This is a genomic window from Amycolatopsis sp. NPDC051102 (assembly GCF_040682815.1).
GTDB lineage: Bacteria > Actinomycetota > Actinomycetes > Mycobacteriales > Pseudonocardiaceae > Amycolatopsis.
Genome location: NZ_JBFBBT010000016.1, coordinates 141,053 through 196,956 on the forward strand (window position 1 = coordinate 141,053; position 55,904 = coordinate 196,956).

General features: G+C 73.1%; 53 protein-coding genes and 1 pseudogene. 34 read left to right on the forward strand and 20 right to left on the reverse strand.

The window, feature by feature from the left end; translation table 11 throughout:
• The first annotated feature begins 99 nt into the window (after positions 1–99).
• The 6 genes from AB0M93_RS34165 (at position 100) to AB0M93_RS34190 (ending at position 8,241) form a co-directional block, all read left to right on the forward strand.
• The gene (locus AB0M93_RS34165; protein WP_364281395.1) at positions 100–1,371 is read left to right on the forward strand and encodes an extracellular solute-binding protein; all 1,272 of its coding nucleotides are present in this window, start codon (positions 100–102) and stop codon (positions 1,369–1,371) included.
• A gap of 71 nt (positions 1,372–1,442) precedes the next feature.
• Entirely contained in the window at positions 1,443–2,366 is a 924-nt protein-coding gene (locus AB0M93_RS34170) for a sugar ABC transporter permease (RefSeq protein WP_364281398.1), read from the forward strand.
• Positions 2,363–3,181, forward strand: coding sequence for a carbohydrate ABC transporter permease (locus AB0M93_RS34175; protein WP_364281401.1), 819 nt, complete (start codon positions 2,363–2,365; stop codon positions 3,179–3,181). The genes AB0M93_RS34170 and AB0M93_RS34175 overlap by 4 nt, the downstream gene beginning before the upstream one ends.
• Positions 3,181–4,671 carry a beta-N-acetylhexosaminidase gene (locus tag AB0M93_RS34180; RefSeq protein WP_364281404.1) on the forward strand — a complete coding sequence of 497 codons (1,491 nt, stop codon included), beginning with the start codon at positions 3,181–3,183 and terminating at the stop codon, positions 4,669–4,671. The genes AB0M93_RS34175 and AB0M93_RS34180 overlap by 1 nt, the downstream gene beginning before the upstream one ends.
• 131 nt (positions 4,672–4,802) lie before the next feature.
• Positions 4,803–5,555: a GntR family transcriptional regulator gene (locus AB0M93_RS34185; RefSeq protein WP_364281407.1), complete on the forward strand. Its 753-nt coding sequence runs from the start codon at positions 4,803–4,805 to the stop codon at positions 5,553–5,555.
• Positions 5,556–5,847: 292 nt separating this feature from the next.
• Positions 5,848–8,241: a hypothetical protein gene (locus AB0M93_RS34190; protein WP_364281410.1), complete on the forward strand. Its 2,394-nt coding sequence runs from the start codon at positions 5,848–5,850 to the stop codon at positions 8,239–8,241.
• A gap of 46 nt (positions 8,242–8,287) precedes the next feature.
• Here the strand turns inward: AB0M93_RS34190 and AB0M93_RS34195 are convergent, their stop codons facing one another.
• From AB0M93_RS34195 to AB0M93_RS34210, 4 genes are read right to left on the reverse strand one after another with little or no spacing between them, the layout of a single operon-like run.
• Complete coding sequence (locus AB0M93_RS34195; protein ID WP_364281412.1) at positions 8,288–9,052, reverse strand: MHYT domain-containing protein; 765 nt, start codon at positions 9,050–9,052, stop codon at positions 8,288–8,290.
• 12 nt (positions 9,053–9,064) lie between these two features.
• Positions 9,065–9,457 carry a DUF742 domain-containing protein gene (locus AB0M93_RS34200; protein ID WP_364281415.1) on the reverse strand — a complete coding sequence of 131 codons (393 nt, stop codon included), beginning with the start codon at positions 9,455–9,457 and terminating at the stop codon, positions 9,065–9,067.
• Positions 9,454–9,948, reverse strand: coding sequence for a roadblock/LC7 domain-containing protein (locus tag AB0M93_RS34205; protein WP_364281417.1), 495 nt, complete (start codon positions 9,946–9,948; stop codon positions 9,454–9,456). The genes AB0M93_RS34200 and AB0M93_RS34205 overlap by 4 nt, the downstream gene beginning before the upstream one ends.
• Complete coding sequence (locus tag AB0M93_RS34210; RefSeq protein WP_364281419.1) at positions 9,945–12,539, reverse strand: ATP-binding protein; 2,595 nt, start codon at positions 12,537–12,539, stop codon at positions 9,945–9,947. The genes AB0M93_RS34205 and AB0M93_RS34210 overlap by 4 nt, the downstream gene beginning before the upstream one ends.
• Positions 12,540–12,939: 400 nt before the next feature.
• Between AB0M93_RS34210 and AB0M93_RS34215 the strand changes: the two genes are divergently transcribed.
• The gene (locus tag AB0M93_RS34215) at positions 12,940–14,187 is read left to right on the forward strand and encodes a low temperature requirement protein A (protein WP_364281422.1); all 1,248 of its coding nucleotides are present in this window, start codon (positions 12,940–12,942) and stop codon (positions 14,185–14,187) included.
• A 37-nt stretch (positions 14,188–14,224) separates the two neighbouring features.
• Here AB0M93_RS34215 and AB0M93_RS34220 read toward each other — a convergent pair whose 3' ends face one another.
• Genes AB0M93_RS34220 through AB0M93_RS34230 form a run of 3 tightly spaced genes read right to left on the reverse strand, consistent with a single transcriptional unit; the run spans position 14,225 to position 17,641 of the window.
• Positions 14,225–14,704 (reverse strand): hypothetical protein, encoded by a 480-nt coding sequence (locus tag AB0M93_RS34220; protein ID WP_364281425.1) that lies wholly within the window; start codon positions 14,702–14,704, stop codon positions 14,225–14,227.
• Complete coding sequence (locus tag AB0M93_RS34225; protein ID WP_364281428.1) at positions 14,701–17,088, reverse strand: nitrate reductase; 2,388 nt, start codon at positions 17,086–17,088, stop codon at positions 14,701–14,703. Before AB0M93_RS34225 ends, AB0M93_RS34220 begins: the two co-directional genes overlap by 4 nt.
• 55 nt (positions 17,089–17,143) lie before the next feature.
• Positions 17,144–17,641, reverse strand: coding sequence for a MarR family transcriptional regulator (locus AB0M93_RS34230; protein WP_364281431.1), 498 nt, complete (start codon positions 17,639–17,641; stop codon positions 17,144–17,146).
• A gap of 79 nt (positions 17,642–17,720) precedes the next feature.
• Between AB0M93_RS34230 and AB0M93_RS34235 the strand changes: the two genes are divergently transcribed.
• The 7 genes from AB0M93_RS34235 to AB0M93_RS34265 all read left to right on the forward strand — a co-directional run bounded on the left by AB0M93_RS34235 (position 17,721) and on the right by AB0M93_RS34265 (position 26,653).
• The gene (locus tag AB0M93_RS34235; protein ID WP_364281434.1) at positions 17,721–18,077 is read left to right on the forward strand and encodes a DUF6292 family protein; all 357 of its coding nucleotides are present in this window, start codon (positions 17,721–17,723) and stop codon (positions 18,075–18,077) included.
• The gene (locus AB0M93_RS34240; RefSeq protein WP_364281436.1) at positions 18,058–19,851 is read left to right on the forward strand and encodes a thiamine pyrophosphate-requiring protein; all 1,794 of its coding nucleotides are present in this window, start codon (positions 18,058–18,060) and stop codon (positions 19,849–19,851) included. Before AB0M93_RS34235 ends, AB0M93_RS34240 begins: the two co-directional genes overlap by 20 nt.
• Positions 19,848–20,936: an enolase C-terminal domain-like protein gene (locus AB0M93_RS34245; protein ID WP_364281438.1), complete on the forward strand. Its 1,089-nt coding sequence runs from the start codon at positions 19,848–19,850 to the stop codon at positions 20,934–20,936. The genes AB0M93_RS34240 and AB0M93_RS34245 overlap by 4 nt, the downstream gene beginning before the upstream one ends.
• Positions 20,937–20,949: 13 nt before the next feature.
• Positions 20,950–24,015: an FAD-binding and (Fe-S)-binding domain-containing protein gene (locus tag AB0M93_RS34250; RefSeq protein ID WP_364281441.1), complete on the forward strand. Its 3,066-nt coding sequence runs from the start codon at positions 20,950–20,952 to the stop codon at positions 24,013–24,015.
• Complete coding sequence (locus AB0M93_RS34255) at positions 24,012–24,440, forward strand: hypothetical protein (RefSeq protein WP_364281444.1); 429 nt, start codon at positions 24,012–24,014, stop codon at positions 24,438–24,440. Before AB0M93_RS34250 ends, AB0M93_RS34255 begins: the two co-directional genes overlap by 4 nt.
• A 94-nt stretch (positions 24,441–24,534) precedes the next feature.
• Positions 24,535–25,548, forward strand: a complete 1,014-nt coding sequence (locus AB0M93_RS34260; protein ID WP_364281447.1) for an SDR family oxidoreductase — start codon at positions 24,535–24,537, stop codon at positions 25,546–25,548.
• Between the two features lie 181 nt (positions 25,549–25,729).
• On the forward strand, positions 25,730–26,653 hold the full coding sequence (locus AB0M93_RS34265) for a sensor histidine kinase (protein WP_364281450.1): 924 nt from the start codon (positions 25,730–25,732) through the stop codon (positions 26,651–26,653).
• A gap of 6 nt (positions 26,654–26,659) precedes the next feature.
• Here the strand turns inward: AB0M93_RS34265 and AB0M93_RS34270 are convergent, their stop codons facing one another.
• On the reverse strand, positions 26,660–27,196 hold the full coding sequence (locus AB0M93_RS34270; protein WP_364281453.1) for a phosphatase PAP2 family protein: 537 nt from the start codon (positions 27,194–27,196) through the stop codon (positions 26,660–26,662).
• A gap of 105 nt (positions 27,197–27,301) precedes the next feature.
• On the opposite strand from AB0M93_RS34270, the gene AB0M93_RS34275 reads away from it, so the two are divergent.
• From AB0M93_RS34275 to AB0M93_RS34290, 4 genes are read left to right on the forward strand one after another with little or no spacing between them, the layout of a single operon-like run.
• Positions 27,302–27,727, forward strand: a complete 426-nt coding sequence (locus AB0M93_RS34275; RefSeq protein WP_364281455.1) for a hypothetical protein — start codon at positions 27,302–27,304, stop codon at positions 27,725–27,727.
• A complete protein-coding gene (locus tag AB0M93_RS34280) occupies positions 27,724–28,956 on the forward strand; it encodes a divalent metal cation transporter (protein ID WP_364281457.1) in 1,233 nt (410 codons plus the stop codon). The genes AB0M93_RS34275 and AB0M93_RS34280 overlap by 4 nt, the downstream gene beginning before the upstream one ends.
• Entirely contained in the window at positions 28,953–29,342 is a 390-nt protein-coding gene (locus AB0M93_RS34285; protein ID WP_364281460.1) for a hypothetical protein, read from the forward strand. Before AB0M93_RS34280 ends, AB0M93_RS34285 begins: the two co-directional genes overlap by 4 nt.
• The gene (locus tag AB0M93_RS34290; RefSeq protein ID WP_364281463.1) at positions 29,329–29,655 is read left to right on the forward strand and encodes a hypothetical protein; all 327 of its coding nucleotides are present in this window, start codon (positions 29,329–29,331) and stop codon (positions 29,653–29,655) included. The genes AB0M93_RS34285 and AB0M93_RS34290 overlap by 14 nt, the downstream gene beginning before the upstream one ends.
• A gap of 106 nt (positions 29,656–29,761) precedes the next feature.
• Here AB0M93_RS34290 and AB0M93_RS34295 read toward each other — a convergent pair whose 3' ends face one another.
• A complete protein-coding gene (locus AB0M93_RS34295; RefSeq protein WP_364281466.1) occupies positions 29,762–30,187 on the reverse strand; it encodes an STAS domain-containing protein in 426 nt (141 codons plus the stop codon).
• A 272-nt stretch (positions 30,188–30,459) separates the two neighbouring features.
• Complete coding sequence (locus tag AB0M93_RS34300; RefSeq protein WP_364281469.1) at positions 30,460–32,061, reverse strand: sialidase family protein; 1,602 nt, start codon at positions 32,059–32,061, stop codon at positions 30,460–30,462.
• 466 nt (positions 32,062–32,527) lie between these two features.
• Between AB0M93_RS34300 and AB0M93_RS34305 the strand changes: the two genes are divergently transcribed.
• The 8 genes from AB0M93_RS34305 (at position 32,528) to AB0M93_RS34340 (ending at position 40,267) form a co-directional block, all read left to right on the forward strand.
• Positions 32,528–33,043 (forward strand): zinc-binding dehydrogenase, encoded by a 516-nt coding sequence (locus AB0M93_RS34305; protein WP_364281472.1) that lies wholly within the window; start codon positions 32,528–32,530, stop codon positions 33,041–33,043.
• 11 nt (positions 33,044–33,054) lie between these two features.
• Positions 33,055–34,590, forward strand: a complete 1,536-nt coding sequence (locus AB0M93_RS34310; protein ID WP_364281475.1) for a long-chain fatty acid--CoA ligase — start codon at positions 33,055–33,057, stop codon at positions 34,588–34,590.
• Positions 34,587–35,363 carry a crotonase/enoyl-CoA hydratase family protein gene (locus AB0M93_RS34315; protein WP_364281477.1) on the forward strand — a complete coding sequence of 259 codons (777 nt, stop codon included), beginning with the start codon at positions 34,587–34,589 and terminating at the stop codon, positions 35,361–35,363. Before AB0M93_RS34310 ends, AB0M93_RS34315 begins: the two co-directional genes overlap by 4 nt.
• Positions 35,360–37,339, forward strand: coding sequence for an acetoacetate--CoA ligase (locus AB0M93_RS34320; protein ID WP_364281480.1), 1,980 nt, complete (start codon positions 35,360–35,362; stop codon positions 37,337–37,339). Before AB0M93_RS34315 ends, AB0M93_RS34320 begins: the two co-directional genes overlap by 4 nt.
• Positions 37,336–38,268 (forward strand): 3-hydroxyacyl-CoA dehydrogenase NAD-binding domain-containing protein, encoded by a 933-nt coding sequence (locus AB0M93_RS34325; RefSeq protein ID WP_364281483.1) that lies wholly within the window; start codon positions 37,336–37,338, stop codon positions 38,266–38,268. Before AB0M93_RS34320 ends, AB0M93_RS34325 begins: the two co-directional genes overlap by 4 nt.
• A 13-nt stretch (positions 38,269–38,281) precedes the next feature.
• Positions 38,282–39,148, forward strand: a complete 867-nt coding sequence (gene couO / locus AB0M93_RS34330; RefSeq protein ID WP_364281486.1) for a 4-hydroxyphenyl-beta-ketoacyl-CoA hydrolase — start codon at positions 38,282–38,284, stop codon at positions 39,146–39,148.
• A 75-nt stretch (positions 39,149–39,223) separates the two neighbouring features.
• A complete protein-coding gene (locus tag AB0M93_RS34335) occupies positions 39,224–39,460 on the forward strand; it encodes a DUF2188 domain-containing protein (protein ID WP_364281567.1) in 237 nt (78 codons plus the stop codon).
• A gap of 69 nt (positions 39,461–39,529) precedes the next feature.
• Positions 39,530–40,267, forward strand: coding sequence for a hypothetical protein (locus tag AB0M93_RS34340; protein ID WP_364281489.1), 738 nt, complete (start codon positions 39,530–39,532; stop codon positions 40,265–40,267).
• Positions 40,268–40,310: 43 nt separating this feature from the next.
• Here the strand turns inward: AB0M93_RS34340 and AB0M93_RS34345 are convergent, their stop codons facing one another.
• A complete protein-coding gene (locus AB0M93_RS34345; RefSeq protein ID WP_364281492.1) occupies positions 40,311–41,048 on the reverse strand; it encodes an ATP-binding protein in 738 nt (245 codons plus the stop codon).
• A 122-nt stretch (positions 41,049–41,170) separates the two neighbouring features.
• Here AB0M93_RS34345 and AB0M93_RS34350 point away from each other — a divergent pair.
• Together AB0M93_RS34350 and AB0M93_RS34355 are read left to right on the forward strand one after the other, a co-directional pair.
• Positions 41,171–41,983 (forward strand): annotated as a pseudogene (locus AB0M93_RS34350) (manganese catalase family protein); the annotation flags it as partial.
• Between the two features lie 60 nt (positions 41,984–42,043).
• Positions 42,044–42,217, forward strand: a complete 174-nt coding sequence (locus AB0M93_RS34355) for a DUF2188 domain-containing protein (protein WP_364281570.1) — start codon at positions 42,044–42,046, stop codon at positions 42,215–42,217.
• A gap of 25 nt (positions 42,218–42,242) precedes the next feature.
• Here the strand turns inward: AB0M93_RS34355 and AB0M93_RS34360 are convergent, their stop codons facing one another.
• Complete coding sequence (locus AB0M93_RS34360) at positions 42,243–42,881, reverse strand: hypothetical protein (protein ID WP_364281494.1); 639 nt, start codon at positions 42,879–42,881, stop codon at positions 42,243–42,245.
• Between AB0M93_RS34360 and AB0M93_RS34365 the strand changes: the two genes are divergently transcribed.
• Positions 42,882–43,631, forward strand: coding sequence for an HAD family hydrolase (locus tag AB0M93_RS34365; protein WP_364281497.1), 750 nt, complete (start codon positions 42,882–42,884; stop codon positions 43,629–43,631). It abuts the gene before it with no gap.
• Here the strand turns inward: AB0M93_RS34365 and AB0M93_RS34370 are convergent.
• Together AB0M93_RS34370 and AB0M93_RS34375 are read right to left on the reverse strand one after the other, a co-directional pair.
• The gene (locus AB0M93_RS34370; protein WP_364281500.1) at positions 43,624–44,241 is read right to left on the reverse strand and encodes a class I SAM-dependent methyltransferase; all 618 of its coding nucleotides are present in this window, start codon (positions 44,239–44,241) and stop codon (positions 43,624–43,626) included. The genes AB0M93_RS34365 and AB0M93_RS34370 overlap by 8 nt on opposite strands.
• A 27-nt stretch (positions 44,242–44,268) precedes the next feature.
• Positions 44,269–44,742 carry a carboxymuconolactone decarboxylase family protein gene (locus tag AB0M93_RS34375; RefSeq protein WP_364281503.1) on the reverse strand — a complete coding sequence of 158 codons (474 nt, stop codon included), beginning with the start codon at positions 44,740–44,742 and terminating at the stop codon, positions 44,269–44,271.
• Between the two features lie 160 nt (positions 44,743–44,902).
• On the opposite strand from AB0M93_RS34375, the gene AB0M93_RS34380 reads away from it, so the two are divergent.
• A complete protein-coding gene (locus tag AB0M93_RS34380) occupies positions 44,903–45,781 on the forward strand; it encodes an RNA polymerase sigma-70 factor (RefSeq protein WP_364281506.1) in 879 nt (292 codons plus the stop codon).
• A gap of 1 nt (position 45,782) precedes the next feature.
• On the opposite strand, the gene AB0M93_RS34385 is transcribed toward AB0M93_RS34380, so the two are convergent.
• The gene (locus AB0M93_RS34385) at positions 45,783–46,487 is read right to left on the reverse strand and encodes an alpha/beta hydrolase (RefSeq protein WP_364281508.1); all 705 of its coding nucleotides are present in this window, start codon (positions 46,485–46,487) and stop codon (positions 45,783–45,785) included.
• Between the two features lie 124 nt (positions 46,488–46,611).
• Here AB0M93_RS34385 and AB0M93_RS34390 point away from each other — a divergent pair, with 124 nt between their 5' ends.
• Together AB0M93_RS34390 and ligD are read left to right on the forward strand one after the other, a co-directional pair.
• Positions 46,612–47,169: a helix-turn-helix domain-containing protein gene (locus AB0M93_RS34390; protein WP_364281511.1), complete on the forward strand. Its 558-nt coding sequence runs from the start codon at positions 46,612–46,614 to the stop codon at positions 47,167–47,169.
• A gap of 102 nt (positions 47,170–47,271) precedes the next feature.
• A complete protein-coding gene (gene ligD, locus AB0M93_RS34395) occupies positions 47,272–49,251 on the forward strand; it encodes a DNA ligase D (protein WP_364281514.1) in 1,980 nt (659 codons plus the stop codon).
• 3 nt (positions 49,252–49,254) lie between these two features.
• Here the strand turns inward: ligD and AB0M93_RS34400 are convergent, their stop codons facing one another.
• On the reverse strand, positions 49,255–50,061 hold the full coding sequence (locus tag AB0M93_RS34400) for a hypothetical protein (protein WP_364281517.1): 807 nt from the start codon (positions 50,059–50,061) through the stop codon (positions 49,255–49,257).
• Positions 50,062–50,142: 81 nt separating this feature from the next.
• Positions 50,143–51,084 carry a glycoside hydrolase family 43 protein gene (locus AB0M93_RS34405; protein WP_364281520.1) on the reverse strand — a complete coding sequence of 314 codons (942 nt, stop codon included), beginning with the start codon at positions 51,082–51,084 and terminating at the stop codon, positions 50,143–50,145.
• 129 nt (positions 51,085–51,213) lie between these two features.
• Between AB0M93_RS34405 and AB0M93_RS34410 the strand changes: the two genes are divergently transcribed.
• Positions 51,214–52,311 carry an AI-2E family transporter gene (locus AB0M93_RS34410; protein WP_364281523.1) on the forward strand — a complete coding sequence of 366 codons (1,098 nt, stop codon included), beginning with the start codon at positions 51,214–51,216 and terminating at the stop codon, positions 52,309–52,311.
• 50 nt (positions 52,312–52,361) lie between these two features.
• Here the strand turns inward: AB0M93_RS34410 and AB0M93_RS34415 are convergent, their stop codons facing one another.
• The 3 genes from AB0M93_RS34415 to AB0M93_RS34425 all read right to left on the reverse strand — a co-directional run bounded on the left by AB0M93_RS34415 (position 52,362) and on the right by AB0M93_RS34425 (position 54,048).
• Positions 52,362–52,715, reverse strand: a complete 354-nt coding sequence (locus tag AB0M93_RS34415) for a hypothetical protein (RefSeq protein WP_364281526.1) — start codon at positions 52,713–52,715, stop codon at positions 52,362–52,364.
• 318 nt (positions 52,716–53,033) lie between these two features.
• On the reverse strand, positions 53,034–53,408 hold the full coding sequence (locus AB0M93_RS34420) for a hypothetical protein (RefSeq protein WP_364281529.1): 375 nt from the start codon (positions 53,406–53,408) through the stop codon (positions 53,034–53,036).
• A 298-nt stretch (positions 53,409–53,706) separates the two neighbouring features.
• The gene (locus AB0M93_RS34425; protein ID WP_364281532.1) at positions 53,707–54,048 is read right to left on the reverse strand and encodes a hypothetical protein; all 342 of its coding nucleotides are present in this window, start codon (positions 54,046–54,048) and stop codon (positions 53,707–53,709) included.
• 275 nt (positions 54,049–54,323) lie between these two features.
• Between AB0M93_RS34425 and AB0M93_RS34430 the strand changes: the two genes are divergently transcribed.
• A complete protein-coding gene (locus AB0M93_RS34430) occupies positions 54,324–54,659 on the forward strand; it encodes a WGxxGxxG family protein (RefSeq protein ID WP_364281535.1) in 336 nt (111 codons plus the stop codon).
• Positions 54,660–55,904: the final 1,245 nt, after the last annotated feature.

Sequence of the window (55,904 nt, forward strand, 5' to 3'; positions counted from 1 at the left end):
CCCCGGGGGGCTGTCGTGCTCGGTCTTCGCCCTTCCTCAACCCAAAACCCACCCCCCCCACCCCGCGCCGCACCCACCTCACGCCCTCCGGGAATCCCCATGCGCAGAAGCATCCTCGCCGCCTTGGCCGTCGTCGCCGTGACCGCCACAGGCTGTGGTACCGATAACCCCGCTCCCGCCGCCGGTGGTGGCACGCTGACCGTCTGGCTGATGAACGGCGACCTCAGCGACAAGGCCGCCGCCGCGATCACCACCGCCTTCGAGAAGGCCACCGGCGCCAAGGTCACCGTGCAGATCCAGGAATGGGACAACATCAACACGAAGATCAGCACCGCACTGGCGCAGGACGACACGCCGGACGTCATCGAAATCGGCAACACCGACGTCCCGCTGTTCGCCGCCAACGGCGCGCTGACCGACCTGAACCCGCACCGCGGCGAACTCGCCGCGGGGCAGACCTGGCTGCCCGGCCTCGCCGGACCGGCCACTGTGGACGGGCACCTGTACGCCGCGCCGCTGTTCGCCGGGAACCGGGCAGTGATCTACGACAAGCAGGTCTGGGCCGACGCCGGGGTCACCGCGCCGCCGAAGACCCTCGCCGAGCTCACCGCCGACCTGGACAGGATCAAGGCGAAACACCCCGCGCCCGACTACTCGGCCTTCCACTTCCCCGGCCGGTACTGGTTCGGCGCGCTGCAGTTCGTCTGGGACGCCGGCGGGCAGCTGGCCACGCAGAAGGACGGGAAGTGGACCGGCGCCCTGGAAACCCCGGAAGCGCTGAAGGGCCTGCAGACGTGGAAGGACTTCCAGAACGCCTACTCCTCCCCCGCGTCCCGCAACGTCGACACCAAGGCCCCGGACCAGGCCGCCATCTTCTCCTCCGGCGGCGCCGCGGCCATCCTCGACACGAGCGTCAACACCGTGCTCAAGAACAAGCCCGAGCTGAAGGACCGGCTCGGCACCTTCCCGTTCCCGAGCGCCACACCGGGGAAGACGCAGCCGGTGTTCCTCGGCGGCTCGGACCTCGCCGTCGCCGCCAAGAGCCGCAACCAGGACCTGGCGCTGGCCTACCTCAAGGCGGCGACCGACCCGGCCGTGCAGCGTGACGCGATCTCCGGCATCGACGGCTGGACACCGGTCTCCACCGAGCTGATCGACCGGGTCACCCCGGCCTTGCCGCCGCTCAACGCGGCCTTCGCGACCGCGGCGAAGACCAGCGTCGCCACCCCGGCCGCGCCCGGCTGGGCGACCATCGAGAGCGACAAGTCGATCAACACCTTCTTCGCCGACATCGCCACCGGGCGCCGGCCGATCGCGGACGCGGCCCGGGAGTTCGACGCCCACCTGACCGAGGCGCTGGGCGCCCGCTGACCGGCGGGGTGGCCCGGCCGACCGCCGTCCCCGCCGGGCCACCCCGCCCCTGCTTCCGCGAAGGAGACCCCGTGCTGCTCGAGAAGGCACGCACCCGGGAAAGAACCCGGCGCCGCTCCCTGCTCCCCTACGGCCTGCTCCTGCCCGCGGCCGCGCTGCTCGCGCTCGTGCTCGGCTACCCGCTCGGCCGGCTGGTCGTCATTTCGCTGCAGGAGTACGGCCTGCGGTCGCTGTTCACCGGCAAGACGGGCTTCGCCGGCCCGGACAACTACGCCGCCGTGCTCGGCGATCCCCAGCTGCTTCCGGTGCTCGCCCGCAGCGTCGGGTTCTGCGCCGCGCTGGTGACCGGCACGCTGGTGATCGGGTTCGCCGTCGCCCTCCTGCTGCAACGCCTCGGCCGCGGGATGCGCACGGCGGTGACGCTGTGCCTGATCGCGGCGTGGGCGCTGCCGAACGTGGCCTCCACCCTGGTCTGGCAGTGGCTCTTCCAGCCCGGCTACGGCGTGGTGAACTGGCTGCTGACCCGGCTCGGCTTCGGGGACCTCACCCAGCACGACTGGACGACGAGCCCGGCGTCGGCGTTCACCCTCGTCTGGCTGCTCGTCGTGTGGCAGTCGGTCCCGTTCGTCGCGCTGACCCTGCACGCGGGCCTGACGCAGATCCCGCGGTCCTACTACGAAGCCGCGGCGCTCGACGGCGCCGGGCCGTGGCGGGTGCACCGCACGATCACCTTCCCGTTCCTGCAGCCGATCCTCGGGCTGGTCACCATCCTCTCGGTCATCTGGGACTTCACCGTGTTCAACCAGATCTGGATCCTCACCCAGGGCGGCCCCGGCGGCGGCACCACGACGCTCGGCATCTGGACGTTCACCCGCGCCTTCAGCCGCAACGACTTCGGCCAGGGCGCGGCGATCGCCGTCGTCTCGGTCGCCCTGCTGGTCGGGTTGACCGCGGTGTACGTGCGCCGGCTCGTCCGCTCCGGGGAGGAGCTGTGATCCGGCGGATCGGCCGCAACGCGGCAGCGGCCCTCTTCTGTCTCGTGTGGATCTTCCCGGTCTACTGGATGGTGCTCACGGCGTTCAAGCCCGCGGGCCGGATCCTGCAGCCCACACCGGAGTTCCTGCCCTTGCACGTCACCTTGGACAACTTCGCCGACGCGCTCGCGAAGCCCGGGTTCGTCCGGGACCTGCTCAACAGCGTGGTGGTCGTGGTCGCGGTCGTCGTCCTGTCCATCGTGGTCGCCTTCCTGGCCGCGACGGCGTTGACGCGCTTCCGGTTCTTCGGGCGCCGCGGCTTCCTGATCGGCGTGCTGGTGCTGCAGATGGTGCCGGTGCCCGCGCTGGTGATCCCGCTGTTCCTCGGCCTGAAGAGCGCGCACCTGCTGGACACGCTCTTCGGGCTGGTCCTGACGTACGTGGCGCTGGTGCTGCCGTTCACGATCTGGACGTTGCGCGGGTTCCTGCACGGCATCCCGGTCGAACTGGAGGAGGCCGCGATGGTCGACGGCGCGACGCGCGGGCGCGTGATGCGCTCGGTCCTGCTGCCGCTGGTGCTGCCCGGGCTGATCGCGACCAGCGTGTTCGCCTTCATCACCGCGTGGAACGACTTCCTGTTCGCCTACGTGATCATGAAGGACAGCTCGGGCTACACGCTGCCGGTGTGGCTGGTCTCGTTCAGCACCAGCACGGGCACCGACTACGGCGGCCTCATCGCCGCGTCGACGCTGTTCGCGCTGCCCGTCGTCGTCTTCTTCGCGCTGGTGCAGCGCCACCTGGTCGAGGGCATGACCGCGGGCGCGGTGAAGGGCTGATGCTCATCCCCTTCCCCGCGCGGCTGACCCGCCGCGCCGGCTCCTGCGTGCCCACCGGGATCCTGGCCGGTCCCGGCACCCGGGGCCCGGCCCGGCTGCTCGCCGCGTACACCGGGCTCCCGCTGGTCCACAACGGACCCGTCATCCGGCTCGCGCTGCAACCGGGGCTCGGGCCGGAGGAGTACACCCTGGAAGTCACGCCGGCCCGCGCGCTGCTCACCGCGTCCACGGAAGCGGGCCTGCTCGCCGGTGTGCAGACGATCCGCCAGCTGTCGCCGCGGCTGCCGTGCCTGACGATCCGCGACGCGCCCCGCCTGCCTTGGCGCGGCGTGCTGCTCGACGTCGCCCGGCACTTCATGCCGCTGGAGTTCCTCCGCGAGTTCGTCGACCTGCTGGCCCTGCACAAGTACAACGTCCTGCACCTGCACCTGACCGACGACCAGGGCTGGCGGATCGAGGTCGACGGGTGGCCGCGGCTCACCGAAGTCGGCGCCTGGCGGGCCGAATCGATGGTCGGGCCCGCGGGCAGCGGCGTCTTCGACGGCGTGCCCCACGGCGGTTTCTACACCCAGCGGGAACTGCGCGAGCTCGTCGCCTTCGCCGCCGCGCGCGGCGTGCGGATCGTGCCCGAGATCGACCTGCCCGGTCACGTGCGCGCGGCCCTGGCCGCCTACCCCGAACTGGGCAACCGGCCGGAAACACCGCAGCCGGTGTGGACCGAGTGGGGCATCAGCCCCGACATCCTCGGCGTCCACGACGACGTGTTCGCCTTCTGCCGGGACGTCCTGGGGCAGGTCGCCGAGGTCTTCCCGGCGCCGTACCTGCACATCGGCGGCGACGAATGCCCGACGACGCAGTGGGAAACCAGTCCGGTCGCGCGGGCGCGCGCGGCCCGGCTCGGGGTGCGCCCCGCCGGGCTCCACCCGTGGTTCCTCGGCCGGCTGCACGACATCGTCGCGGGCCTCGGCCGGCAGGCGGTGTGCTGGGACGAGACCGGGCACGCCGAGGGGCAGCTGCCCGCGGAACTGGTCGTCACGGCCTGGCGCGACGCCGCCCACGGCGCGCTCGCCGTCGCCCGCGGCCACCAGGTCGTCATGGCCCCGCACACCGCGACGTACTTCGACTACCGGCAGAGCGAGGAGCCCGGCGAACCACCGCGGGAGCCCGTGACGACGCTGGAAGACGTCTACCGCTTCGATCCCCTGGCGGGCGGGCTCCCGGTCGCTTCCGGGCGCGCGCCGGGCGTCCTGGGCACCCAGGCCCAGCTGTGGACCGAGCACGCGCCGACCCCCGACCACGTGCGGCACCTGGCCTTCCCGCGGCTGTGCGCGCTGGCCGAGCGGGCGTGGTCGCCGCCGGGCCGCGGTTATGCTGATTTCCACCAGCGCCTGACCGGGCACCTCGGCCGGCTGCGGGTGCTGGGTGCCCTGCCGAAGGAGCGCGTCCGGTTCGCCGGCGCGGTCCCCGTATCCGGAAAGACGGTGCCTTGACCGCTGTGCCATCCGGGGCTCCGCCCCAGGCCGGGGGCTCCGCCACCCGGAGCCCCCGAAAAACAGCTGTGCCATCCGGGGCTCCGCCCCAGGCCGGGGGCTCCGCCACCCGGAGCCCCCGAAAAACGGCTGTGCCATCCGGGGCTTCACCCCAGGCCGGGGACGCCGGCGAGCGGCCGCCCACGGTGAAGCGCGACCGCGTCCGGCGGCACCTGCTGAAGGTGATCGAGAACGCCGGTCCCGGCACCGGGCTGGCCTCCGAGCGGGACCTCGCGGCCGAGCTGGGCGTCTCCCGCCCGACCGTCCGGGCGGCCATCGACGAGCTGACCCGCACCGGGTTGCTCGTGCGCCAGCGCGGCCGCGGCACGTTCACCAGCCCGCACAAGGTCACCCAGGAACTGGCGACCGGGCTCGCGGTGCCGCCCGCGGAAGGCCACTGGACGAGCCGGGTGGTCGCGTTCGCGGTGTCCCCGGCCGCGCGGTCCCTGGCCGCCGAGCTGGAACTCGAGCCGGGCGCGCCGGTGCTGCGCGTCACCCGGGTCCGGGACGTCGACGACGAACCGATCGCGATCGAAAGCCTTGCGCTGCCCGCCGCCCTGGTTCCGGGCCTGCGGCCGGCGGACCTGGAAACCGGCAACTTCTACCGGCTGCTGCGGGAACGGTTCGGGATCGCCGTGCAGGACGCGGTGCAGACGATCGAACCCGCGGTCACCAACCCGGACCAGGCCGAACTGCTGGAAATCGCGGTGTACGCCCCGATCCTGCACATCGAACGGCTCACCCGGGACACGACCGGCCGGATCGTCGAACTGACCCGGTCGGTCTACCGCGGCGACCGGTACCGCATCACCTCGAAACTCCGCTTCGACGCCGAATCCGGTTAGCTTCCGGTAAATAAATCTTCACCGTCGGCCGGAAACGCGGGTTCTTAGCCTGCCCTTGTCACACGATCGAGTGAACGCGGACGGCGTCCAGGTGACGGCAATTGCGAAATCCCCTCGTCACAGCAGGTGCTCGCCGGCGGAAAACCGCGGGAAACTGCGCTGTTCGCATCGCCTTTTCGGCGCCCGGGTGAGAGCACTTCAACCGCGATGCGGGTGCGGCATAGGATTTTCCTTCGGCCGGGAAAACGTTTCCCGAGCCCATTCCCGCCTAGCAAAGAATCGAGGACCAACCATGCGAAGACGCATGCTGGGGGCGGTCCTGCCCCTGGTGCTCGCCGCGGCCACCGCCGTCCCGCTGCCCGCGGCCGCCGACCCCGCCCCGGTCTCCGCGCTGACGAAGTCCGTGCAGGGCACCGGATCCCCCGCCGACCACGGCGCGAGCGCGAACTGGGTGATCGGCTACGACGACCACGCCACCACGACCGGCGCCGCCACCATCACCGACGCTGTCGGGGCCGGCCAGGCATACCAGCCCGGTTCGCTGCACGCGCCACCCGGCTGGACACCGGAGTGGTCCACCGACGGCAGCACGTTCACCGGCACCGAACCGGCGTCCGGCGTCACCGCGGTCCGCGCGACGAACCCCGCCGCCGGGCCCGACGCGACCCAGCTGACCGGCGCTCTCACCCCGCCTGTGCAGGCGGTCACCACCGCGACCGGCGGCGACGGCTTCTCGCCGATCCTGTACCGCACCCCGAGCGGCACGCTGCAGGCCTGGAACATCTACCACCACCTGGGGGCCACGTCGCCGAAGGTGGTCTGCACCGAGCTCGCCACCGGCACGCGGTGCCCGGGCGGCCCGTGGCCGAAGGTGCTCAACACCGCGGCCGGCCCGCTCGGCACGCTGGGGGCCGGGGACATCAGCACCACCATGGTCGAGCAGTACGTCCGCGACCCCGCGGCGCCCGCGAAGGTCTACTACCCCGCCGTGACGGCGGCTTCCGTCGGCGTCGCCTGCCTCGACATGGCCGCCTCGGCCAACTGCGGGTACTGGGCGCTGGCCGCCACCGGCGGCTCGCCCGCGGTGAACAGCATCACCGGGCTCGTGGAGACCGGCGGCAACCTGTACGGCCTGATCAGCAGCGGCGCGGTGGTCTGCTGGACCATCGCCACGCAGAGCGCCTGCGGCGGCCAGCCGTACGCGCCGATCGCGCCGGCCATCAGCGGCAACGCGTACGTCTACGGCGCACTGGACGTCGTGGCGGGCAAGGTGTTCGCGTCGTCGTCGAACCCGAACACCGGGCAGCAGCCGTCGCTGGGCTGTTTCGACCCGGCGACAGCCACGCCGTGCGCGAACTGGGCGTCCTGGCGGCCGACCGGGCCGGCGGGGAACTTCACCTACAACGCCTACACCGCGTTCAGCACGGCCGGCGCCCCGGTGGGGGTGTGCTCGTCGACGACCGGCGGCACCAACGTCACGACGTGCTACGCGCTCGACGGCTCGGCACTGCCCGCACCACCGGGCGCGGCCGCGCTGCCGAACGGGACGTATGTGTTCAACCCGGAGGTCGTCACCGACCCCGGCGGCCACGTACGCAGTTACCTGCCGGTCTGGAACGGCGGCATCGCGGGCGCGGCGGTGTGCCACGACTGGACGACGGGCACGGCGTGCGCGGGGCTGCCCGCCCGGATCACGCACCCGTCGGTGAACGGGGGCGCCACGCGGGACTACGGCTACGCCTACGACCCGCCGTCGGGCTGCCTGATCGGCCTGGGCGACGCGGGGGTGCTGTTCTCGATGGATCCGGCCACCGGCGCCACCCCGTGCGTGCGTTCCGGCGGCCAGGTGACCCTGCGCCCGGGTGACTTCTACTGCGACGGCGGCTCGCACGTCCAGGGCTACACGTCGGCGCGGCTGACCGGCGTCGACCTGGCCAACGTCGACTTCGCGGCGTCGCGGGTCACGGTGGTCGACCAGGACGGTGCCGTGGTGCCGACCCCGGGCTTCGCCCCGGACGGCTCGGTCGACCTGACCGGCGTGTCGGTGGCGGCCCACCCGTCGATCACGGTGACGACGACGCTGGTCTTGCACTCCGGCGCCGGCTTCAGCGGCTCGTTGGTGGTCGACTTCGCCGGTGACGCACCGCAGCTGTGCTTCCGCACGACGATCTCGGCGGACTGCACGGTGACGTCGGTGGCGAACACGGCGACGGGCACGGACTCGACGGGTTCGTTCAGCTCCAACACGGTGACGCTCCCGGTGGCCCCGGGCGCGTCGTGCACCCCGAAGGTGACGGTGGAGAAGGAGATCTGCACGGCGATCCACCCGGCCGACTGCGGCCCGGGCGGCGCCGGCCCTTGGGCGAAACAGGCCCCGGTGGGCCTGCTGGGCGTGCTCGCGGCCTCGGCGTACTGGCGGATCACGGTGACGAACCACGGTCCGGTGGGCATCACGTCCGCCCAGGTGGTGGACACGGTGGAGCCGACGTGCCAAACGGGTCCGTTCACCTTGGCGGCGGGCCAGGCGAAGCAGGTGTACTGCGCGACGTACGCCCTGCTGAACCTGTTCCCGATCACGAACAAGGCGAAGGTGAGTTACGTGCCGGTGAACGTCCCGCCGGGGACACCACCGTCCACAACGGACTGGTCGTCGGCGAAGGCGTGTTCGCTGATCTGCAGCCTGTAGGGAGGTGAAGGGACGGCCCGCGGGGAGTGTTCCCCGCGGGCCGTCTTCACACCGTGACGGCGTCTTCCGCAACCGTTTCGGCGGCCTTCGGCGAAACCGCCGGGGCCAGCAGCACCGCGCACAGCGGGACCGCCATCGCGATCGCCGCCACCACGAACACCGGGAACAGGAACGAGAACACCTCCGCGCCCGCCGGGTCCGGGGCGTTCATGTCCATCGTCATCCGGACCGCCGCCATGCCCGTGTAGTGCATGCCCGTCACCGCCGCGCCCATCACGAAACCGGCCAGCAGGCGCAGGGACAGGCGGTCGAGGAACACCGCGAACCACAGGGCCGCCGTGGCCGCCACCACCGCGATCACCACCGACAGCGCCACCAGGGCGCCGTCGTAGCCGAAGTCGCCCTTCACCCGCAGCGCCGACATTCCCGTGTAGTGCATGACGTTCACCGCCAGGCCCGTGATCACGCCGCCGAGCGCCAGGCGCCACCAGCCGAACTTCGCGCGGCCGCCCACCACCAGCAGGCCCGCGAACACCGCCGCCACCGACAGGACCGCCGACAGCACCGTGCGGAAGATGTCGTAGCGGACCGGCATGCCCGGGGTGCTGAAGCCGAGCATCGCCACGAAGTGCATCAGCCAGATGCCGACGCCGCCGATCGAGATCGCCGCCAGCACCAGCCAGCGCAGGCGGTGGCGGGGGTTCGCCGCGTAGCGGGCCTGGACCGCGCACGCCAGCCCGAGCGCGCAGCCGACCACCGACGTCAGGTACGCCAGCACGAGCAGCCAGTACCCCAGCGCGAAATGCTCCATCGGGAATCCTTCCTAGAGGTCGCGCAACCCGTGCAGCACGCGTTCCATCAGGTCGTGGCGCTCGTCCCAGGTGGCGTTGTCCGACAACGTGTCCCGGACGATCACCAGGTGGTCCTGCATCAGGTCCGAGACGAGCACGCGGACCACGCCGAGCGGCAGCGCCAGCAGCGCGGCGATCTCCATCAGCGACCGCGGGCGGACGCACAGCTCGAGCACCTCCGACTGCGCGCTCGAGGTCAGGTAGCCGGCTTCGGCCCGGCCCGCCGCCGTGGTCTCGACCAGTGCCTCGACGGCGATCTCGACCGCCGGTGCCGTCCGGCCCTCGGTCCACGCGTAGGGACGGGCGAGCGCCGGGCTGCGGCGCGGCTCGTCCCCGTACGGGCCGGGCGGCGGGTCGTCGATCACCGGTGGTCCTGGGCCACCGGTATCTCGCGCGCGGGCACGTCGACCTTCTGCCCCACCCGCTCGACCAGCATCGTCATCTCGTAGCCGACCAGCCCGATGTCGCAGCCGGTCGAGGCGAGCACGACCAGGTTCGAGCCGTCGCCCACGCTCATCAGCAGCAGGAACCCCTGCTCCATCTCGATCACCGACTGCACCACCCGCCCGGCGGTGAACAGCTCCGCGGTGCCGAGCGACAGGCTGGACAGCCCGGCCGCGATGGCCGCGAGCTGGTCGGCGCGCTCGCGCGGCAGGGCGTCGTCGGCGGCCACGAGCAGGCCGTCGGCGGAGACCAGCACGGCGTGCGCGATCCCCGACACGTCCTGGACGAACGCGTTGACCAGCCAGTTCAGCGTCGCCGTCCGTTCGGGCGGCGCGGCGGAACCGGGGAAGGCCAGCGTTCCGCGCACGGACCGGCCCGCCGGCTCGGAGCGTCGGGCGTGCAGTTCCGTCATCGGGGATCCCCTTCGTCCGTTCCGGTTTCTCCGGCGCGGGCGGCGGTTTCCTGCCGGGCCGCGCGCATGCCCTGGTAGTGGCGCGAGAGACTGCTGCGCACGGCGGCGGCGTCGCGGAAGGACGCCCCGCCGGTCTGGTCACGCACCCGCGGCACGACCGCACCCGGCGCGAGCTGCGCCCCGGGCCGCCGGGTCGGCAGGCCGGCGTCGGTGAGCCGTTGCGCGGCCGCGGGCTGGAGAGCGCTTTCGGCGGCTTGGCGCGTGCGGTCGGCGGCCGTGTCCCAGCTGCCCACGACGGTCGTTTCGGCCCGGTCCGGCTGCGCGGGCTCGGCGGCGGGTGCCGACGAGGTGGCGGGTGCCGGCGCGGCGGCGGGTGCCGGCGCGGCGGCGGGTGCCGGCGCGGCGGCGGGCGCCGACACGGTCGCGGGCGCCGGCTCGGCGGCGGGCTCGGCCGGGCTGTCGGCCGGGACGGCCCGGTGGGCACCGGAGCTTTCGCCGGCCGGTTCCACCGGCGTGTCCCGATCGGCCGGCACTTCGGCCGCGGACGGCCACGCCACCGGGCCGGCCACCCCGTTGCGCCGGACCACCGGCTTCACCGCCGGCTCGGTGAACCAGCTCGTCACCACCTGCTCGAAGATCGGCGTCGACGCTTGCGCCGGCACCTCCGGCGGCCGCGGGTGGCCGTTGCGGGCACCCGCCGGGACCAGCCGGCCCGCGCCGATCGGGCGGGCCAGGTCCGCCAGCACCAGTGCGCCGGGGACGTGGACGCTCGCCGTTACCCCTGCGTGGCGGGCCCCCGTTCCGGTCGCGCGCAACCGCACCGTGACCCCGTGCAGGGCCGCCAGCCTGCCGACCACGAACAACCCCATCCGGCGGGTCGTCTCCGGGCCGACCGTCGCGGCCGCCGCGAGACGGTCGTTCACCGCCGCCAGCTCCGCGGGGGTCATGCCCAGGCCCTGGTCGACGACCTCGATGAGCAGGCCGCCGTCGGCGCCGCGGTCGGCCGTCAGCGCCACCTTGTGCTCCGGCGGCGAGAACCGCGTCGCGTTCTCCAGCAGCTCCGCGAGGATGTGCACCACGTCCGCCGCCGCCTCCGGCTGGACCGAGCCGCGGGGCGCGTTGCCCAGCGCCACCCGCCGGTAGTCCTTGACCTCCGACGTCGCCGCGCGCAGCAGGTCGCGGGTCGGCACCGGTTCGCGGCCGTGGCGGACCGGGCGGCCGCCCGCCAGGACGTGCAGGTTTTCGCCGTTGCGGCGCAGCCGGGTGGCGATGTGGTCGATGCGGAACAGCTCGTCGAGCCGCCGCGGGTTCTCCTCCCCCGCCTCCAGGTCCTCGATGATCGACAGCTGCTGCTCGACCAGCGACTGGCTCCGCCGCGACAGCGTCATGAACATCTCGCTGACCTGCTTGCGCAGCTCGGCCTGCTCGACGGCGAGCCGGACCGCCTGCCGGTGCATGTCGTCGAACGCCCGCGCCAGCTGCCCGATCTCCTCCTCCGTCCGGACGCCGGAGTCCGGCACCGCACGCCAGTCGACGTCCTGGCCCTCGCGGACCTGCCGGACGGTCTCCGGCAGCTGTTCGTTCGCCGCGTGCAGGGCGGCCGCGCGCAGCCGGCGCACCGGCGTCACCAGCGAGCGCACCACCAGCAACGCGATCGCGAGCGCGCCGAGCAGCGCCCCGAGGACCAGGGCCGTGTCGCGCAGCGAGTCCGACCGCGCGTCGTCGGCCGCCGCCGCCACGTTGGCCGCCAGCTGCGCCGCGACGTCGTTCAGCACGCCGGTGACCCCGGTGGCCTCGGCGGTGATCGAGGGCAGCAGCGACGCGAGCGGGCGGCCCCCGCCCGGTTCCTGCAGGGCGTCGAGCCGGCTGTCGGCGGCGCCGGTCGCGGCGGTGAACCGGGCCAGCCGGTCGCCGGTGAGCCGGTGCTCCGCCTGTTCGGCGAGGACCTCCTGCTCGGCGGCGGTCTGGATGACGGCCGGGCGCAGCGAAGCGTCGTCCGGGCTGGTCTGCGCGGCCCGCCGGTAGGTCTCTTCGGTGGCCAGTTCGCCGCGCAGGTGCACCAGCAGCCGGGTGGTCTCCGCGGTGCCGTCGTCGGCCGCGACGATCGCGGGCACCAGGTCGCCCAGGGTGGCGATGACGTCGTTGTAGCCGGCGGCCTTCGTGCGGACGTCGCCGCCGCCGGCGCCGGCCGCGCGGATCCCGGCGAGCTTGCCCAGCGCGGTGTTGAGCGCCCGGCCGGTGTCGGCGGGCAGCGGCGCGAACCCGGCGTCCCGCTGGACCGCCGCCGCCTTCGCGTCGACCGCCGCGGTCAGCGTGTCCGGCGCGCCCGCGGGGACCGCGACGGCGGCGACCATCTCCTCGCCCAGCGACGCGGTCAGGTCGATGGTGTCGCGCAGCACCGGCAGCCGGTCGCGGGCCGCGCTGAGCGCGGTCGCCCGGTCGAGTTCGCCCTGGATCCGGATCTCCGCGAGCGCCACCGCGACCAGGACCGGCAGCAGCAGGACGACGCTGATCTTGGTGCGGACGCTCCAGTGCGCCGGCCACCACGCGGCGTCCGCCGGGCGGCGGGGCGTGGCTCTGCTTTCGTGCATGGCGGAATCGCTCGATTCCCAGCCGCGCGCACGGCTGACGTCGAGTTCGGACAGGTCGGAGGGCCCCAGGGAAGACGTGGCGTTGATCAGGCCGATCAGCAGAAGACATCACGTCCGGCGTCCTTGTCAACCCTGCGCGGCGGCGTTTCCGAACGCGGGGATCGAATTGTTTCCGCGGTTCACTGCACGTGTTCCGGCGGTCGCTGCTTGCACACCGTTCAAGCGCGTTCGCCCTGCTCCCGGGCGTGCCAGGAGGAAACCGGCGAAGAGTTCCCGCTGGCGGCAGAATTACCCACAGCAGCCACCGGGGCGAATTCGGCCATTGTTCGGACGGTGTGTTATTAATTCCCACCTCTCCCGGGTGGGGGACAGCGCCGCGGGGTGCGGCAGAATCCCCGCCGTGACCGATGGGGACGGAAAGGCCGCCGGGGCCGGCAAGCGGGTCGGCTGGGTCGAGCTGTACTTCGACCTGGTCTTCGTGTTCGCGGTGGGCCAGGTGGCGCACAGCATCGTGACGGACCCGCACTGGGCCCGCATCGCCGGCGCGCTGGGGCTGTTCACCACGCTGTGGTGGACGTGGATCGGCTTCGCCGTGCTCTACAACCGCCGCGGGGACGACAGCCGGGCGGCCGACCGGCTGTTCGTGCTGGCAGGCACCATCCCGTGCGCGATCGCCGCCACCCAGGTGCACCACGTCTTCGAGGGGCACCCCGCGATCTTCGCGGCGGCCATGGCGGGCGTCCGCGTGATCCTGGCGGCCGCGCACCGCTGGCCGGCCCGGCCCGGGCTCGACCAGCGCCGGATCAGTTCGGGGTACGCGGTTTCCGCGGTCCTGTTCGCCGTCTCGGCCGTGCTGCCCGCCGGCTGGTGGCTCTGGACCATCGCCCTCGTGCAGGAGGCCGGGTTCCTGCTGCTCGGCGACCGGCACCGGCGGCGCCGCGGCGAGCCGCAGGAGCGGCCGACGCGGGAGACCCGGCTGCGGGACATGCTCGCCGGGCCCCGCGACCCGAACCTGGCGGTCGACTCCGCCCACCTGGCCGAACGCTTCGGGCTCTTCATGATCCTGCTGCTCGGCGAGCTGGTGATCACCGTCGGCACGGCCGCGCTCGAACGCCCCGCCGACGACGTCGCCTACTGGTCGGCCACGGTCGGCGGCCTGGTTCTGGCGGGCGCACTGTGGTGGGTGTACTTCACGTCGGCCGCGGAGATCTCCGAGCGCACGCTCGGCCTGTCCGGCGGGCACCCCGCGCTCGCCTACTCGCTGTACGCCGGCGGCCACCTGACACCGGCGTTCGCGCTGCTGCTCATCGCGGCCGGGGTGAACCTGTCGCTGCACGAAGCCCCGCCACCCGCGGCGACCTGGCTCATCACCGCCGGGCTCGGGACCTACCTCGCCGGCACCCGGGTCTTCGCCGGCGGCACCCGGCGCTGGTACCAGCGCTGGGCGCGCGTCGCCGCCGTGGCCGCCACCGTGAACCTCGCCTTCCTCGGCCTGCTGCTGCCGGCGCCCGCGATGGTCGTGGTGATCGCCGCCTGGGGCGTCGCCGCGGCCGCGGTCAGCTCGGCACTGCGGCGGCGGAGGCCCGAGGACTTCGGCGACAACCCGCTGGAGTTCCTGTTGCGCGGCCGCGACGTCCCCTCGAGGTGACCCCACGCCGATCCCCCAGGCCGCGGGCCGGCGGCTTTCAGCTGGTCAGGATCTGCGGGGAGAGCACCTTCAGCATCGCGTTCGTCCACTTCAGCTGCCGCAGCGTCTGCGGGTGGCACCGGCTCGCCAGCTCGAGCAGCTCGGTGTCCTTCGCCGCCTGCGCGCCCTGCGCAAGCAGCTCCCAATCGAGCGACACGCCCGCGGCGCGGCGGTGCAGGCGGCGCAGGTCCGCCAGCAGCAGCACGCCCGGCTCCGGGCGGCGGCCGCTCAGCTCCGACAGCGCCGTCCGCAACGGCTCCAGCGGGCCCGGACCCGGCACGTCCTCGCCGAGATCCAGGCCGTGGGCGCGGCCGGCGCGGGCGATGTCCCGCACGTGCGCCGCCGACCAGGCCGCCAGGTCGCGGGCCAGGTGGTGGATCTCGTGCTCGGCGTGGTGGCGGCCGGAGGTCTTCAGCAGGAACTCGGCCATCGCCGTCTCGGCGCGGTGGAGTTCCCGCAGGACGAGGCCGAGCTTCATCGGACGACCTCCTCGTCGACGGCCGCGGGCACCGGCTCGGCGGCCGGGGCCGGCACCGGGCCGATCCGGCGCAGCGCGGCCGCGGCCGTCTTGAACAGCGGCTGCTTGGACACCGGGTCCCAGTCGGTGGCGGTGAGCTCGTTGGCCGCGCGGTCGCCGTCCTTGCCCGCCGGGTGCTCGACGTCCCAGTAGCCGTAGTGGAACGGCAGGAACAGCACGCCGTCGCGGATGCCGCCGATGCGGACCCGGGCGCGGACGGCCCCGCGCGGGGTCGAGACCTCCGCGAGGTCGCCTTCGGCGAGCCCGGCGGCGGCCGCGTCCCGCTCGGACACCTCGAGCCACACCTCCGGCGCGGCCGCCCGCAGCTGCGGCGTCCGGCCGGTCTTCGTGCGCGTGTGGAAGTGGTAGACGGTGCGGCCGTTGATCAGGAAGTACGGGTGGTCCTCGTCCGGCTTTTCGTGCGGTTCGAGGTACTCGGCCGCGCGCAACACGGCCTTCCCGTCCGGGTTCAGCGCCCGGTACTCGGCCGGCTCGAAGGGCGCGCCGGTGACGAGGTCGCGGCCGTAGCTCTCGCAGTAGTCGGGCCGGGCGAAGAACTTCCCGTCGGTGTAGAGCCGTTCGGTCCCGTCCGGGTGGTCCGCGGTGCACGGCCACTGGACACCGCTGACCTCGCGCAGCTTCGCGTAGCTCAGGCCGCTGTAGTCGCAGGGACGGCCCGCCGACGCGCGTTTCCACGCCTCGAACGCGGTTTCCGGGTCGTGCCACTGCGGGAACGGCTCGCCGTCGTTGCCGCGGAAGTCCATGCGCCGCGCGTAGTCCAGGAAGATGTCGAGGTCCGGGCGCGCCTGCCCGGGCGGCTCGACCGCCTTCTCCGACAGGTGCACCGTGCGGTCGGCGTTGGTGAACGTGCCCGTCTTCTCACCCCACATCGCCGCGGGCAGCACCACGTCGGCCAGCTCGGCGGTTTCGGTGCGGAAGGCGTCCTGCACGACCAGGAACAGCCGGGGGGAGTCCAGAATGGACCGGACCCGGGGCAGCTCGGGCAGCGAGACGGCCGGGTTCGTGGCCGACACCCAGAGAAACCGCAGGGTCCCGGTTTCGGCGTAGCGCAGCATCTGCATGAGGTGCGTCGGCGGGCCGTAGTGCGGGATCCTGCTCACGTCGACGTTCCACAGATCGGCGAGTTCGGCCACGTGCGAGTCGTTGGCCCAGTTGCGGAACCCGGTCAGGTCGCCGTCGGCGCCGCATTCGCGGGTGTTCTGCGCGGTCGGCTGGCCGTTCATCTGCAGGACACCGGCTCCCGGCCGGCCCAGCATGCCGCGCAGCAGCACGAGGTTGTTGACCTGGACGGCGGCCGCGGACGCCTGGTGCGACTGGTAGAAGCCCTGCAGCACCGTGCACAGCAGCCGCTCGGCCGACCCCAGCAGCCGGGCGGCGGCGCGGATCTCCGCGGGGTCGAGCCCGCAGATCTCCGCGGCGCGCTCGGGCGGGTAGTCCGCGACCATCGCCGCGAGGTCGTCGTAGCCGACCGTGCAGCGTTCGACGTACTCGCGGTCGACCCGGCCGTTTTCGATGATCTCGTGCAGGATCCCGTTCATCAGGGCGACGTTGGTCTCGGGCAGCGGCGCCAGGTGCAGCGTCGCCGCCCGGGCGACCGGGGTTTCGCGCGGGTCGACGCAGAGCACCGCCGGCGGGTTCGGCCCGGCGAGCCGGTCGAGGATGCGCGACCAGAGGACGGCCTGGGTTTCGGCCACGTTGTGCCCGAAGAGCGCGATGACGTCGGCGTGGTCGACGTCGGTGTAGGACGACGGCTGGCCGTCGCACCCGAAGGACTCCTTCAGCGCCGCGGCCGCGGTCGCCGTGCAGAGCCGGGTGTTGCCGTCGAGGTGGTGGGTGCCCAGGCCGCCGCGGGCGATCGCGGCGAGCGTGTAGTACTCCTCGGCGAACAGCTGGCCGCTGGTGTAGAACCCGAGCGCGCCCGGCCCCTGCTCGTCGAGGAGTTCCTTGCTGCGCCGGACGATCAGGTCCATCGCCTCGTCCCAGCTCGCTTCCGCGAGCTCGCCGTTCCGGCGCACCAGCGGCGTGGTCAGCCGGTCCGGCGCGGAGTTGGCCTGCCAGGCGAAGAGGTCCTTCGGGTCGAGGCGCCCGTGGTTGACGCGGTCGTCGGCGCGACCGCGGACGCCGGCGATCCGGCCGTCCTTCACCGCGATGTCGAGGCCGTCGCCGTTGGAGTGCAGCACCGCCGCGCTGCGGACCCAGCGGTCGACGTCGGCCGGCGCCAAGCCGCCGGCGAGGTGGCTGTCCACCCGGACCGGCCACGGCTCCCCCGGCCCGTAGGGCGTCCTGGTCCCCCAGGGCTCGGTGATTCCGTCGCGTTTTCCCACCGCAAGGACCTCCGATCACGAAAAACCGGCGCCGGGGTACCCGCTGCGCCGGCGGTCAAACATTCTTTTCCCGGACCTGGTTTGCGCGGCGCAACGATGAGCGGGAATCCCTTTCGTCCGCTTCGACGGCCCCGGCAAACTGCTCGAAAGCGGCAATCATCGCGGCTCGCGACCCGGGGTCGAGCCGGCCGAGGACGTCCGCGAGCACCCGGCGGCGGTCGCGGTCGACCCGGTCCACCAGCTGCCGCCCCGCCGCGGCCGGGGCGAGCAGCGTCTCCCGCCGGTTCAGCGGGTTGGGCGCCTTTTCCAGCAGGTTCAGCGCGACCAGCCGGTCACACGCCCGGGTGACCGACGACGGGTTCAGCGCCAGCTCGCGCGCCACCCGGCCCATGGTGACCGGGGTCCGGTCGACCACCACCCGCAGCGCGCGGAACTGGGTCAGCGTCAGCTGTTCGGTGTTCCGTTCGACGGTGGAGTCGGCGATCATCACCATCGCCCGCAGCACCGCCAGCGCCGCGCTGGTGCCGTCCGGCTCCTGCCACGTTTGCGTCACGCAAGTATGATAGACGGCGAAAGCGGGTACAGCGATTCGTGAGCGCCGAAGGTGACCACGAAGGGAGGCGTCCGCGCCGGTGAAACCGGACCCCGGGCACGTCGAAGTCACGGCCCTGCGCGACTACGTCGAGACCGTCGCCGAGCTGCTGCGGGTGGAACCGGCCGCGTCGTGGAGCGAACCCGGCAGCCCGGCGACCGCCTACATCGCCCTGGCCGCCCGGCACGCGGGCCGGTTCCTGATGCTGCAGTGGGCCGCCGACAGCGGGTGGTGCCTGGCGGTGGAGCCCGACGGCGGGGAAGCGCCGTCGGTCCTCGTCCGGTGGCCCGAGCCGGCCCGGCCGCGGCCCGCCGTGGTGGCCCGCCGGGTCCACGAGGCGCTCACCGAAGCGGCATCGCACGCCAAAGGGAGTACTCATGAGCCAGACAGTCGGTGACTACCTGCTCCAGCGCCTGCGCGAGTGGGGTGTGGACCAGGTCTTCGCCTACCCGGGCGACGGCATCAACGGGATCGTCGCCTCGTTCGGCAAGGCGGACAACCAGCCGCGCTTCGTCCAGGCCCGGCACGAGGAGATGGCCGCCCTCTCGGCGGTCGGCTACGCGAAGTTCAGCGGCAAGGTCGGCGTCTGCCTGGCCACCTCGGGCCCGGGCGCGATCCACCTGCTCAACGGCCTCTACGACGCGAAGCTCGACCACGTCCCGGTGGTCGCGATCGTCGGGCAGACCGCGCGCAGCGCGATGGGCGGCAGCTACCAGCAGGAGGTCGACCTGCAGGCGCTCTACAAGGACGTCGCCAGCGAATACCTGGTCGAGGTCAACGTGGCCGAGCAGCTGCCGAACGCGCTCGACCGGGCGATCCGGACGGCGCAGTCGTCCCGCTGCCCGACCGCCCTGATCATCCCCGCGGACCTGCAGGAGGAGCCGTACTCCCCGCCGCAGCACGCGTTCAAGCAGGTGCCGTCGAGCCCGCCGAGCACGGCGTGGTCCCGGCCGGTCCCCGCGGAGCAGGACATCGAGGCGGCGGCCGAGGTGCTCAACGCGGGCGAGAAGGTCGCCATCCTGGTCGGCCAGGGCGCGCGCGGCGCGGCCGAGGAGGTGCGCGAAGTCGCCGAAGTCACCGGCGCGGGCGTGGCGAAGGCGTTGCTGGGCAAGGACGTCCTGCCCGACGACCTGCCGTGGGTGACCGGCTCGATCGGGCTGCTCGGCACCCGGCCGAGCTACGAGATGATGCGCGACTGCGACACGCTGCTCATCGTCGGTTCGAACTTCCCGTACAGCCAGTTCCTGCCGGACTTCGGGCAGGCGCGCGCGGTGCAGATCGACCTGGACGGCCGGTTCATCGGGATGCGCTACCCGACGGAGGTCAACCTCGTCGGGGACAGCGCGGCGACGCTGCGCGCGCTGCTGCCGCGGCTGAAGAGCAAAGCGGACTCCTCGTGGCGCGAGACGATCGAGAAGAACGTCGCGTCCTGGTGGGACACCGTCGAGAAGGAAGCCGCGGTCGACGCCGACCCGGTCAACCCGATGGCGATCGTCAGCGAGCTGTCGAAGCGGATCCCGGAGAACGCGATCGTCACCGCGGACTCGGGCTCCTCCACCAACTGGTACGCGCGCAACCTCCGCATCCGCGGCGACATGCGCGGGTCGCTCTCGGGCACGCTGGCCACCATGGGCCCGGGCGTGCCGTACGCCATCGGCGCCAAGTTCGCCCACCCCGACCGGCCGGTGATCGCCCTCGTCGGCGACGGCGCCATGCAGATGAACGGCCTCGCCGAGCTGATCACCATCGCGCGGTACCACACGCTGTGGACCGACCCGACGTGCGTGATCTGCGTCTTCCACAACAACGACCTCAACCAGGTCACGTGGGAGCTGCGGGCGATGGGCGGGGCGCCGAAGTTCGAGGAGTCCCAGACCCTGCCGGACGTCGACTACGCCGGCTTCGCCCTGTCGCTCGGGCTCGCGGCCGTCACGGTCGACAAGCCGGACCAGCTCGCCTCGGCCTGGGACACCGCGCTCAGCGCGGGCAAGCCGGCGGTGCTGGACGTCCGGTGCGACCCGGACGTGCCGCCGATCCCGCCGCACGCCACCTTCGAGCAGGTGAAGTCGGCCGCCCAGGCCGTCCTCAAGGGCGACCCCGACGCGTTCCACCTCGTCGCCCAGGGCGTCAAGACGAAGCTGCAGGAGTTCCTGCCCGGGAAGCACCGGTGACCACGGTCGAGCGGGTCGGCGCCCGGGCCTACCGGGTGCCGGCCCCCGGCCCCGAAGCCGACGGCACGCTGGCCTGGGACGCCACCACGATCGTCGTCGTGCACGCCGAAGCCGGCGGGATCCGCGGGCTGGGCTGGACCTACGCCGACGCGGCCTGCGTGCCGCTGATCGAAGGCCTGCTCACGGAGGCCGTCCGCGGCCGCCCGGTGCTCGACGTGCCCGCCTGCTGGGCGGCGATGCAGCACGCCGTCCGCAACCTCGGGCGGCCCGGCCTGGTCTCGTGCGCCATGTCCGCCGTCGACATCGCGCTGTGGGACGCCGCGGCCCGGTCGCTCGACGTGCCCGTGAGCAGGCTGCTCGGCCGGGTGCACGAGGAGGTCGCCGTGTACGGCAGCGGCGGCTTCACCACGCTCTCCGACGACGAACTGGTCGCCCAGCTGGACCACTGGGTCCGCAGGCAGCGCATCCCGCGCGTGAAGATCAAGATCGGCGAGTCCGCGGGCACCCGCGTGGCCCGCGACCTGGAGCGGGTGGCCGTGACGCGGGACAAGGTCGGCGCCGACGCCGAGGTGTTCGTCGATGCCAACGGCGCCTACTCCCCCGACCAGGCCCGCCGGGTCGCCGAGCGGCTGCTGGAGTGGGACGTCACGTGGTTCGAGGAGCCCGTCTCCAGCGACGACCTGCCCGGGCTCGCGGCGACGCGCTTCCCCGGCGGCCCGGACATCGCCGCCGGCGAGTACGGCTACGACCTGCCCTACTTCGCGCGCATGCTGCCGGTGGTCGACTGCCTGCAGGTCGACGTCACCCGGTGCGGGGGCTACACGGAGTGGCGGCGCGCCACGGCGCTGGCCGCGGCGGCGAACCGGGACGTGTCGGCCCACTGCGCCCCGAACCTTTCCGCACACGCCGCCGCGGCGACGCAGAACTTCCGGCACATCGAGTGGTTCGCCGACCACGACCGGATCGAGCGGCTCTTCTTCGACGGCTGCCTCGACCCGGCCGGCGGCACGGTGACGCCGTCGATGACCGCGCCCGGCCACGGCCTGACGTTGCGGCCCGCAGCCGCGGCCGAGTACGCACTCTGAAGGAGGATCCGCGATGGGACCCGTCCAGCTCCCCGATCCGGTGGTGCGCCACGCGGAGCACGAAGACATCGACACCGGCGCGCTCGCGGCGGCGCTGCGGGAGCGCGTCGACGGCGAAGTGCGCTTCGACCGCGGCACGCGCGCGGCGTACTCGACCGACGCGTCCAACTTCCGGCAGGTCCCCCTCGGCGTCGTGCTGCCGCGGACGCCGGACGACGCGGTGGCGGCGCTGGCGGTGGCGCGCGAGTTCCGGGCGCCGGTGCTGTCGCGCGGCGGCGGCACCAGCCTCGCCGGCCAGTGCACCAACACCGCCGTCGTGCTCGACTTCTCCAAGTACTGCACCGAACTGGAGTCGGTCGACACCGGCGCCCGGACCTGCGTCGTGCAGCCGGGGATCGTGCTCGACGAGCTGAACCGGCAGCTGGCGGACACCGGCCTGCGGTACGGGCCGGAGCCCGCGACGCACATGAACTGCACCCTCGGCGGGATGATCGGCAACAACTCCTGCGGCGCCACGGCCCAGCGGACCGGCAAGGTCGTCGACAACATCGCCCGGCTGGAGGTCGTCACCTACGACGGAACCCGGTTCTGGTGCGGGGAAACCACCGACGAGGAGTACGCCGAGATCGAGCGGCGCGGCGACCCGCGGGCGGCGATCTACCGGCAGCTGCGCCGGCTGCGCGACGAGTACGCCGACGAGATCCGCCGCCGCTACTCGGACATCCCGCGCCGCGTTTCGGGCTACAACCTCGACTCCCTGCTGCCCGAACACCACTTCGACGTCGCCGGGCTGCTCGTCGGCAGCGAGTCCACTTTGGTCACCGTGCTGCGGGCGGAGCTGGAGCTCGTCCCGGTGCTGCCGGAGCGGACGCTCGTGGTGCTCGGCTACCGCGACATCGCCACCGCCGCGGACGCCGTGCCCGCCGTCCTGCCGCACGAGCCGGTCGCGCTGGAAGGCGTCGACCACAAGCTCATCCGGGACCAGCAGATCAAGGGCATGAACCCGAAGGCCCTCGGCGAGCTGCCGCACGGGCGGGCGTTCCTGATGGTGCAGTTCGCCGCCGAGACGCACGAAGAAGCCGAGCGGCAGGCGCACAAGATGCTCGACGCCCTGCACGACACCGAGCACGAAGCCGACGTCGAATTCCTCGACGACCCCGCCCGCGAAAACGAGCTGTGGCAGGTCCGCGAGGCCGGCCTCGGCGCCACCGCGCACCTGCCGGGCCGCGCCGACACCTTCGAGGGCTGGGAGGACTCGGCCGTCGCGCCGGAGCGGCTCGGCGAGTACCTGCGGAAGCTGACCGCGCTGTACGAGGAGTTCGGCTACGCCGGCGAGACGGGCCCGAGCCTGTACGGCCACTTCGGCCAGGGCTGCGTGCACACGCGGATCCCGTTCGACCTCTACAGCGCCGACGGCGTCGCCACCTACCGGCGGTTCATGGAGCGCGCCGCCGACCTCGTCGCCGCCATGGGCGGGTCGTTCTCCGGCGAGCACGGCGACGGCCAGTCCCGCGGCGAGCTGCTGCCGAAGATGTTCGGCGACGAACTGGTGACCGCGTTCGGCAAGCTCAAGGCCGTCTTCGACGCCGGGAACCGGATGAACCCCGGCAAGGTCGTCGCCCCCTACCGGCTCGACGAGAATCTGCGCCTCGGCGCCGGCTGGGCGCCCGCCGACCCGCAGGACCTGTACTTCCGCTTCCCCGACGACGGCGGCTCGTTCGCCCAGGCCGCCAACCGCTGCGTCGGCGTCGGCCGGTGCCGGCAGCACACCACCGGCGGCGGGCAGGTCATGTGCCCGTCGTACCAGGTGACCGGCGAGGAGGAACACTCCACGCGCGGCCGGGCGCGGCTGCTGTTCGAGATGCTGGACGGCCACGGCGACAGCCCGGTCGACGACGGCTGGCGCTCGACGGAGGTCCGCGAGGCCCTGGACCTGTGCCTGGCCTGCAAGGGGTGCAAGACCGACTGTCCGGCCAATGTGGACATGGCGACGTACAAGGCGGAGTTCCTCGCCCACCACTACGCGGGCCGGCCGTGGCGGCGGCCGCGCTCGGACTTCACGATGGGCTGGCTGCCCGCCTTCGCCCAGGCCGTCGGCCGGCTGCGGGCCGGCCGCGTGGTCAACGCGCTGACGCACGCGCCGGGACTGGCCCGGCTGGCCACCCGGGTCGCGGGGGTCGAGGACCGCGAAGTCCCGATGTTCGCCGGGGAAACGCTGCAGCAGTGGTTCGCCCGGCGCGGGCCGGCCGGCACCGGGGCCCGCGGGACCGTGCTGGTCTGGCCGGACACGTTCACCAACTCGTTCCACCCGCACGTGGGCCGGGCCGCGGTGCGGCTGATGGAGGACGCGGGCTGGCGGGTGACCATGCCGTCGGCGGCGCTGTGCTGCGGGCTGACGTGGATTTCGACCGGGCAGCTGGGCGTCGCGAAACACATCCTGGCCCGCACGGTCCGCGAGCTGGCCCCGCACCTGCACGGGGGTGGGCTCGTCGTCGGCCTGGAACCCAGCTGCACGGCGGTGTTCCGCTCCGACGCGGCCGGCCTCTTCCCGGGTGACCAGGACGTCCGGCGGCTGCGCGCGCAGACGGTCACCCTCGCCGAACTGCTCACCGAGCACTCCCCCGGCTACCGCCCGCCCCGGCTGGACGCGAAGGCGATCGCGCAGGTGCACTGCCACCAGCACGCGGTCATGGGCTGGGACGCGGACCGCAAGCTGCTCGAAGCCGCGGGCGTCGACGCCGAGCACCTCGACTCGGGGTGCTGCGGCCTGGCGGGCAACTTCGGCTTCGAGAAGGGCCACCTGGAGGTCTCGCAGGCGTGCGCCGAGCGGGTCCTGCTGCCGCGGGTCCGGGACGCGTCGCCGGATACGGCGGTGCTGGCCGACGGCTTCAGCTGCCGGACCCAGCTGCACGAGCTCGACAGCGGCGGCCGGGAAGGCGTGCACCTGGCGGAACTGCTGGCCGGCGGGCTCGAGCAGCCGCCCGAGATGCCGCGGCACAGGCGGCCGGCGGTGGTGGCCGCGCTCGGCGCGGGTGCGGCGGCCGCCGTGGGATTCGCGGTGCGCCGGAGCCTCCGTTGACCCGCGGAGTGGCCGCGGCCCGGGCGGCGTGGGGCGGCGGGGTCCTGGTCGTGTCGCGGTACCTGCCGGTGCCGAGGAAGGTGGCGCTGGCCCTGGGGTTTCGCCACCTGGCCCAGGCGGCGGCGGTGCTGCGGCGCCCGGCGGGGGTGGTCGCGCGCTGGGGCTGGACGGTGGACGTGCTGCACAGCGCGAGCATGCTCGTCCTGGCGGCGGCGTCCCGGCGGTGGCGAGCGGCGGCGCTGGCGAACGCGGTCGTGGCGGCGGGGTGGGCCCGGGCGGCCCGGCCTCGTGGGGAGAGCGGCCACCGGCCCCGGAGACGGGCAGCCGCGACACCGGAACTCGACCCGGCCGCGCGCGGCGGGCCTCGGCGGCGCGGCCCGGCTGGCCCGCTCGCAGGTCCCGGAACCGGACCAGGGGCCCGGTGAGCCGGCGCCGTCAGCCCGGGGGCCGCACCGCGCCGCAGAAACCGGCCGCCCTGTTCCCCTCCGCCCCTCTTCACCAGCTTCCGATCGGAGAGTCATGACCAGCCAACCCCAGCACCAGGTCGTCGTCGTCACCGGGGCGAGCGGCGGCATCGGCCGGGCCGTCGCCCGGGCCTTCGGGGCCCGGCAGGCCCGCGTTGCCCTGCTCGCCCGGGGTGAAGCCGGGCTCGCCGCCGCGGCCGGAGACGTCACCGAGGCCGGCGGGACCGCCCTCGCCATTCCCGCCGACGTCGCCGATTTCGGGCAGGTCGACGCCGCCGCCGAACGGGCCGAAAAGGAGCTCGGGCCGATCGACCTGTGGGTGAACGTCGCCTTCACGTCCGTCTTCGCGCCGTTCGACGAGATCGAGCCGGACGAGTTCCGGCGCGTCACCGAAGTCAGCTACCTCGGTTACGTCCACGGCACCACCGCCGCGCTGCGGCGGATGAAGCCCCGCGACCGGGGCACGATCGTGCAGGTCGGCTCGGCCCTCGCCTACCGCGGGATCCCGTTGCAGAGCGCCTACTGCGGCGCCAAGCACGCCATCCAGGGCTTCAACGAGTCCCTGCGCTGCGAGCTCCTGCACGAGGGCAGCCACGTCCGCACCACGATGGTGCAGATGCCGGCCGTCAACACGCCGCAGTTCTCCTGGGTGCGCTCGAAACTGCCGCGGCACGCGCAGCCGGTGCCCCCGATCTACCAGCCCGAAGTCGCCGCCCGCGCGGTGGTGCACGCCGCCGAGCACCCGCAGCGGCGCGAGTACTGGGTCGGCGGCAGCACCGTCGGCACGCTCGTCGCGAACGCCGTCGCCCCCGGGATCCTCGACCGCTACCTCGCCCGCACCGGATACCGCTCCCAGCAGACCGGCGAGGCCAAGCCCACGGGCCAGCCGGAAAACCTGTGGGCGCCGGCCGACCGCGGACGCGACTTCGGCGCCCACGGCGAGTTCGACGGCAAGGCGACCCCGCGCAGCCTGCAACTGTGGGCGAGCCAGCACCACGGTCTCCTCGCCGCCGGCAGCGGCGCGCTCGCCGCGGCCGCGCTGGCCGTGTGGCGCCGGGCCAGGTCCTAGCGCAGGACCGGCTCCAGGACGTCCGGAGCGGAGACGAGCAGCAGGCCGGCCGCGAGCGCGGTGCCCAGGGAGCCACGCGGGCTGCTCCCAGGGCGGCGCGAAGGCCGTTCACTGTAGCGCCGCACGTCATCCGATCGCCGTCCCGCATACTGGGGAGGTTCCCGGCGGAAGGAGAGGCGGCTTGCACGCACCCGTGGACCCCTTCGTGCACCCCGCGCTGTTCTACCGGGGTGCCGCCGAATACCTGGCGGGCACCGTGCCGTTCGTCTGGGGCGGGCTCGCCGCCGGCGAGCCGGTGGCGGTCGCGGTGCCCGGCGACAACCTCGCCCTGCTGCGGCGGGAACTCGGCCCGGACGCCGCCCGCGTCCGGCTGCTGGACATGACCGAGGCCGGGCGCAACCCCGGCCGGATCATCCCCGGCGTGCTGCGCGCGTTCGCCGACACGCACCCGGGCCGGCCGGCGCGGATCATCGGCGAGCCGATCTGGGCCGCGCGGTCGGCCGTCGAGTACCCGGCGTGCGTCCAGCACGAGGCCCTCATCAACCACGCCTTCACCGGCCGGGACGTGACGATCCTCTGCCCGTACGACGTCGCCGCGCTGGATCCGGCCGTCCTGGCCGACGCCGAGGCCACGCACCCGGTGCTGGTCGACGGCACCGGGCAGCGCCCCAGCCCCGCCTACGACCCGGACGGCGTGCTCGCCCGGTACAACGAGCCCCTGCCGGTGCCGGACGGCGCCTTCGAGCTGAAGGACACCACCAACCTCGCGGCGGCCCGCGCACTGGCCCACGTCCGCGCGGCCGCGGCCGGGCTGAGCGCCGACCAGGTCGCCGACGTCGAAGTGGTGGTCACCGAGCTGCTCTCCAACAGCATCGAGCACGGCAGCGGGAGCGGCACGGCCCGGTTCTGGGCGGCGGACGGCGAGTTCGTCTGCGAGGTCCACGACGACGGCCGCATCGCCGATCCGCTGACCGGCCGCCACCCGGCGACGCCGGATCAGCCCCGCGGTCGCGGGCTCCTGCTCGTCAACCACCTCGCGGACCTCGTCCGCGTGCACACCAGCGACGAGCGCGGCACGACGTTCCGGGCGTACTTCCACGCCTGAGCGGCGCTACTTCCCGGCCTTGCCCGCCCGCCGGAACCCGCGGTGCACGAGGCCGCCCACGACGGCACCCATCGCGACGCCGCCGTACACGTCGGTCGGCCAGTGCGCCCGCGTCCGGAGGCGGCTGTAGCAGACCGCCGCCGCCAGCGGGACGATCGCCGCGCCCGTGGCCGGTGCCGTGAGCGTGACCGCGACCGTGAACGCCGCCGCCGTCGTCGCGTGCGTGGACGGGAACGACGACGACTTCGGCTGCTCCGGCAGCGCCCGGCGGGCCGGCAGCTGCCGGGCCTGCGGCCGCGGGCGGCGGACGATCGCCTTCAGCCCGTGGCCGAACGCCATTCCGGCCGCACCTCCGGCCAGGCCGTGGCCCGCGGCCCGGCGCCGGGAGCCCGGCCGCCACGCCAGCACCGCGGCCACGGCGAGCCAAAGCACGCCGCCCTGGGCGGCGGTGCTGAGGGCCGTGACCGGCCACGCCGGCCGGGTGACCGGAAGGTCGTTTTCGTCCGCTCCGGCCTCCGCACGAACACCTTCTTCGCTCGGCATGGCCCCCAACTTCCCACCCTGGCCCCGATTCAACCGTCCGACTGTCCACGGTGGAGATTCCGGCCGGGACGTTTGTCCACCCCCCGATCGGGTACCCCCTGCGCCGTGAACGCGCTGCGGCTCCCCCCGGTCCGTACGGCGGCCGCGCTGGTCGCGGCCGCGGCGCTGGTCGCAGGCTGCGGGGCGGACCCGCAGGCCGAAACCGTGCACGCCGGCCGGGAGATCCGGGGGCAGCTCGAACTCCTGCGGCTCGTGGTGACGGCCGATCGTGAGAGCGTCCCGCCCGTCCCCAGCCTGTCGGTCACCGTCCGCGACGCCGCCGACGAACTCGGCTCCGCGGGCCAGGACGTCGGCAAGCTGACCGACGACCGCGCCCGCGCGGCGCTGGCCTCGATCACCGACCGCGGAGTCGCGCTCGCCCACCGGCTCGACGACGGCCTCGGCGACGGCACCGACCAGGGCCTCGACCGGATCGACGCCGAGCTGCAGGGCCTGATCGGCGAGCTCGCCCGCTGGGGCGTGACGTCGTGAGCAAGAAGCTCCTCGCCGTCACCCTCGGCATCCTCACCGCGGTCGGCGGGTTCGTCGACATCGGCGACCTCGTCGAAAGTGGTGTAGTCGGCGCCCGCTACGGGATGGCGATGGTCTGGGTGACCGTGCTCGGCGTGCTCGGGATCTGCGTCTACGCCGACATGTCCGGGCGGATCGTGGCGGTGTCGGGGCGGCCGGTGTTCGACCTGATCCGCGAGCGGCTCGGGCCGCGCATGGCGCTGCTCAACCTCGCCGGGTCGTTCCTCATCACGCTGCTGACCGTGTGCGCGGAGATCGGCGGCGTCGCGATCGCCGTCGAGCTGGCCTCCGGGGTCGACCGGCTGGTCTGGGTGCTGCCGATCGGCGTGCTCGTCTGGCTGGTGGTCTGGCGGGTCGGGTTCGAGCGGATGGAAACCGGCTTCGGCCTCGCCGGGCTCGCGATCGGGGTGTTCGCCGTCGCGATCTTCCTCCTGCACCCCGACTGGTCCTCGCTCGGCGCGCAGATCGCCGGGCTGGCCCCGCCGGCCGACGAGGCGCTGCCGACCTACGCCTACCACGCGGTCGCGCTGTTCGCGTCCGCGATGACGCCGTACGAAGTGTTCTTCTTCTCCTCCGGCGGCGTGGAAGAAGGCTGGAAGGTGAAGGACCTGCCCGTGCAGCGGGCCAACGTGCTGCTCGGCTTCCCCCTCGGCGGCCTGCTCGCGCTGGCCGTGATGGCCTGCGCCGCGACGGTGCTGTTCCCGGCCGGCATCGACGTCGGCGAGCTCAGCCAGGTGGTGCTGCCGGTGACGCTGGCGCTGGGGACCGCGGGCCTGGTGATCGTGCTGATCGGGATCTTCGCCGCCACCTTCGGCGCGGCGCTGGAGACCGGGCTGTCGTCGGGGTACATGCTGGCGCAGTTCTTCGGCTGGGACTGGGGAAAGCGCCGCGCGCCGCGCAACGCCGCCCGGTTCCACCTGACCGTCGGCGCGGGCATTCTGCTCGCGGTGGTGGTCGTGCAGACGGGCATCGACCCGGTCGGCTTGACCGAGATCTCACTGATCTTCTCCGCGGTGGCGCTGCCGCTGACCTACCTGCCGGTGCTCATCGTGGCCAACGACCGCGAGTACCTCGGGAAGCACGCCAACGGCCGCTTCAGCAACATCGTCGGCCTCGTCATGCTCGTCGTCATCGCCATCGCGGCCCTGGTGGCGATCCCCCTGATGATCTTCACCGGAGCAGGCCAATGAACCCGTGGACGGACCTGGGCCGCGTCGATCTGAGCGACGCGCTGCTCGACCGGCAGATCGTCGGCGAAGACGGCACGGTGGTCGGCAAGGTCGACGACCTCGAGCTCCGCGCCGAGGGCGGGACCTACGTCGTGGACGCGCTGCTCGTCGGCCCGGAGGCGCTCGCCGAGCGCATCGGCGGCCCGATCGGCAGGCTGCTGCACCACATCGGCCGCGGCTTCCGCGCCCAGGCGCCGCAACGCATCCCGCTGAACGCCGTTCGCCGCATCGAGCCGACGGTCGTCGTGACGACGGCCGTCGCCCAGGCGACGGACAGCCCGTCGGAGGACTGGCTGCGCCGCCGGGTCATCGGCCGGATCCCGGGAGCGGGCCGTGCGAGCCGGTGAGCTGCTCGGCCGCCCGGCCCGCGACGCGGACGGCCGCGACCTCGGCGCGATCCGCGAAATCCGCGCGGAAGCGACGCCGCGCGAAGACGGGATGCCGGAACTGGTGGTGCGCGGGGTGATCGTGGGCCGCACGCGCGTGCGGCTGTTCGGGTACCAGCGCCACGACCAGCGCGGGCCCAAGCCGCTGGTGGCGTTGATCCGCTGGCTGCACCGCCACAGCCGGTACGTGGCGTGGGAGGACGTCGACGCATCCGGCCCGCAGGTCCGCGTGCGGCGGCCGTTCGCCGAGCTGGCCCCGCTCGACCGGCCCTGAGCGGCCGCCGGGCCGTCCCGGAAGGGTCAGCTCGCGCGCCTGGAAGGTCGGTTGCACGCTGAACTCCACGGCCGTGGTGGCCGTGGAGTTCCGGCGGCGGGCGCCGTCAGCTCTGGCTGGGGATCTCCGTCGCGCGTTCCCAGCCCGAGGGCAGGCGGCTCACGTTGAGGGCGTGGTCGAGGCCGCTGGCCGACAACGCGCGGCGCACCACCCGGTTGTCTCCCGTGACGATGCGCAGGGTCGCGTTCTCGCGGAACGTGCGGGCCTGGATGCCGCCGAGGGCGGCCAGCCCGGCTCCGTCGAGGAAGTCGACCTCGGACAGGTCGAGGACCAGGACCGGGAACCGGCGGTGGGCCCACGTGTCCAGTGCCGAACGGACCTGGGGGGCGCTGTCCGCGTCGAGGGCGCCGCGGATCCGGACCATCACCGCGCCGAAGTACGGGCGGATCACCTGGATGTCGAACGCAGTGCGCTGTTCGCGCGCCGACGGCGCTACGGGGATCGCCGTCGCTGGGGGCTGGACGACTAACATTCTTCCACGCCTCATTCGCAGATGACGTGACGAACGGGCCTGCTGCTGCCTACCCGCTCGGTCGCTGGGCAAGTTCGGGGGACGTCGGCTGTACATGCTGAACCGCACTTCGCAGCGTAGTCCTTGATCCGAACGGCGCAACCCCGCCAACGGCCGAACCGGGCACCTCCGCACGCGACCCGCACGCGTCTTTTCCAAACCACCCATCCGGGTGAACCACGGGGAAAGCCCGGCGGAAACGGTGACCGGGCAGGTCACCGTTCCCGTCCGCGTCACCCGGCGTGGTTGGCGAAGATGTCCGACACGCCGCTGGCCGCCAGCGGCCGCGCCACGCCGAAGTAGGCGGTGAACGACGGCCCGGTGCCGGCGAGCCCGGAGTAGTCGCCGAGGAAGTAGCCGCCGGCGTCCGGGGCGGTGGTGTAGTCGAACGGGGCGGTCGTCAGCCGGGTCTGCCCGTTGGCCGCCCAGTTCGCCGGGTTGCCGCAGTCGCTCGTGGCGGCGTGGCAGTGGGCGATGAACGCGTCGGTGAGCCCGGGCTGCGCCGGGGTCGCGTTCTGCAGGTCGTAGTAGCTCAGGCCGATCGTGCCGTCGGAAGCGGCGTGGATCTGCGGCACGAACGCGGGGGTGTCGCCCGGCGACTGGTCGACGCGGATCGTGGCACCCCACGTCAGCCCGCCGTCGGTGGACTGGGCGAAGGCGATCTTCGCCGCGCCGGTCGCGCTGAACCGCGAGTCCTGCCAGACCGCGTACACGTACCCGTTGACCGGGTTGACGGCGAACTCGGGCAGCTCGTCGCTGGAGCGGACCGGGTGGCCGGCGATGCTCACCGAAGCCACCTGCTGGGTGTCGATGCCGATCGCGCCGGACCACGTCGTGCCGCCGTCGGTGGACCGGACGACCGCCGCGGTCGAGGTCGACGAGCCGTGGCAGTGCGCGCTGCCGTGGGTGACCACGCAGGCGCCGCCCTTGTTCGTGATCAGGTCGAAGCCGTCGATCAGCACGCCCCGCCCCGGACCGGTGACCGGCACGACGATCTGGTTGCCGATCGTCTGGTCGTTCTGCCCGGGGTCGAAGATGATCCGGCCGGTGCTCCAGGTCTGCCCCCGGTCGGTGGTGCGGGAGAAGTAGCTCGGGCCGCGGTAGGTGAACGCGTGGTTGTACGCGCTGGGGTTGGCGTGGCTCTGCGGCGAGACCAGCTGGTCCCACACCGCGTAGGCGCGGTCGGCCAGCAGCGGGTCGGCCGTCACCGACTCCTTGTCGTTGAGGACCTGCGTCGAGGTGTCCAGGCGCGCGGTGACCGGGGTTTCCCAGTGGTCGCCGCCGTCGAGCGAACGGCTGATCAGGATCGAGCTCGCCCCGCCGAACGCCGGCCCGTCGGCGTCGAACGAGTCGGCGATCGAGTACACGACCCGGCCGTCGGCGGAGAAGCTGACCCACGGGTCGGTGGTGCGCTGGAAGTACCCGGGCGAACCGGCTGTCGCCCCGGCGCAGATGCTGAACCGCGGCTGCGCGGCGGCCGGCGTCCAGGTCGTCCCGCCGTCGCGCGAGACGACGTTGGTGAGACCGTTCGACCCGCCGTCGTTCCAGCGGTCCTGCTGGGCCGAGCCGACGAGGTGACGCGGGTCCGCCGGGTCGGCCGCGACGTACGGTTCGACCTCGGAGGCGGCGTAGTTGACGCTGCCCCGCGCCTCCTGCTGGGCGACGAGCGCGGCGCACGCCGCCCCGGCACCCAGCGGGTGGTCGGGCACCCGGACCGGGACCCCCGCGGCGAAGGTCGTGGCGACGGCGACCCCGGCGGCGGCCAGGAGAGCGAACACCGCGGCGCCGGGCGGCAGCGATCGGCGGGCGAACCGCCGGGAAATCTTCGGGTTCACGGATGACCTCTTTTCCGACACCCCGGGCCGCGGAAAGGTCACGGCCGTTCGCGGGCATTGAGGAGTCGTCCCCTTCCGACCAGCCGTTACGGCTTCGGCCGCGCCGCTGAAATATCCGGGTTGTCCACTGAAAAATTGGTCCGCCCACCCGGGATCCGGTTAACGGACGGGCAAAAATCGGCGCCGGGAAATTGCGTTGCGCGAACGGGCCGGGAGAGGGCGGCCTTGACAGCGGCGGGCTCCCCGCGCATCCTGATCCCATCTCAGGGTTCCTGATATAGCTCAGTGAGGAGTCGGCCGATGACCGCAGTGGAGGAGCGGCCGGGCACCCGGCCCCGCCCGGACGTCGAGCCGGGCCGGTTGTTCATCGGCGGCCGGTGGGTCCTCGCCTGACGCTCGTGAGTGGTCAGGCGGGTTAGAACCCGCCTGACCACTCACGACAGACGCCCCCGTTCAGGAGGAGACCATGCCCCCCACGAGAACCACCGCGGCTCTCGCCCCGCGCCCGGGCGCCACGCTGCTGGTCACCGGCGCCGGCGCGGTCGGCCTGCCGGCGGTCATGGCCGCCCACCGGACGCCGGTGACCCGGATCATCGCGGCCGACCGCGTGGCCGCCCGGCCGGCGCCGGCCCGCGAGCTCGGCGCCACCGACACGATCGACACCGGCGGCGAGGACCTCGCCGAGGCGGTCGGCGAGCTGACCGGCGGCCGCGGGGTCGACGGCGTCGTCGAGACCACCGGCAACGCCGGCGTCCTGGGGACGGCGATCGGCACGCCGGCCGCGCGCGGCACCGCGGTCGTCGCCGGCCTCACCATGGGCGACGCCGACACCCAGGCGCTGGTGCCGACCCTGGCCGAGCTCGTCGCCGCGGGCCGCTTCCCGCTCGAAAAGCTGGTCACGCACTACGAGTTCGGGCAGATTCAACAGGCAGTGGACGACATGCTCGCCGGCACGACGATCAAACCGGTGCTCCGCCTGTGAAGGAGGCAGTGGTGAACCTCCCCGACTTCGGTCTGGGCAGCTGGCCCGCGCGGCGGGCGCGGATCGACCCGGACCGCACCGCGCTGGTGCAGCACGACCGGTCGCTGACCTACACCGGGCTCGCCGACCGGGTGCACCGCCTCGCCGGGGCACTCACCCGGCGTGGCGTGCGCCCGGGCGACCGCGTGGCCTACCTCGGCGTCAACGCCATCACCGTGTTCGAGACGCTCTTCGCCACCGCCCGCTGCGGCGCGATCTTCGTCCCGCTCAACTACCGGCTCTCCCCCACCGAGATCCGGTACATGCTCGACGACAGCGGCGCCTCGGTCCTGGTGCACAGCCCGGACACCGCCGACCTGGTGGCCGCGGCCGGGGGCCTGCCGGACGGCGTCGTCCTCGCGACGGACCCCGCCGAGGGGGACTTCGAGGCGGCGATCGCCGAGGCCGGGCCACCCCCGGAAACCGTGGTGCGGCTGGAAGATCCGTGCCTGCTGCTCTACACCTCCGGCACCACCGGGCGGCCGAAGGCGGCGGTCCTCACCCACGGCAACCTCACCTGGAACACCGTCAACCAGCTCGCGCACCTCGACGTCCTGGGCACCGACAAGGCGTTGTGCATCGCGCCGCTGTTCCACTGCGTCGGGCTGGGCCAGATCACGCTGCCGACGCTGTTCAAGGGCGGCAGCGTGGAGCCGGTGGCCCGGTTCGATCCGGGCGCCATCCTCGCCCGGATCGGCGAGGCCGGGATCACGAGCTTCTCCGCGGTCCCGACGATGCTGGAGATGATGTGCCGCCACGAAAGCTGGGACCGCACCGACCTGAGCTCGCTGACCTGCGTGCTCTACGGCGGGTCGCCGGTGGCCGAGCGCGTCGCCCGCGCGTGGCTCGACCGCGGCGTGAAGCTCCTGCAGGGCTACGGCATGACCGAGGCCGCCCCGGGCGTCTCGATGGCCACCCACGCGGGCACGCTCGACCACCCGGTCGCCGCCGGGGTGCCGCACTTCTTCACCGACGTGGCGGCGCTCGGCCCCGACCTCACGCCGCAGGCGTTGACCGGGACACCGGCCGAGCTGCTGGTGCGCGGGCCGCACGTCTTCGGCGGCTACTGGAACCGGCCCGAGGAGTCGGCGGCGAGCTTCGTCGAGGGCGGCTGGTTCCGCACCGGTGACGTCGTCCGCGTCGACGACGACGGCTGGGCGCACGTCGTCGACCGGGTCAAGGACATGATCATCTCCGGCGGGGAGAACGTGTACCCGGCCGAGATCGAAGCGGTCGCCGTCCGGCTCGACGCGGTCGACGCCTGCGCCGTGGTCGGGGTGCCCGACGAACGCTGGGGCGAAGCCGGCGCGGCCTTCGTCGTGGTCCGGCCCGGTGCCGAGCTGGACGAGCCGCGGTTCCGCGCCCACCTCGAACGGCACTTGGCACGCTACAAGATCCCGAAGCACGTGCAGTTCACCGAATCCCTGCCCCGCAACGCGACCGGCAAGATCCGCCGCGTCGAACTGCGCGCCCGCGCCGCCGAAACCTTCACGAACGGATCCGCATGACCAGCCCCCTCCTGCCCCCCACGCTGCGCCTGGAGCTGCGGGACGACATCGCCGTGCTGCGGCTCGCGCGTCCCGAGAAACGCAACGCGCTCGACGACGCGACCGTGCTCGGCCTCGAGGCGTTCTTCGGTGCCCCGCCGCCGGCGGTCAAGGCCGTGGTGCTCGACGCCGTCGGCGACCACTTCTCCGCCGGGCTCGACCTGTCCGAGCTGACCGAGCGCGACGCGTTCGAGGGCCTGGAGCACTCGATGATGTGGCACCGCGCGTTCGAGCGGCTCGAACGCGGGCGCGTGCCGGTGGTCGCCGTGCTCAAGGGCGCGGTCGTCGGCGGCGGCCTGGAACTGGCGGCCGCCGCGCACATCCGCGTCGCCGAGCCCTCGGCGTTCTACGCCCTGCCGGAGGGCCAGCGCGGGCTGTTCGTCGGCGGCGGCGCGTCGGTGCGGGTGCCGCGGCTGATCGGCGCGCACCGGATGGCCGACATGATGCTCACCGGCCGCGTGCTCGACGCCGACGAGGGGCACGCCGCCGGCTTGTCGCACTACCGCGTCGAAAACGGCCTGGAGCACGCGCTCGGCCTGGCCCGCAAGATCGCCGGGAACTCGCCGATCACCAACTTCGCCGTCCTGCAGGCCCTGCCCCGCATCGCCGAGGCGAACCCGAACGAGGGTTACCTGATGGAGGCGCTGATGGCCGCGGTCGCCGGCGGCAGCGCCGAAGCGAAGGAACGGATGCAGGCGTTCCTCGAGAAGCGGGCCGGGAAGGTCGTCCCGTGATCCTCCGCCCGGTCGCACCCGACGTGCGCGAGACCACCGAGATCGGCCGGTACCTGACGTGGCTGGAAACCCGCGGGCACTCCTTCGACGGCTACGCGGCCCTGCACCGGTGGTCGGTGACCGATCTCGACGGCTTCTGGTCCTCGATCAAGGACTTCTTCGGCGTCCGCTTCCACTCCCCCGCCACCGCGGTCGTGCCCGACCGGACCATGCCGGGCACCGAGTGGTTCCCCGGCGCGACCCTGAACTACGCCGAGCACGCCCTCGGCCACGGGGACAGCGACGAGGTCGCGATCATCGCGTATTCCCAGACGCGGGCGCGCACCGAGCTCACCTGGGCGCAGCTGCGCGACCAGGTCGCGCGCGCCCGCGCGGGGCTGGCCCGGCTCGGCGTGGGGCGCGGCGACCGGGTCGTCGCGTACCTGCCGAACATCCCCGAAACAGTGGTCGCCTACCTCGCGGCCGCGAGCCTGGGCGCGATCTGGGCCTCGTGCGCCCCCGAGTTCGGCGCCCGCTCGGTGGTCGACCGGTTCGGCCAGATCGAGCCGCGGGTGCTGCTGACGGTGTCCGGCTACCGCTACGGCGCCAAGGACGTCGACCGCCGCGACGAGGTCGCCGCGATCCGGGCCGGCCTGCCGACCGTCGAACACGTCGTCCACGTCCCCTACGGCGGCCACGACCTGCCCGGCACGCTCGCCTGGGACGACCTGCTCACCGAAAGTGCCGGTGACATCCGGGCCTTCGGCCCGGGCCGGGGGCTCCGCCACCCGGAACCCCCGAAAGCGCAAGAGTTCGAGCCGGTCGGCTTCGCGCACCCGCTGTGCGTGCTGTTCTCCTCCGGCACGACGGGCAAGCCGAAGGCCATCGTGCACGGCCACGGCGGGATCCTGCTGGAGCACCTGAAGAACCACGGCCTCAGCTGGGACCTGCGCCCCGGCGACCGGATCCTGTGGTTCTCCACCACCGCCTGGATGATGTGGAACGCGCTGGTGTCGGGCCTGCTCACCGGCGCGTCGATCGTGCTGGTCGACGGCAACCCGCTGCACCCGGACCTGGCGTGGCAGTGGCGGCTGGCGGCCGAAACGCGCGCGACGCTCATGGGCGCGAGCCCCGGTTTCCTGATGGCGTGCCGGAAAGCGGGTCTCGACCCGGCCGCCGAGTACGACCTCTCCGCGCTGCGGCAGCTCGGCGCGGCCGGCAGCCCGCTGCCCGCCGAAGGTTTCCACTGGGTGCACGAGCGGTTCCCGGGCGTCCTGCTCAACGTCGGCAGCGGCGGCACCGACGTGTGCAGCGGCATCGTCCAGGGCAGCCCGCTGCAGCCGGTCGTCGCGGGCGAGATCTCCGGGCCCTGCCTGGGCGTCGACGCGAAGGCGTTCGACGAGCACGGCAACCCCGTGGTCGGCGAGCTGGGCGAACTGGTGATCACCGCGCCGATGCCGTCGATGCCGGTCGGGTTCTGGGGCGACTCCGGGGAGCGCTACCGCGAGACGTACTTTTCGGCCTACCCCGGGATCTGGCGGCACGGCGACTGGGTCCGGTTCACCCCGGAGGGCAGCTGCGTCATCGCCGGCCGCTCGGACGCCACCCTCAACCGCGGCGGCGTCCGGCTGGGCACCGCCGAGTTCTACGCCGTTGTCGAGGAGCTCCCGGAGATCGCCGACTCCCTCGTCGTGCACCTCGAGGACCCCGCCGGGGGCAACGGCGACCTCCGGCTGTTCGTGGCGCTGCGCGACGGCGCCGAACTCGACGACGCGTTGCGCCGCAGGATCGCGACCGCCCTGCGCGGCGCGCTGTCGCCGCGGCACGTGCCGGACGCGATCACCGCCGTCCCGGCGATCCCCCGCAACCGCACCGGGAAGAAACTGGAGCTGCCGGTGAAGAAACTCCTCCGCGGCGCCGCGATCGACGAGGTCGTCGGGCGGGACGTGCTGGCCGATCCCGCGGCCCTCGACGCCTTCCTCCGGGAGCGCGCATGACGACCGTCGCGATCGTCGGCACCGGCGTGATCGGCGCCGGCTGGGCCGCGCACTTCCTGGGCCGCGGCTTCGACGTCGTCGCCACCGACCCGGCGCCCGGCGCCGAGGACCGGCTGCGGGCCGACGTCGCCGCACACTGGCCCACCGTGGTCCGGCTCGGCCTCGCCGATGGCGCCTCGCAGGACCGGCTGAGCTTCGCCACCGACGCCGGTTCCGCCGCCGCGGAGGCGGATTTCGTGCAGGAGAACGGGCCGGAGCGCGAAGACGTCAAGCACGCGCTGTTCGGCGTGCTCGACGAAGCCGCGCGACCGGAGGTGATCCTGGCGAGCAGTTCGTCGGGGCTGCTGCCGAGCGTCATCGCGCGGGGCTGCCCGCACCACCCCGAGCGCGTGGTCGTCGGGCACCCCTTCAACCCGCCGCACGTGATCCCGCTCGTCGAGGTCGTGCCGGGCGCCGGCACCGCGCCCGAGGTCGTCGACCGCGCGGTGGCGTTCTACACCGCGGCGGGCAAGCGGCCGATCCGGCTGACGCGGGAGGTGCCCGGCCACGTCGCCAACCGGCTGCAGGCCGCGCTGTGGCAGGAGGCGTACTCCCTGGTCGAACGCGGTGTCGCGACCGTCGCCGACATCGACGCCGCCATCGCCCACGGGCCCGGCCTGCGCTGGGCGGTGCTGGGCCCGTTCGCCAACCAGCACCTCTCCGGCGGCGCGGGCGGCCTCGCGCACGTCCTGCGCCACCTCGGGCCGCCCACCGAAGAGTGGTGGCGCGACCTGGGCCGCGTCCACCTGACGCCGGAACTCGCCGAAACCCTCGTCGCCGGTATCGACGCCGAACTGGCCGGCACCTCCCACGACCGGCTCGTCGCCGCCCGCGACGCCGTCCTCGACCGCCTGCTGGCCGCCAAGGCCGCGCAGCCCGACCTGCCCTGACCTGGAGCTCCTCGTGGACCTTTCCTCCCTGACCGCCATCGACGTCCACACCCACGTCGAGCAGGACGGCCACGGCTGTTTCGCCCTCGACCAGGAACTGCTGGACGCGTCGGAGAAGTACTTCCGCGCCGGCCAGGACCGCACGCCGACGGTGGCCGCGATCGCCGAGCACTACCGGGCCCGGAACATGGCCGCCGTCGTCTTCACGGTCGAGGCGCCCGCCGCGACCGGGCACCCGGCGCTGTCGAGCGAGGAGATCGCCGACGCGGCCGCCGAGCACGCGGACGTGCTCATCCCGTTCGGCTCGGTCGACCCGCACGCCGGCAAGGCGGCCGTGCTCCGGGCGCGGCGGCTGGTGGGCGAGCACGGCGTGCGCGGGTTCAAGTTCCACCCGAGCCTGCAAGCGTTCGAGCCCAACGACGTCCGGTACTACCCGCTGTACAAGGCGATCTCGGAGCTGGGCGTGCCGGCCCTGTTCCACACCGGGCAGACCGGGATCGGCGCGGGCCTGCCGGGCGGGCACGGCATCAAGCTGCGCTATTCGAACCCGATGCTGCTCGACGACGTCGCCGCCGACTTCCCGGACCTGACGGTGATCCTGGCGCACCCGTCGGTGCCGTGGCAGGACGAAGCGATCTCGGTCGCGACGCACAAGGCGAACGTGTACATCGACCTGTCGGGCTGGTCGCCGAAGTACTTCCCGCCGCAGCTGGTGCGCGCGGCGAACACGCTGCTGAAGCGGAAAGTCCTGTTCGGGTCGGACTTCCCGGTGATCACCCCGGACCGCTGGCTCGCCGACTTCGCCGAGCTGGACATCAAGGACGAGGTGCGGCCGCTGATCCTCAAGGACAACGCCATCCGGGTACTCGGGCTGAGCTGACCCGCCGGACGACGTTTGTCCGCTACGTCCCCGGGCATCCGCAGCCTTCCAGCACTCACGATGGGAGGCGACGTCGTGGCGGAGGGTGACGTGCACACCTACTTCGAAGACGGGCTCTGGAAGAACCGGGTCGAAGGCGGGCGGCGGGCATCCAACACGTCCGTGCGCCGCGTCGACGCCGTGCTGGCCGGGCGGCAGATCGCGCGGAAGCGCCGGGTCCAGCACGTGGTCCACACCCCGCAGGGTGACGTCGAGACCGAACGGGACTTCCGGCCGCGCCGTCCGGCGCGCCCGGCGGACGGCTCACTGTAACGAATCACCCGTTCGGACGATAGCCCGTTCGTGCCCGGGGACGCCCCGGCCCTCACGAACGGACTACCCATGCCTCGCCTCCGCCTGGCCGCGCTCCTCACGGCCGGATTCCTCGTCCTCGTCGCCGGCTGCTCCGGCACGCCGAGCACGCCGACGCCGGCCGCCGCCGGTTCGTCGTCCGCGGCGCCGTCCCCGAGCACGCCGGCGGCCCCGCCCCTCGCCGCCGCCAAGGTGGGCACCGCCGTCACCGACGCCGCCAAGCAGGCCTCGGCCGTGCACGTCAAGGGCACGATGACCCAGGACGGCAGCAACGTGAACCTGGACCTGCAGCTCAACCCGGACAGCGCCGGCGGCACGGTGGTGAAGGACGGCCTCGAGATCCCGGTCCTGCGCGTCGGCAGCAAGTACTACTTCCGCTTCACCGACTCGCTGGTGAAGCAGGCCGGCATCCCGGCGTCGGCCGCGAAGCAGCTCACCGGCAAGTGGGTCGCGTCCACGGCCAAGATCGGCGCGGGCATCGCCGACGCCTTCAAGGTGTTCCTGGACTACAAGTCGTTCACCGAGGGCATCCTCGGCGAGCTGGCGAAGTCGACCTTCACCGGCGGCGAGCCGACCACGCTGGCCGGCGAGCCGGCGCTGAACTTCACGAGCCCGGACGGCACCGCCACCGTGGCCGCCGCCGAACCGCACTACCTGCTGCGCATGCAGGACCCGAAGAGCGGCGCCATGGAGTTCAGCGACTGGAACAAGCCCAGCACCCTGTCCGAGCCGCCGGCCGCGGAGATTTACTCCGGCCCCGGTTCCTGAGCCCCCGGGTCCCGGACGCTCCCGCCAGGGCGGCGTCCGGGACTCACACCCTGGCCAGCACGGCCCACACGGTCTTGCCACCGGACCGCGTCCGGCTGCAGCCCCAGGTCTTCGCGACCTTGGTGACCATCCGCAGCCCGAGGCCCGCGCGCACCAGGTCGAGCCCCTCCCGCAGCACCGCCGCCCGCGAACTGTCGTCCGACACCTCGACGGTCAGCTTCGCCCCACGCAGCTCGAGCCGCAGCCGGGGTTCGGAATCGGTGTGCCGCAACGTGTTCTCGACGAATTCGGTGGCGATCAGCTCGGCGTCCTCGGCCAGCTCGGGCACCATCCACTCCGCGCAGACCGCCCGGACGAACCCGCGGGCCCGCGCCGAGGTGCGGGCCGACCGGTCGAGCAGCCGGCCGGCGCGGCGGCGGGCCGGCCGGGTCAGCGCCGCTTCCGCCGTGGCGAAGTCGGCGAACACCGGCACGCAGCGGTCCACCGCGTCGGCGGCTAGGGCCGCCCGCTGTTCCGGCCGGCCGGTGACGAGGGCGAACGGGACCGCCGGCCAGTCGCCGATCCGCAGCGCGACCAGGGCGAACACCCGGGTCAGCGCGCGATCGCGCAGCTCCAGGCGTTCGATGTCGACGAGCACGCCGTCCTCGGAGTCCACCGCGAACTCCAACAGCTGATCACGCAGCTGCGGGTACGTCGTCCGGTCGAGCACACCGACCACGGCCGCCTTCGCCGGCGCGCCCTGCCGGGACACCAGCCACACCGAGTTGTGCCGCGCGAGCACCGGCGACCACCTCCTTCGGGGATCACCCGATCGGATATCCCCTCGCGAACCCGTCAAACACGGCTTTTCCCCGGTTGACGCGGCCGGACGCGGGAACTCCGCGGGTTCGGAAGGGAGATCACGTGTTCCGTCACACGAAGCTGCTGCAGTTCGAAGCCAAGCCCGAAAAGCCCGACCCCGTCTACGCCCGCAAACTCCAGGAACTGATCGGCGGCGCCTACGGCGAACTGACCGTCACCATGCAGTACCTGTTCCAAGGCTGGAACTGCCGCATCGAAGGCAAGTACAAAGACCTCATCATGGACACCGCCACCGAAGAAATCGGCCACGTCGAAATGCTCGCCACCATGGTCGCCCGGCTGCTGGAAGGCGCCCCCGCCACCGCCACCGCCGAGGCCGTCGAAGACCCCGTCATGGCCGCGGTGATCGGCGGCATGGACGTCCAGCAAGCCATCGTCGCCGGCGGCGGCGCTCTTCCGGCCGACAGCAACGGCTACCCCTGGAACGGCAAATACATCGTCGCCTCCGGCAACCTGCTCGCCGACTTCCGCGCCAACGCCGCCGCCGAAGCGCAAGGCCGGCTCCAAACCGCCCGCCTCTACAACATGACCGACGACCCCGGCGTCAAAGCCATGCTGAAATTCAACCTCGCCCGCGACACCGTCCACCAGAAACAATGGCTCGCCGCGATCGAAGAACTCAAAGCCGACGGGCTCGAGGGGGATATCGCCCCCAACGCCTTGCTCGACGAAGAAGACCAGACCCACAACCACACGATCTGGCACCTCTCCGACGGGCCCGACGGCGCCAAGGGCACCAGCTGGACCACCGACGCCGGCATCGAATACCTCATGGACCCCCAACCCCTCGGCGGCCCCGGCACCGCACCCGAACCCGACCCCGCCCTCTACGGCACCTCCGCGCTCCTGCAGGACGACGCGGAGCCCGGCCTCGAGCCGGCGGACGGCGACGTCGAGACGTTCCACGACGGCTCGGTGTGGAAGAACAAGGTCGTCGGCAACTCGCGGGCGTCCGGGAGCGCCGAGACGAAGTCCGAGGCCGTCGCGGAGGGCCGCAAGCTGGCGATCAAGCGCGGCACGGCCCACTTCATCCACACGAAGAACGGCGAGGTCGGCGAGCGCCGGACCTACCCGCGGGCCCGCTCCTGACCCGTCCCCGCGGCCGGCCGCCGGTTCACGACGGCCGGCCGGCCCGGCTCCCCGCGTAGGCCCGCTCCCGCAGCCGGACCAGCCACTCCGGCGCGAACTCCAGGCCCGCCGGGCGGTTCAGCATCGGGTCGAACGACGGCGCGTCCCCGGCGGGCCCGGTCAGCGTGAGCACCGCGCTGTCGCACCAGCGCCCGTCTTCGCGACCGGTCCGGAGCACGAACCGCCACGGCACCGCCGCCCGGGCCGCCTCGATCGACGCTTCCACCCGCGGCGACGACGTCCACGCACCGAGCCAGACGAGCCGGTCGGCCTGGCGGTAGGGCACGAGGCTGCTGTAGGCGCCGCTCGTCCACGCCGCCGCCGGCCGGGGCAGCATCCGGCCGACGTGCCCGTGGCCCGCCGTCGTCAGCGTGATGTCCCACGGTCCGCCGTCGCGGCCCGCGCCGGGGATCCGCACCGCCAGCCCGAGCGCGTCCGGCAGCCGCCCGGGCGTGCCGGCGCCCTTGGACAGCCGGGCGACGACGGGCGCCGGCCCGGACGGCCACGGCAGATCGCGGGCGACCGGCCGGAGCTCACCGTGCAGCACGACGCCGTCCGGGTGGAAGGCCGGGGCGCGCCGCAGCGACGCGAGCCCGCGAAAGCCCGCCGAGACGAGACCCGCCATGTGTACTTCCCTCCCCGCCTGGGTAATCGATCGTCCTCCCGATACCCGCGCGGAGGACGGAGAAACCGCACCGACCCCGAGGAGCCTGCCATCGCCACCGCGGTCCTGTTCGACGTCGACGGCACGCTCGTCGACTCCAACTACCTCCATGTCCACGCCTGGCGCCGGGCGTTCCACGAGCTCGGCCGGAACGTCGACTCCTGGCGCGTGCACCGCGCGATCGGCAAGGGGTCCGGCAAGCTGCTGAGCACCCTGCTCGGTGACGAGGACGCCGACCGGATCGGCGACCGCGCGAAGGAGCTGCACAGCCGTTTCTACCTGGAGACGGCGGAGCTGCTGCGCCCGTTCGACCGCGCCCCGGACCTCATCCGGGAGCTGGCCGGGCGCGGGCTGCGCGTCGTGCTGGCGACGTCGGCGGCCCCCGACGAGCTCAAGGAGCTGCGCCGGGTCCTCGACGTCGACGACGTGGTCGCCGGGATCGTCTCCGGCGACGACGTCGACGCGACGAAGCCGGACCCGGAACCGGTGTACGCCGCGCTCGACAAGGCCGGGACCGCACCGGAGGACACGATCTTCGTCGGCGACGCGGTCTGGGACGTCCACGCGGCCAAGAAGGCCGGTGTCCGCACGGTTTCGGTGCTGTCCGGCGGCATCGGCGCAGCCGAGCTGTCCGACGCCGGCGCGGTCGCGGTCTACGACGACGCCGCGGCGCTGCTGGCCGGTCTGGACGAGAGCGTGCTGATCAGCTGAGCTTGCGGGCCACCAGCCGTTCCACCAGCCCGAGCTTGAACCGCTCCCGGCGTTCCACCGGCAGCCCCAGCGCCTCGACCAGCTTCGACGGCCGGCGCCGGAAGTGCTCGCCGGCCAGTGGCACGCTCGCCAGCTCGACCAGCCACTGCAGGCCGCGCACCGGCCACGACGACGAAGCGACGTGGTCGACCAGGATCAGCCGGCCGCCCGGGCGCAGGACCCGGACCATCTCCCCGACCGCCGCCGCGTGGCCGGGGATCGCGCAGAGGCCGAACGTGCACAGCACGGTGTCGAAGGTGGCGTCGGCGAACGGCAGTTTCTCGGCGTCGCCCTGGCGCAGGGTCACTTCGCGGCCGAGCCGGCGGGCGCGGTCGCGGGCAACGGCGAGCATCCCGTCGCTGAGGTCGAGACCGGTGAGCGTCACCTCCGCCGGGTAGCACGGCAGGTTCAGCCCGGTCCCGACCGCGACCTCCAGGACCTCGCCCGCGGCCTGCCCGCAGGCCCACTCGCGGGAGTCGCCGAAGAGGCGGCGGTCCCAGACGCCCATCTCCGCGTCGTAGACCGGGGACTTGCGGTCCCAGTACCGACGCCACCGCTCCGCTTTCGTCATGTCCCCCAGCGAAGCACGAACCCCGCCTCAGCCGAACCTGCCGGGCTCGTAGCCACCGCCCTTCTGGTGGACGATCACCGCGAGCCGGTTGGCCGAGTTCATCTGCGCGACCAGCGCGACCAGGGCGGCGACCCGGTCGTCGTCGTAGTGCTCGCGGACCCGGGCCCACGTCTCGTCGGAGACGCCCGGGGCGGCGTCGGCGATCCGGGTGCCCTCTTCGGCCAGCGCGAGCGCCGCCTGCTCGGCTTCGGTGAACACCGTGGCTTCGCGCCAGGCCGCGACCAGGTTGATCCGCACCGCGGATTCGCCGGCGGCCGCGAGTTCCTTGGTGTGGATGTCCACGCACCAGCCGCAGCCGTTGATCTGGCTGACGCGCAGCGACACCAGCTCCTGCGTGACCTTCGCCAGCGGCGACTGGATGATGGCCAGGCTCGCGGTGCCGAACCGCTTGGCGAACTTGGCACCGATTTCGTTGTCGGTCAGGGTGAACCGGGGTTCCATGGCTTCGTCCTCATCTCGTGCTCGTCCGATCCGGACGACCACGAGATGCCGGCGGCCCCGCCCTGCGTGACAATCCGCGCGGGTGACCACGATCACTGTCACACGGCGGCGACGCCCGGCATCCGGTGGGCGAACCCTCGAACGAAGTGGAGCCACGCCCATGGCCGACCCCGCCACCGAAGCCTTCCTCGGCTGCCGCAACCTGCTGTTCACCGTCGCCTACCAGCTGCTCGGCTCGGCCGCCGACGCCGAGGACGTCCTGCAGGAGACGTGGCTGCGGTGGGTGGACGTCGATCTCGCCGCGGTGCGGGACCAGCGCGCGTACCTGGTCCGGATCACCACCCGCCAGGCGCTGATGCGGCTGCGGGCGCTCGGCAGGCGCAAGGAGTCCTACGTCGGGCCGTGGCTGCCCGAGCCGCTGCTGACCGCGCCCGACGTCGCCGAGGACGTCGAGCTGGCCGACAGCGTGTCGATGGCGATGCTGCTGGTGCTGGAGACGCTCGGGCCGGCCGAGCGGGCGGTGTTCGTGCTGCGCGAGGTGTTCGCCCTGGACTATGCCGAGATCGCCGAAGCCGTCGGCAAGAGCCCGGCCGCGGTGCGCCAGATCGCGCACCGGGCCCGCTCCCACGTCGCCGCGCGCCGGCCGCGCGGGACCGTCTCGCCGTCGGCGACCCGGGATGCGCTCGAGGCGTTCCGGCGTGCGGTCGAGACGGGCGACCTGCGCGAGCTGCTCGCCGTCCTGGCGCCGGACGTCGTGTTCCTCGGTGACGGCGGCGGGGTCGTGGAGGCGGTGCTGTCGCCGGTCTCCGGGGCCGCAAACGTGGCGCGCCTGCTCGCCGCCGGCCTGGGCAACCTCGCCGTCGGCACGCTGGAGGCGGCCGAGGTCAACGGCTACCCGGCGTTGCTCCTGCGGCGCGGCGGCGAGGTCGACACCGTGGTGGCCGTCCGCGTCGACGACGGTCTCGTCACCGGGCTCTACGCGGTGCGCAACCCGGAAAAGCTGTCGCGCCTGGACGAGACGACCACCTTGTGCCGCTGACTCACTCGACGTGCGCCGCGGCGGCGAGGATCACCTCGGCGACGACGTCCGGCTGGGACACCGCGACCGCGTGCGAAGCGTCGATGCGGCGGACGGTCGACGACGCGCGCTCGGCCATGAACTCCTGCGCCGCGGCCGGGATCGCGTTGTCGTTGTTCGCGACCAGCGTCCACGACGGGAGCTTGGTCCACGCCGGAGTGCCCTCGAACGGCGCCGCCAGGGCCTGCTGGGCGACCGGCCGCTGGGTGACCGCCATGATCGCCGCGGTGGCCGCGGGGACGTCGGCGGCGAAGACCTCGGCGAAGTCTTCCGGCTTGATCGACAGCTCGGGCTCGCCGTTGTGCACCAGGACGTTCGTGGTCTCCGGGCCGAGCTTGGCGCCCGGGTAGCGGCCGGACAGCTCGAACACGCTCTCGCCCGCGTCGGGCTGGAACGCGGCGATGTAGACGAGGGCGCGGACGTTAGGCGTCTCGGTGGCCGCGCGGGTGATCAGGGCGCCGCCGTAGGAGTGACCGGCCAGGACAACCGGGCCTTCGACGCCGTTGACGACGTCCTGCACGTAGGCCGCGTCGGACTCGACGCCGCGCAGCGGGTTCGCCACCGCCTTGACCGGATAGCCCTGCTCCTGCAGCTTCGCGACGACGCCGGTCCAGCTCGACGAGTCGGCGAACGCGCCGTGGACCAGGACGATGGTGGGCTTGCTCATGGCTGGCTCCTTCAGGGAGAACGATCGGTCTTTCTGCCTCGCCTACTTTGGCCCCCCCGAGCCGCCTTGGCAATGTGACGAACACGATCTGGCAGAACGACCGGTCTTTCTCTAAGCTGCGAGGATGAGCACTGTCGAGCCGCACCCGAAGGACCGGCTGCTCGCGACCGCCGCCCGGCTCTTCTACGCCGAAGGCATCCACGCCGTCGGGGTGGAACGGCTGGTTTCCGAGGCGGCGGTGACCCGGGCGACGTTCTACCGGCACTACCCGACCAAGGACGACCTGGTCGCGGCCTACCTCGCCGAGACCAGCCGCCGGATCCGCGAAGCCGTCGACGCGGCGCGGGCCGGCAAGCCGCCGCGCGAAGGCCTGGTCGACGCCATGGCGGTGGTGGGCGACGCGACGCGCGGGGAGGATTTCCGCGGCTGCCAGTTCCTCAACGCCGCCGCCGAATACCCCGACCCCGGGCACCTGGTGCGCCAGGTGATCGAAGACCACCGGCAGTGGTTCTTCGGCGTCCTGCGCGAGCAGGCCGCGGCGCTCGGCCACCCGGAACCGGACCACGCGGCCCGCGTGCTCGTCCTCCTGCGCGACGGCGCGCTGCACGGCGGCGAACTCGACGACCCCGGGAAGGTGCGCGCGACGCTCCGCCGGGCCGTCGACGACCTCCTGCCGGCCTGAGCCGCGGGCCGAACACGCGTTCAAGCGGCGTTCACCTGCGAAAACCCAGCGAAGCTAGGCCGAACGGGTTACCTTGGGCGCGTGAGGTGACGGAGGTCCGAAATGGCGGCAGACGACGAGTCGCGCGTCCCGGCCTGGCTGGAGCCGATGCTAGCCAAGGCCGACGGCGGGCGGCTGCGCACCGGCCCGGAGTGGGCCTACGAGTACAAACTGGACGGTTACCGCGCCGCCATGCGGATCGCGCCGGACGGCACCACCGTGCTCACCAGCCGCAACAACATCGACTTCACCGCGGAGTTCGCCGACCTCGCCGGGGTGCTCGCCCCCGCGCTGGACGGGCAGGCCGCCTACCTGGACGGCGAGGTCGTCGTCTACGGCGAGGACGGCCGGATCGACTTCGAGCGGATGCAGGAGCGCCGCGGCCGCTGGGTCCGGCACCAAAGCGGGCCGAAGGGCCTCGAGTTCACGGACGTCCCGGTCCGCTTCCTGGCCTTCGACCTGCTCCGGCTGGGCGACCGGAGCCTGCTGGCCGCGCCGTACGACGAGCGCCGCCGCCTGCTCGCGGAGCTGCCGATGCCGGACCCGTACCGGATTTCGGTGGTCCGCGCGGTCACCTTCGACGAACTCGCCGCCGACCGCCGCACGCCCGCGGACTTCCTCGCGCACGCCGCGGCCGCCGGGTACGAAGGCGTCGTCGCGAAACTGCGTTCGTCGGCCTACTCCCCCGGGCAGCGGCCGGACTCGTGGCTGAAGCACCCGCTGATCCGGACGCAGGAGGTGATCGTCTGCGGCTGGCGGCCGGGCCAGCGCAGCTTCACCGGCACCCTCGGCGGGCTGCTGCTCGGCGCCCACGACCCCGGCACCGGCGACCTCGTCTACATCGGCGACGTCGGCACCGGGTTCAGCCAGGCCACCCGCGCCGACCTGATGGCGCAGCTGCAGGCCATCGAGCGGCGCACGCACCCGTTCGCGACGACGCCACCGCGCGAGGACACCGTCCGCGCGCGCTGGGTCGAGCCGCGGCTGGTGGGCGAGATCGTCTACCGCCAGTTCACCCGCGGCGGCCGCGTGCGCCACACGGCGTGGCGCGGCCTGCGCCAGGACAAGGATCCCGCCGAAGTCCTGGCTCCGCGCGCGGGTTCGCCCGAGCCGGCCGCCCCGGCTCCGCCGCCGCCCGAGCCTTCGGGACAGCGGATCACCGTCCAGGCGGGGAACCGGCGGCTCACTTTGTCCAATTTGGACAAGGTGCTGTACCCGGCGGCCGGGTTCACCAAAGGCGAGGTGATCAACTACTACTCGCGCGTCGCGGCGGTGCTGCTGCCGCACCTGGCGGGCCGGCCGGTGACGTTCATCCGCTACCCCAACGGCGTCGACGGCCAGAAGTGGTTCGAGAAGAACGTCCCGAAGGGTGCCCCGGACTGGCTGCGCACGGTCCGGCTGACCGGCAGCGGAGGCACGATCGACTACCCGCTCCTCGACGACCTGCCGGGCCTGGTGTGGGCGGCGAACATGGCGGCGCTGGAGCTGCACGTTCCCCAGTGGACGGTGGCCTCGGGCGCCCGCGGCACCCCGGACCGCCTGGTGTTCGACCTCGACCCGGGCCCGGGCACGACCATCGTCGACTGCTGCCGGGTGGCCGAACGCCTGCACGACGTGCTGGTGGCGGACGGGCTGACCCCGTACGCGAAAACGTCGGGTTCCAAGGGGATGCAGCTCTACTGCGGCATCAGCACGGACGACCCGGGGGCGCCCTCGGCGTACGCGAAGCGGCTCGCCCAGCGCCTGGCGCGCGAGACACCGGAGTCGGTGACGGCGGTGATGGCGAAGGCGCAGCGACCGGGCCGGGTGTTCATCGACTGGAGCCAGAACAACCCGGCCAAGACGACGGTGGCCCCGTATTCCCTGCGCGGCCGCGACCACCCGACGGCCTCGACCCCGGTCACGTGGGACGAGGTCCGCGCGTGCCGCCACGTGACGCACCTGACGTTCACGGCGGACGAGGTCCTCGATCGCATCGACGACCACGGCGACCTGCTGGCCGGGCTGACCGGCTCGGCCGGGGCCGCCGCGCTGCCGGCCTGAGGATCAGGACCGGCCCAGGAGCCGCTTGGTGAACCCGCGCACGGCCGACTCGTGTCCGGGCGGGGCTGTTGCCTGCGGAGCGGCGGTTTCACCGGGTTGCGGCGGGGTTCCGGCTTCGGAACGTGCCTGCGGGATCCCGGGGGTGTCCGGCTCGGCGGCTTCCGCAGGGTGACGGGCGTGCCTCGGCCGGCTCTGCGGCGGGACGGCGGCTTGCGGCTGCGGGCCCGGGACCGCCGCGGGCTGCGCGGATCCCGGCGGCACCACGGGAACCGGCTCGGGCTGCGCGGGTTCCTGCGGCACCACGGGCACCCGCGCGGCCGCCGCCGGAACTTCCGGCTCCACCACGGGTTGCTGCTCGGGCTGCGCAGATCCCTGCGACACGGCGGGCATCCGCGCGGCCGCCGCCGGAACTCCCGGCTCCACCGCGGGAACCGGCTCGGGCTGCGCGAATCCCGACTGCACCACGGGCACCGGCGCGGCCGCCGCCGGAACTCTCGGCTCCACCACGGGTTGCTGCTCCTCGGGCCGCGGGGCCGGGATCTCGCCCACCATCCGCCCCGACTCCGGCAGCGCAGCTTCCGGCTGCAGCTCTGCCACCCCCTGCCGGGCCGCGAGCATCTCCGGCGTGATCACCGGGGTCATCAACGGTGTGTGGGCCGCGTCGGCGTTCGGCGTCGCCGGTTCGCGGGCCGCCGGGTAGCGGGCCAGCGGGTCGTCCTCGATCGCGCCGCCGTCCGCCCGGTGGCCGCGGAGGAGACCGCAGCACCCCAGCAGGCCGAGCAGGCCCGCCAATCCCCACCACACCGTCATGACGCTCCTCCGTTCCCTCGCTCCCCCCGGATATCCGGCCCCGCGTTGCCCAACCGGAGTGCTACCCGGGTGGGTGACGGTTCAGCCCAGCTTCGGCACGTCGCCCGGGAACGAGACCGGCAGCTCGTACAGGCCCCGCGCGGTGCGGCCGCCGCCCAGCCAGCCGTGGAAGAAGATGTGGCCGTCCACCACGTCGGCGCCGCCCGGGGCGTCCACCTTGCCGCCGAGGAGGTCGGTCGACAGGAACTGGGCGTCGGCCTTCACGAACGGGCCGGCCAGCACCGGCGCCGACGCGTAACACGTGTGGTAGCCCGTGCTCTGGAACGTGTCCGCGGAATAGAACAGCAGGTAACGGGACGCCGTCTTCACCACCGAAGGCGCCTCGACGACCGCCTTCTCCGCCGTGAGGTCGGCGCGGAGCAGTTCGGTGCGCGGACCGGTGAGCGTGCGGCCGTCGGCCTGCAGCTGCTGCGTCCAGATCGCCGCCGGCGGCCCGGTCGCCGCGCCGTCGCTCTTGTAGAGCAGGTGGCGGGACCCGTCCGCGTCGACGAACGTCTGCGGGTCGATGTCACCGTGGTCCTCGGGCGCGCACACCAGCGGCCGGTCGCCGGCCGGGGTGTACGGCCCTTGCGCCTTCGCCGCCGTCGCGGCACCGAGGCACATTTCGCCGCCGGTCTTCTGGGCGGCCGCGAAGTACAGCACGAACGTGCCGTCCGCCAGCTGCGTGACATCCGGCGCCCAGAACCCGCCGTCGGTCTTAGCCCACACCGGTACCGCGCCGAGCGCGTCGCCGGCGACCCGCCACGGCCCTTCCGGTGCCGGCGCCGCCGCGAAGGGAATCCGCGTCGCACCGGTGCTCGTCGAGAACGCGAAGTAGCCCCAAGCGGTCTTGAGGACGTCCGGGTCGGGAAAGTCCTGGTTGATCAGCAGCCGCGGCGCGCTGATCGCCGCCGCTTCCGGAACCACCGCGAACGCGGCCGCGACAGCCATGACGAGGGCGAGCAGGAGACCCTTGAGACGCATACGCGATTCTGTTGACTCCCCCGCGCTTCCGGCAACGGCAGGCGGCCGCCGTCACCAGGAAGCGTGGACTTGCCCGCGCACCCGGATCGGGGGGATTCGCCCGCGCCGGGCCGGGGTAGCCGCCGTCGCATGCACGCAACGAGCGGACGCGGCGCCTACCGCGCCGGCCACCCCGTCGGCGAGGCCGAAGGCGCGGCCGCCCGGCAGGAAAAACCCTTGGGCGCGCCGGGAAAACCGCTCGATCGCCGGGCACCGTTCTTCACCGGGATGCTGGCGGCGGCCGGGGTGGTCGTCACGGTCGCCGTCGTCGAGGTCGTCCTCGCCGCCTCCGACGCGCTGCTCCTGATCGGCATCGCGTTCTTCCTGGCGGTCGGCCTCGAGCCGGTGACCGCCCGGCTCGCGCGCCGGATGCCGCGCGCGATCGCCACCGCCGTCGTCGTCGTGACCGGGCTGGCCGTGCTCGGCGGCGCGATCGCCGCGGCCGCCGTGCCGCTGGCCGACCAGGCGACGCAGCTGCGGGACGGCGCCCCGCGCTACCTGTCCCTGCTGCGTGACCACGCGACCCTGCTCGGCCAGGCCAACGAAACCTTCGGCCTCGAAGCCGCCATCCGGTCGGTCCACGTGTCCGACGTCGCGAAGTCGCTCGCCGGGCTGCTCGCCGACGCGGCGATCGTGGTCGTGCTCGCCACCTACTTCGTCGCCGACTTCCCGCGGATCCGCACGGCGCTGTACCGGCTGGCGCCCCGTTCCCGGCGGCCGCGGGTGATCCTGATCGGCGACGCCGTCTTCCGGAAGGTGGGCTCCTACCTCGTCGGCAACGTGGTGGTGTCGCTGATCGCGGGCGCGTTGACGTTCGCCTGGCTGTCGGCGTTCGGCGTGCCGTACTCCCTGGTGCTGGCCGTGCTCGTCGCCGTGCTCGACCTCGTGCCGGTGGCGGGCTCGGTGGCGGCCGGGGCCGGCACCAGCCTCGTCGCGCTCACGGTGTCGGTGCCGGTGGGGCTCGCGACCTTGGGCTTCTTCGTCGGCTACCGGGTGCTGGAGGACTACGTGCTGCTGCCGAAGATCGTCGGGCGGGCGGTCCGGATCCCCGCGCTGGTCACCGTGGTCGCGGTGCTCCTCGGGTTCGAACTGCTCGGCGTGGTGGGCGCGTTCGTCGCGGTCCCGGTCGCGGCGGCGGTGCTGCTGGTCGTGCGCGAGGTGGCCGTGCACCGGCTCGACCGGACGTGACAAAACCGCCGCGCGGAAGTCCCACGCGGCGGTTCCGGACCGGGATTCGGTCAGTTGCCCTGGGTGGTGCCGCCGTCGGCGATCTCGCCGGCGGCGCAGTTGTCCGGGCTCTCGCCCTCGGCCGAGTGGTCGCCCGCGGAGAGCACCGGGATGCCGATGCCGTTGGCCGTGTCGTGCAGCGGGACCTGGACACCGAGCACGTTGATGTCGTTGTCGCAGACGCCGCCGACGACGTTCAGGTTGTGCACCGCGTCGAGGTTCTGCACGTTGCCGACGAGGCCGAACTGGTCGGTGGAGTCGACCGGGTGGCCCGCGACGGTGACGTTGGTCGCGGACGCGGATCCGCCGAGCACCGCCATCCCGGCGGCGAGGGCGGTGGCGACGAAGCCGATCTGCTTGATCACGGGAAGAAACTCCTTCTGAAAACCCACCGGACGGTCCGGCAGGGGATCGGGGAAGGGAACGGGCCCGGCTTCGGTTCGCCGGGCCCGGGGAAGTCCGTCAGGGTGCGATCACGCCGGGCGGGACCGGCACACTTCTCCAGCGTCGCGGCCGGTCCCACCCGGGCCGGCGTCATCCGGCGTCGCGGCGTGCCCGGGACGCGGACCGGAGTGTGCAGTTCGCTCCGTGTTCCGGGCGCGCGACGCGACGGCCGCGCAACTGCCGGATCCCGTGCCGGAGCCGGCGTCCGCACACAGCGGGCGGCCCCGGCACGGAGATTTTCAGTGACCCTGGCTCGTGCCGCCGTCGGCGAGGCCGCCCGACGCGCAGTTGTACGGCCCCTCGCCCTCGGCCGAGTGCTCGCCCGGCGACAGGATCGGCACGCCGAGGCCGTTGAGCGAGTCGTGGATCGGCACCTGCACGCCGAGCACGTTGATGTCGTTGCCGCACAGGCCGAGCGTGGCGTTGACGTTGTGCAGCACGTCGGTGTTGTTCAGGTTGACCAGGCCGACCTGGCTGATCTGGTCGTAGCCGCCGTAGTGGTGGCCGTGGTGGTGGTGCTCGTGGCCCTCCGGGGTGCCGGCCGCGGCGACGCCGCCGGCCAGGAACGCGCCGGCCGCCGCGGTGACCGCGACGAAGCCAATCTTCTTCAGCATGGATTGCTCCTCGGTGAACAGTTTCGGAGAAACAGGACTGCAGCGAAGGTGTGTACTCCGTCCTGTGTGGTGGAACGTACTGATGCGCGCGCGTCGTTTCCACTTCATGCCACCATCGTGTGGCTACCGCGAGCCTCTGACCGCGTGGAGAGTGGTCCGATCGGGTTACACGCGGGCTTTCGTTCCCGCCAAGGTCTTCCGGTCATCCTCCACCGGAACCGGTTGTGGGGCAAGGAAGAATCCGGGCACGCGAAAGAGCCCCGCGCCGGGGTGGCGCAGGGCTCTTCGGACCGGTTCGCTATTGGGGCCAGGCCTCGGCTTCGGCGGTGAGCGCGGTGGTCACGTCGATTTCGCCGGACCGCACCCGCCACGCGAGCGAGTCCGGCCGCGGCTGCAGCAGGTGCCAGCCGACGACGGCTTCGTCGCCGTAGCAGGGGTTTTCCTCGTCGCCGATCCCCAGTGCGGCGAAGTACTGGCGGGCGGGCCAGGTTTCGGGAACCCAGGCACGGGCCCAGCGCACGACGATCCTGGCGAGGTCGTTGCGGCCGTCGGCGGGGTGGATCAGGCGGTCACCGGTGGTGCAGATGAGGCGTGGCGTGAAGGTCGCGCCGAGCGGCGCGACAACGAGATCAGTGTTCATTTCTCCCCCGGTCCACGGCAGTGGACGGAATGGCCCGGCTCGGATGAGCTGCTGCGCTTGAGAACGGAAAGGACGGCCGGGGCGGACGTGCGCGCACAGCGCGTCCCTGCGCGGATCTGTCTTGAAGCGGGAGCCATCTTACAAACGCCGGGAAAGCGGCCCGAACCGGGGTTCGAAGGTGAAGTCTTCGCTCGTTCCCGTGACAACGGGAGTGAACGGGAGCCGCGGGGGTACGCCGCCGGGGAAAGCCCCTCCGACCGGAAGGAAGAACCGAGATGACGCACACCGCACGGAAACTGCTCTGCGGAACGGCCGCGGCCGCCGCGATCGCGTTGACCGGCGCATGGCCCGCATCGGCGGCCCCGGAGGCGGCGACACCGGCATGGCAGGCCCAGACCGACGACGGCAACCAGGTGAATACGGCGCGGGACGACAACGACGACAACGGGTTGTGGGGCCTGCTCGGCCTGGTGGGCCTGCTGGGCCTGGCCGGACTGGTGCGGCGCGGCCCGAAGCCGGGCGCGATGGCGGGATACCCGGCGGCGCCCGCGGAACCGCCGGCGAACACGTATCCGCCGGCCAGCCCGCGACGGAACCCGCCGGGAGTCTGAGGCCGCAAGGTCGCCCACGGCCGGCGCGCGCCGGGTGCCCGGCGGTTTCCGCCGGGCGCTTGAGCGCCGCCGCCGATATCACGGCATCTCGCCGAGCTGCGGGATAACCCGCCGGGGAACTGAGCGCTACCGGTGCAACGGCCTTTGGCCGCCGGCGTGCGGCGAAATCCGCCGAACGCGTGAGCTCCGGCGGTCACCCACTGCGGGCGCGCGCCCGGAACCCGGCGGTTTCCGCCGGACACCTGCGCGCCACCGGCACCACAGCATTCACCTGCCAGCCCGCAGCCGAACCCGCCCAACGCCTGAGCTCCGGCAGTCCCCCACGGCCGGCGCACGCCGGCCGTTTGAGCGCCATCGGCATCACGGCATCCCGCCGAGCTGCGACATAACCCGCCGGACAGCCGAGCGCTACCGGTCCAACGGCCCTTAGCCGCCAGCGTGCGGCGAAATCCGCCGAACGCGTGAGCTCCGGCAGTCCCCCACAGCCGACGCGCGCCGGGAATCCGGCGGTTTCCGCCGGACACTTGCGCGCCACCGGCACCACTGCATTCACCCGCCGGCCCGCGGCCGAACCCGCCGAACGCCTGAACTCCGGCAGTCCCCCACGGCCGGCGCGCGCCGGGTGCCCGGCGGTTTCCGCCGGGCGCTTGAGCGCCACCGGCACCACGGCATCTCGCCGAACTGCGAAGTAACCCGGCAGCCGGGTGAGCGCCACCCGTCTCGCTGCATTCGCACGCCGGTCCACGGCATCCACCGGCCGGCCCGCGGCGATACCTGCCGAGCACCTGCGGTCCGCGCGCACCACAGCATCCCACAGCCGCCCCACGGCCGAACGCCTCCGCACCACCAGCACCACGGCATCCGACCGCCGCCCCGCGGCCGAACCCGCCGAACGCCTGGGCGCCACCGGTCCCCCGCACCCGGCGTCCACCGGGTGGCCGAGTGCCCCTGGTGCCGCGCACCGTGGATCCCCCTTCTCCTCTTCGCGCAGAACGTCCCGGCGCCGTCGGCGTCGGGACGTTCTGCGTTTCCTGCTTCTCCGAATGGCGCCCAGTTGTCAGCTCTCGGCACCGAGGGGGCCGCGGAAGCACGGAAGACCGGCCCCACGACCGCCGCTCAGATTAGCGAGTGACTCGGCGCACAAGAAGTGTTTCTTCACCCTACCCTACTTAAGGGTGGCTTCCGCACTTTACAGCAAACGGCCGTGATTACCCAGCCCCACCTCCCCCAAACCTCACGATTGAG

What these genes read in the sequence shown, in the direction of transcription:
- AB0M93_RS34165 (WP_364281395.1), top strand. Translation starts at nt 100, where the DNA reads ATGCGCAGAAGCATCCTCGCCGCCTTGGCCGTCGTCGCCGTGACCGCC.
- AB0M93_RS34180 (WP_364281404.1), top strand. Translation starts at nt 3,181, where the DNA reads ATGCTCATCCCCTTCCCCGCGCGGCTGACCCGCCGCGCCGGCTCCTGC.
- AB0M93_RS34190 (WP_364281410.1), top strand. Translation starts at nt 5,848, where the DNA reads ATGCGAAGACGCATGCTGGGGGCGGTCCTGCCCCTGGTGCTCGCCGCG.
- AB0M93_RS34195 (WP_364281412.1), bottom strand. Translation starts at nt 9,052, where the DNA reads ATGGAGCATTTCGCGCTGGGGTACTGGCTGCTCGTGCTGGCGTACCTG.
- AB0M93_RS34205 (WP_364281417.1), bottom strand. Translation starts at nt 9,948, where the DNA reads ATGACGGAACTGCACGCCCGACGCTCCGAGCCGGCGGGCCGGTCCGTG.
- AB0M93_RS34210 (WP_364281419.1), bottom strand. Translation starts at nt 12,539, where the DNA reads ATGCACGAAAGCAGAGCCACGCCCCGCCGCCCGGCGGACGCCGCGTGG.
- AB0M93_RS34220 (WP_364281425.1), bottom strand. Translation starts at nt 14,704, where the DNA reads ATGAAGCTCGGCCTCGTCCTGCGGGAACTCCACCGCGCCGAGACGGCG.
- AB0M93_RS34240 (WP_364281436.1), top strand. Translation starts at nt 18,058, where the DNA reads ATGAGCCAGACAGTCGGTGACTACCTGCTCCAGCGCCTGCGCGAGTGG.
- AB0M93_RS34250 (WP_364281441.1), top strand. Translation starts at nt 20,950, where the DNA reads ATGGGACCCGTCCAGCTCCCCGATCCGGTGGTGCGCCACGCGGAGCAC.
- AB0M93_RS34260 (WP_364281447.1), top strand. Translation starts at nt 24,535, where the DNA reads ATGACCAGCCAACCCCAGCACCAGGTCGTCGTCGTCACCGGGGCGAGC.
- AB0M93_RS34270 (WP_364281453.1), bottom strand. Translation starts at nt 27,196, where the DNA reads ATGCCGAGCGAAGAAGGTGTTCGTGCGGAGGCCGGAGCGGACGAAAAC.
- AB0M93_RS34285 (WP_364281460.1), top strand. Translation starts at nt 28,953, where the DNA reads ATGAACCCGTGGACGGACCTGGGCCGCGTCGATCTGAGCGACGCGCTG.
- AB0M93_RS34295 (WP_364281466.1), bottom strand. Translation starts at nt 30,187, where the DNA reads ATGTTAGTCGTCCAGCCCCCAGCGACGGCGATCCCCGTAGCGCCGTCG.
- AB0M93_RS34305 (WP_364281472.1), top strand. Translation starts at nt 32,528, where the DNA reads ATGCCCCCCACGAGAACCACCGCGGCTCTCGCCCCGCGCCCGGGCGCC.
- AB0M93_RS34315 (WP_364281477.1), top strand. Translation starts at nt 34,587, where the DNA reads ATGACCAGCCCCCTCCTGCCCCCCACGCTGCGCCTGGAGCTGCGGGAC.
- AB0M93_RS34325 (WP_364281483.1), top strand. Translation starts at nt 37,336, where the DNA reads ATGACGACCGTCGCGATCGTCGGCACCGGCGTGATCGGCGCCGGCTGG.
- AB0M93_RS34340 (WP_364281489.1), top strand. Translation starts at nt 39,530, where the DNA reads ATGCCTCGCCTCCGCCTGGCCGCGCTCCTCACGGCCGGATTCCTCGTC.
- AB0M93_RS34360 (WP_364281494.1), bottom strand. Translation starts at nt 42,881, where the DNA reads ATGGCGGGTCTCGTCTCGGCGGGCTTTCGCGGGCTCGCGTCGCTGCGG.
- AB0M93_RS34370 (WP_364281500.1), bottom strand. Translation starts at nt 44,241, where the DNA reads ATGACGAAAGCGGAGCGGTGGCGTCGGTACTGGGACCGCAAGTCCCCG.
- AB0M93_RS34375 (WP_364281503.1), bottom strand. Translation starts at nt 44,742, where the DNA reads ATGGAACCCCGGTTCACCCTGACCGACAACGAAATCGGTGCCAAGTTC.
- AB0M93_RS34380 (WP_364281506.1), top strand. Translation starts at nt 44,903, where the DNA reads ATGGCCGACCCCGCCACCGAAGCCTTCCTCGGCTGCCGCAACCTGCTG.
- AB0M93_RS34385 (WP_364281508.1), bottom strand. Translation starts at nt 46,487, where the DNA reads ATGAGCAAGCCCACCATCGTCCTGGTCCACGGCGCGTTCGCCGACTCG.
- AB0M93_RS34390 (WP_364281511.1), top strand. Translation starts at nt 46,612, where the DNA reads ATGAGCACTGTCGAGCCGCACCCGAAGGACCGGCTGCTCGCGACCGCC.
- ligD (WP_364281514.1), top strand. Translation starts at nt 47,272, where the DNA reads ATGGCGGCAGACGACGAGTCGCGCGTCCCGGCCTGGCTGGAGCCGATG.
- AB0M93_RS34400 (WP_364281517.1), bottom strand. Translation starts at nt 50,061, where the DNA reads ATGACGGTGTGGTGGGGATTGGCGGGCCTGCTCGGCCTGCTGGGGTGC.
- AB0M93_RS34405 (WP_364281520.1), bottom strand. Translation starts at nt 51,084, where the DNA reads ATGCGTCTCAAGGGTCTCCTGCTCGCCCTCGTCATGGCTGTCGCGGCC.
- AB0M93_RS34410 (WP_364281523.1), top strand. Translation starts at nt 51,214, where the DNA reads ATGCACGCAACGAGCGGACGCGGCGCCTACCGCGCCGGCCACCCCGTC.
- AB0M93_RS34420 (WP_364281529.1), bottom strand. Translation starts at nt 53,408, where the DNA reads ATGCTGAAGAAGATTGGCTTCGTCGCGGTCACCGCGGCGGCCGGCGCG.
- AB0M93_RS34425 (WP_364281532.1), bottom strand. Translation starts at nt 54,048, where the DNA reads ATGAACACTGATCTCGTTGTCGCGCCGCTCGGCGCGACCTTCACGCCA.
- AB0M93_RS34430 (WP_364281535.1), top strand. Translation starts at nt 54,324, where the DNA reads ATGACGCACACCGCACGGAAACTGCTCTGCGGAACGGCCGCGGCCGCC.